The organism is Helicobacter jaachi, assembly GCF_000763135.2.
GTDB classification, from domain to species: Bacteria; Campylobacterota; Campylobacteria; order Campylobacterales; family Helicobacteraceae; genus Helicobacter_C; species Helicobacter_C jaachi.
The window spans coordinates 229,600-287,270 of record NZ_JRPR02000002.1; the positions used below are offsets into that span (position 1 = coordinate 229,600).

Consider the following 57,671-nt stretch of genomic DNA (forward strand, 5'->3'; position numbering starts at 1 on the left):
TAGATTCTATAAAGGCAAAGGTTTTATAGAATCTAGCCACTACCACACATCACGCCAAAGCACATCTCTCCCAAAAAATAATAAGTTCTGCTAAATCTTAATATTACTTGATTTTTAAACTTATAAAATAATATTTACAGAATCTAGTATATTTTCTCTCATTTTTACATATATTTTGTGAAAAAAGAGTATTTTCCCTTAAAAATTTAACAAATTTTTTAAAAAATATTGCATTTTTATAATTTTTTGATTAGAATTCCGCGCAAATTTTACATACAAGGAGTGATTATGCAGACTACACCAAAATCAGCGAGAAGATATGGACTAGCAGCCTTGATTGGCGTTATAGCGGGCGTTTTTAGTGCGATTGTAAAATGGGGTTGGGAAGTGCCTTTCCCTCCGCGAAATCCTAGTGTGCCTTGGCCTGTTGATGCAGTAGATGCCTTAGGCGCGCCATTGCGCACTACGCCGCCCAATATCTTTTTGGAGCAAATTGGCTTAGGCAACATGATAGATTGGAGCTACACATTTTCAGGCATTTCATTGCCACTTGGCACATTTATGGTGCATGTGGGCTTTGCCGTTGTATTTGCGGTGGCGTATTGCGTGATTGCAGAGGTTTATCCTCGTATTAAAATGTGGCAAGGCGCGGTATTTGGGATTTTTGTATATCTTTTTGCGCATGTGATTGTAATGCCTCTCATTGCGGAAGTGCCGCCATTATCACAAATCCCACTTGATGAGCATATTTCTGAATTTTTTGGGCATATTGTATGGCTGTGGGCAATTGAAATTGTAAGAAGGGATTTGCGCAATCGAATCACCAAGCAAAGCGACCCAGAATTTTGTAAATAGTTGCAAAAAGGGGGTAAAACTATGAGGAAGATTCTATGTTTTTTGTTTATGGTAGGCTGTGCGAGTGGATTTGAATATAAAGTCAGTGGCTTGGCAGAATCTTTTACCAAAGCGGGCTTTAATAACCAACGCCTTGTGCAAGGGAGCGATAATGATAGAGCGCCTACAGAGAGCTTTAGCACGATTTTTGCTCAACTCAATTTTGATGCGCAAATTTTTAGTGGCTTAAACTTTGGGCTAGGCGGCTCTGTGGGCGGGCTTGCATTAGATTCTACAAATAATGCGCAAGGCAAGGAATACGCGCTCACTCAAGGACTTAATCGCACTGTGGTTCAAGATGCGTTCTTTGGCGCGAGCTTTGAGCGCAATAAGGCGCAAAATTATGTCTTACACAACGCCTTTTTGGAGCATTCAAGCGAGCATTTTTACCTTAAACTTGGACGGTATGAATCAGGCAAAGTCGGCGAGTGGTTTGATGGACACACACAAGGCGCGGAAGGATATGCCAAATTTGGCGCATTTAAACTATGGGCATTTTTCTCAAATCGCCGTGCTTTGCTGCATAGTAGGCTATTTTATGACTGGTGGCAGCTTAATGGCGAGCATGAAAATGGCAAGACGCGCAATCTTTACGCCGCGGGATTTGATACAGAATCTAGTGGCTTTAAACTTTCACTTTTCTCATATTATGCCGATAGCAAGGTGGTAGCGCCGGGCTTTAGCCTTTCATTTGACACTAATCCTAGTTTTAGTATGCAGGGCTTTCGCTCAATTACTAAGATTCACGCGCTATTTCCCATTGCGCAAAGCTCTTTTGTGGGCAGCAATGACACATTTGGCGCTGATGTGACAACGACAATTTATGATGGCTATCGCAACTGGGGCTATGTGAAAAAATCCACACAAACACTGCACATCGCGCAAAAATTTGCGTTTGATAATATGAATTTTGGCTTAGGGTATTATCAAAATTTTGGTAATGCTAATGCGCTCATAGGGACATTTGGTAGCCCTTTGGAGCTAGCGATTTTGCCATCAAATGCCTATGATTATGGGCGCGGAATGAGCGATATGGTGGGTGCAAATGCGCTTACTGGCTATGGCTACTTTGGTAGCGTGCATGGGGGCTTTGACTGGAGTTTGCTTGCACGCGCGACAAAAAGCGATAGGAGTGATGAACAAAGTGTGGCGCTCAATATGAATTATCAAATTCGTAGCGATATTAAGATAAGTGCCAAACTTGAGTGGCTAAATGACATCACAAAGGCTGGATATAGTCCCTATATCGGCGCGAATAAGCTGGCAAAAAAGCGCGCAGATGATAAATCACACGCCTTTTTTGTGATTAGCCACACATTTTAAATTTATAGAATCTAACCTTAAAAAACAAGTTGATAGATGCTTAAGCAGCTATAACTTTATACTTTAGGCGCAAATGTGAGCTTTGCTTACATTTGTAAGATGCGCGCGGCTTTTTGTTAAAAAAGCAACAGCGCGGAATTATAGAATCTATGGCTTTATGTCGCTAGATAAGGGCTAAATGCGCGGCATTTTATGTGTTTTTTAGCTTATTAGGATAGAATCTTGCCTTTATTTTATACCATTTAAGGAGGTCGATATGGCTTTAGATATGGCGAAAAAACAAGAGATTATCGGTAAATTTGCTAGAGACAGCAAAGATACTGGCTCAAGTGAAGTGCAAGTAGCGCTGCTTTCCCAACGCATTACAGATTTAACAGAGCATTTGAAAAGTAATCCAAAGGACCATTCAAGTCGTTTGGGGCTTTTAAAGCTCGTTGGTAAAAGAAAATCGCTGCTTGCTTATCTCAAGCGCACGCAATACAACCGCTACGCAAAGCTTATAGGCGAACTTAAGCTTAAAGATAGAATCTAGCTAGATTCTATCCTAATTCTATCGCTGCGTTATTTTTAGCATTTATTTTTTATTGCTTCCCCCCCCCCCATTTCTCCATACTTTTCAAAATACATTTTTTCAAGCTCATAGAGCGTGTAGCGCGCGTTTTTAAAGACTGCTGTATCACCAAAATCCGTAGCAAGTTTAGTGTATTCTTCTAGCACGCGCGCACTCTCTTGAGCGCGTTTAAAATTTGCAAGGACAAGGGCGCTAAGATGTTGCCGCTCTAGCTCGCTTTGAGTGCTTTTTTTAGCCACGTCTGTGCGTGTATTGCGGTATTGTAATAACTGCGTTTGGGCAGGAAATTTGAGCTGGTGTCGAAGATTTTTGCAATCAAGTGCTAAAGAAGTGTCATTGTGGAGATAGCGGAGGGTATCCTCAATGACACGGATTCCCTCCCTTAAGCGATTGAGATTAGCATCAATTACTCTGCCAATCTCATCTTGCATAGCTTAATCTCTGCTTGAAAGTCCAATGAGCGAAAGTAGGCTCACAAAGATATTGTAAAAATCAAGATAGAGGCTAATTGCAGCATCTACTGGGCTTTGGTAAAGCCCACGAATGATATTTTGTGTATCATAAGCCACATAAATGCTAAACAGAATAGCCACAGCACTTGAAATAATCACTTGAAACATTGAACTACCAAGGAAAATATTCACAATTGAGCATACAAACACCACGATGAGCGCAATGAAAAGCATTTTGCCCATGTTGGCTAAATCTTTGGTTGTTTTGATGCCAAAAATGCTCATTACGCCAAAAATAATAGTAGTCATAGCAAACGCCATAGCCACTGCGCCCGGACCTGCTTTTACTGAAACCATAGCTACAAGCGGTGTAATAGCCACGCCTGTGAGTGTGGTAAAGATAAAAAGCATAGCGATATTTAAGCCCGGCTTTGAGCGCGAGAACATAAGCCCAAAGAGCGCGGCAAACTCTGCGATGAAAATAACTATGCGATTTTCATACACAAGCTGAAGATTCATAAGCCCAATCATCGCGCCGATGAAGGCAAAAAACAAGCTCGCACCAAAAAAAAGATAGGTGGTCTTCACAAATTTCACAAGTGCGCTGTCGCGTGCTGCACTAGATTCTGTATGCATCTCTCCTACATAATTTCTATCATAAAGTCCCATTATGTCTCCTTCATTTGAAATGAGGTGGTAATCATACCACATTTTGCCAACAAAGCAAATCACGCGCCCTAAGCAGCATATTTATAGAATCTATGGCTAGATTCTATAAACTTATTCTTTTAGCAAAGCAGGGTTAGGATAGATAAACTTGCTTTTGCGCTCTACAAAGATTTTATCCTTACTATCTGTTGCAAAGGCGTGAATGATGATATCATAATCACCTTGGGCGAGCCTGTTTTTAGCGCGAATGGTGACAATTTGCTTTACTTTATCGCCAGCCTTTACTCTAAAGGGCTTTTTGGGCGTGATAATTTCAAGCGACTTAGCAATGTCGCTACCTTTCACATCGCGGATTTCAAAAAACATTTGATGCTCTGCCTCATCGGTGTTATGGAAAAGCATGACATAATGATTATCCACAATATTATTTTTGCGCAGTTCATAAAGCTCGCCGCTGCGGCTAATATTAAGCAGCATGGTCTCCTTTTTGCTTCCCATAACAAGCAAGATTGCAAACACAATGCTTAAAATCACCACATAGCCAACGGTCTTAAAGCGCACAAAGCGCACTTTGCCATTATTATCTAAAGAGTTTGTGGATTTCCAGTTGATGAGTGAAGGGCGATTGTAGTGTGCCATCACATCAGCGCATGCATCAGCACACTCAAGGCAATTAATACACTCAAGCTGCATACCCTTTCTAATATCAATATGTGTAGGGCAGACTTTCACGCAAGCAGTGCAGTTGGTGCATTCATTTTGTGGATTTTGCTTCTTTGGTGCGAGAGGATTTTTTATGCCATTAGGCGCATAGACTGCGCCCCCACGCCTGTCATTATACAATACCATTACCGTATCATCATCATAAAGCACGCTTTGCACGCGACAATAAGGACACATATAAATGCAAAAATTCTCTTGAATAAATGCAATATCAAAGATAAAAAATATTCCAAATCCAAGCCAGAATCCAAGCAACACACGATGTTCTAGCGGCTCTTGTATATAGGCAAAAAAGTCACTAGGCGGTGTGAAAAAAAACATCAAACTTGCCGCCGCCATAAGACATAGCACGCAGAGGATTAAAAAGGCAAGCACAGCTTTAATCTTGGCAGAAAATGTGCTTAAGTCCATGCCTTGCTGCTTGTTGCTAATTTTTTTGCGCAAGCCAAAGATTTTGGTTTGTAATAAATCCCTATACAGCACGCGAAAAATCGTTTGCGGGCAAGCCCAGCCGCACCATACGCGCCCCAAAAGTGTGGTAAGAAAAAAAATCCCAACAAACATTAAAATCAATAAAAAAGGCATAAGATACAGCTCCTGCATATCAAATACCACGCCCAAGAGATGCAGCTGCTTATGGTCAAAGGAGAGCAAAAAAAGTTGATGTCCATTAATGTGGATAAAAGGGAAAATGAGCAAGACTAGGCTCGCTAAAGTATAAACGATATATCGCTTTTTGCGGTAAGAGTGCGCAAAGCCCTGCTGCATAGAATCCTCCTTAAATGTGCTTGTTGTGTGAAGCGATTAAATAACTTTTTATCTTAAAAGATGATAAATTTTACTATTTTTAATTGGAAAGTAAGAATTTATGTCAATCTCTCTTTTTGGTGTTTTTGTGGCAAATTTATTGCGCAAATGGCGGAATTTTTTTAGACAGTAGTGTAAGCTGTGATATACTTTTTAAAAATATAGAATTTGATGCTTTAAGGAGACAAAATGCTAGAGCGATACGCACGAGAGAAAATGAAAAGTTTGTGGAGTGAGAATGCCAAATATAGCGCGTGGCTAGAGGTTGAGAAGGCGTTGGTGCGCGGCTGGAGCAAGCTTGGGCTAATCCCAAAAGATGACTGCGAGAAAATCTGTGCGAATGCGAAATTTGACATTCACCGCATTAATGAGATTGAGAAAACCACAAAGCACGACCTAATCGCCTTTACCACGAGCGTGGCGGAAAGTCTTGGCGATGAAAGCCGCTGGTTTCATTATGGAATCACAAGCAGTGACTGCATCGATACGGCTGTGGCGCTGCAAATGCGCGATTCGCTTCGCATTATTATCGATGATGTAAGGGAGCTGCGGGAGGCGATTAAGCAAAAGGCGTTGCAGCACAAATACACGCTGATGGTCGGGCGCAGTCATGGCATTCACGGCGAGCCTATCACTTTTGGGCTTGTGTGTGCGATATGGTTTGATGAGCTTGGGCGGCATTTGAGCGCGCTAGATTCTACGCTGAAAGTCATTAGCGTGGGGCAATTGAGCGGTGCGATGGGTAATCTAGCGCACACGCCAATCGAGCTTGAAGAGCTAGTGTGTGCGGACTTGGGGCTAACCCCAGCACCCGTGAGTAATCAAGTCGTGCAACGTGATAGATACGCGCGGCTTATGTGTGATTTGGCGCTGCTGGCGAGTAGTTGTGAAAAAATCGCGGTGGAAGTGCGGCATTTGCAGCGCACGGAGGTTTATGAGGCTGAGGAGTATTTTGAGAGCGGGCAGAAGGGCAGTAGTGCGATGCCGCATAAGCGAAACCCCGTTTTGAGCGAGAATATCACAGGGCTTTGCCGCATGATACGCGCTTACGCCATGCCCGCGATGGAGAATGTGGCGCTGTGGCATGAGCGCGATATTAGCCACTCAAGCGTGGAGCGATTTATCCTGCCTGATGGCTTTATCACGGCGGATTTTATGCTTGCACGCCTTACTAGCGTGATAAAAAAACTTGTGATTTACCCTAAAAATATGATGAAAAATTTGAATTTAACAGGCGGTTTGGTCTTTTCACAGCGCGTATTGCTAGAGCTGCCAAAGCGGGGCGTAAGTCGCGAGGAAGCCTATAAAATCGTGCAGGAAAATGCGATGAAAGTGTGGCAAATATTACAAAATAATGGCATGAAAAATGGGCTTAGCGCACTAGATGAAAATGGCAAGTCGCTATTTTTGCAATATCTGCTAGCAGATTCTAAATTAGTCAATCTAATTGGCGAGCAGGCAATCAAAGAGTGCTTTGAATTTAGCTACTACACAAAAAGCATAGATTCTATATTCAACCGCGTGTTTGGCACATCTTCGGGGGAGTAGAACAAAGCTAGCTTTTTAAGGCAGATTTTTGCATAGATTCTGTAATTAAGATTAGAAATTTATAGAATCTAGCTTGCATAGTGCTATCATACGCCTTTAAGATTCTATCAAGGATTATTATGCCCTTTGTTACCCGCTCGTATGAAATTTTAGAGCCTGTGGCTGCGTTTTTATTCCTTATGCGCGCTAAAGGCTACACGCAAGCCCAAGCCCAAAAGGCTATTGATAGAGGGCGGCTTAGCCAAAATGGGCGCGCTGTGGGCAAGGGGGAAAAGATTTGCGGATATGTGGAGTTAAGCGAGTTTGAGCCTTGTGATATGCCGCTAGAGCCTGTATTTTACAATGAATATTTTTGCGTGTATGATAAGCCGCATAATTTGCTCACGCACCCAAAGGGTAGATTCTATCATCACTCGCTCAATGACGCGCTAAAAAAGCGATTTGGCAATGGGGCAAACGCCATTCATCGCCTTGATAAGCAAACAAGCGGGCTTGTGCTGTGCGCGAGCAATCCTGTATATGAATCTCAACTCAAATCCCTCATGGAGCAAAGGCAGATTAATAAGACTTATTTGGCAATTGTGCAGGGCGAGCTAAAGCAAGAAATGCTTATTAGTGAGCGTATTGCTAGGGGTAAAGTGGGGGATTTGCGCATAAAAAGCTTTATTAGCCCTAAGGGTAAGCCTAGCCACACTTTGCTGCGCCCTTTAGCTTACCATAAGCCTACGGATTCTACGCTTGTATCTGCCATAGCTCTCACAGGCAGGACACATCAGATACGCTTGCATTGCGCCCATGTAGGGCATCGAATCTTAGGCGACCCGCTGTATGGAGTAGATGAAAAATATAGCAGATTCTATCTTGCTAATAACGCCACTCCACACTATGAGCAGTATTTTGGTGCGCCGCATTTGTGTCTAAACGCTCATACGCTAAGCTTTATCTTTAAAGAGCGGACATATTATTTTGTAAGCTGCTTGCGCTTTGAGTGCGCGCCGCATTTTAGCGCGATATGGGATAAAGCGGGGGATAAAACGGGGCAAAACATACAAGCACAAAATAATATTTTTCAAGTATAATGCGCTATTTTTTATTTTGGGAGTGAGTTATGCGCAAACATATATATAAAATATGGCTTATGCTGCTTTGTGTGTTATTTGTGGCGTGTTCGGATAATAAATCAGTAAGCTCCTATACGCAAGAGATTGCTACTATGCCTAAAATACTTATTACTTTTAATGAGCCAATTACTACTCAAGATAAGCAGGGCAGCATACATACGGCGGATAAAAATGATAAGATTATTGCCCTTAATGGAGAGGCTATTAGGGCAGATTATGCGTTTAAATCCACTTATGAGCTGCTTATTATCCCAAGTGTGCCAGCACTAAAGCCAAATGCGGAGTATCGCTTAGAAATTAAGCTTTCAAAGCTTGTAGATTCTATGCTAGAGGATAATCTTAATCTTAAACTTCACACCAAGCCAACAGAAGTGCTTAGCGCCTCTTTGGAGCCTGATTATATAGATGAAAAATCATTTTACTTAAATGCACGCATTAGCTTATCGCAGATAATAGATACAAGTGATATACGCGAGGCTTTGAAAGCACAAAGCGTGGATTTTAAAGCCAAGATAATAAGCCTAAGCGATGATGCAGGTTCTCAAATACCCTTTAGCTTTGAAAGTCAAAAAGATGAGATAAATATCCAAAGCGAGGCATTGCCTATAGAGCAAGCGCCAAAAACTTACACGCTTACCCTTAAGGCGGACTATTTTGGCTTTGAAGAAGATGAAGTTTTGCGCTATGTGCGCACAGCTCGTGGGCTTGAGGTGGAGGATATAGCGGCTAACTCAAGCCAAAAGCCCTCTATTACTATATCTTTTTCGCAAATCCTTGCAGATAATGCCAATATACAGGATTTTATCTCCATTACGCCAAATATTGCAGCCAATATCGCCAAATCAGGCAATAAGCTTATTATTAGCGCGCCTTTTGGCATTGCTAAGCCTTACACCGTGCGCGTGAAAGAGGGTATTAAAAGCATTGATGGCTTAGAGCTTAAAAGCCCAAGAGAGGAGCGCATAATTTTTGAGCCGCTGCCTCCTTCGCTTGTATTTTCTCAACAAGGCGTGTTTTTGCCCACTATTGCGGATAAAAAACTCTCTTTTAAAAGCATAAATGTCAATCGCGTCCATTTAAAAATAAGCAGAATCTATCCTAATAACATCACTGCCTATCTTTATAAGCAAAATCTCATCGGCGATGTCAAATATAACGCAAATAACGCCTATGATGAATATGATACATATGGCATATACAGCGACTTTGAGCAGCTTGGCGATGTGGTGTTTGAGCAGAGCTTTGATATACCAAATCAAGCCAATGAGTGGATTCAAAATCAGCTTGATTTTTCAGCGCTGAAAGCCAAAGAGGGCATTTTTATCGTTGAGCTTAGCTTTGGCGCAGATGATGTAGATGCTAAATCGCTTAAGGCTCAATCCTATGATAATGCCTATTTTCTAAGAAAAAATGGCACTATTCAAAAACATTTGATTTTCTCAAATATCGCGCTTATAGCCCAAAGGATAAATGATAAACTAGAAGTTTTCGCCCTTGATATAGCAAGCAATAAGCCCCTTTCTCAAGTGCAAATACAAGCCATTAGCCATAAAAATCAAAGTATAGCAAAAGCAAATACCAATGAGCAGGGCATAGCTACTTTTGAGAATCTAAAAGATGTGATGTATCTTAGCGCGACTAAGGGGGATAGCACGACTATTTTGCGCCTTAATGCGCCTTTGGCATTAGATAGTTTTGATGTGAAAGGTTTAGAATCCACACAGGGTGTGAATGCCTACATTTATACCGATAGAGGCGTATATCGCCCGGGCGAAAAGGCACATATTAATATCATTGCGCGCGCAGATTCTAAGCCCATAACTCACCCTATTTATATTAGTATCACCTCTCCGCAGGGTAAAAAGGTGGTTGATAAGCAAAAGCTTACAGACAATCTCTTTGGATTTTTTAATTATGAGTTTGATACAGACAAAAACGCACCAACAGGCGTTTGGCGCATTCAAGCAGATGTGGGCGGAAGTGCATTTTGGCATAATGTATCTTTAGAATCTGTAGTGCCAAATCGCATTAAAGTGGAGCTTAAAACAGATGAGGAACTCACACAAGCACAAATTGCGGAGTATGACAGCATACCTTATGCAATTTCTTCATCTTATCTCTTTGGCGCGCCTGCGGCAAATCTCACTTATACGAATCAAATGTATATTCAAGGTGTAGATTTTACGCCTAAAGTGTATAGGGATTATACTTTTGCTAATCCCTCATCACTGCGCTATAGCTTTAATGATACGCAAGAAGGGCAGCTAGATTCTAAAGGCTTTGTTGAGGGAATTTTTAATGTCAATGATTTAGAGCATCTTAATCAGAATCTGCGCGCGTTTATGAGCGTGAAAGTTTTTGAAAATGGCGGGCGATATGTGATGGCGCGCAAAAATATAGATATTACGCTTTTTGATAGCTTTGTTGGTATTAAAGCGCCAAAGGCAGAAGTGAGCCTAGATTCTCATCTTAAAATCCCAATCATTGTGCTATCAAAAGATAGCCAAAAACTCCTTGCTAATCGTCCCCTTACTTATAGAATCTACCACAGCGCGCATTCGTGGTGGTGGGATTATGATAGTTATGATAGCTTTGCGCGCTCAATGAAGTCTAGTCGCCATACAAAGCTTATTCAAGAGGGTTCGCTTACATCAAGTGATAAGCCTATTATGCTTGATTTCACGCCTACACAGCATGGCGAAATGCTCCTTGAAGTAGAAGATATGCAAAATCACAACACGAGTGCGGTTTTGTTTTATGTGGGTATGTCTGGTGAGCCCTCGCTTAATCCCAAAGCTAATACGCTAGCCATAAAAGCGGATAAATCCCAATATCAAGCGGGTGAACGCGCAAAAATAAGCTTTGAGAGTGTCCAAGATGCTAAGGCTTTGGTGAGTGTGGTAAGTGCGAACAAAGTCCTAGAGCGATTTTGGCTTGATACAAAGGATACAGAGAGCAGCTTTGAGCTTTTGCTTAAAGATTCTTATGCGCCTAATGTGTATGTGAGCGTGAGCGTATTGCAAGATTATAAAAAGCTTGATAATGACCGCGCACAAAGGCTTTATGGCGTTATTCCTATAATGGTTGAAAATACAGAATCTAAACTTAACCTCGCATTGCAAGCCCCACAATCAATCCGCCCTAATACTGATTTTAGCATTAAGCTTTCTAATAAAGAGAGCAAGAAAGTCGCCTATAGCGTGGCTGTGGTAGATGAAGGCTTGCTTAATTTAACAGATTTCATCTCGCCAAATCCATGGGCGTATTTTTATCAAAAGCTAGCTTTTATGCTAGAGAGTTTTGATAATTATGACTTAATCATCGGACGCGATATGGGGCAGATTCACAAGGTGTTTAAAGTGGGGGGTGATATGATGCTAGCAAGTGCGCAGCGCAAAGATTTAAGCCAAGCCCAAAGATTTAAGCCTGTGGCATTTTACACGCCTCCTATTATGAGTGATGAGCAGGGCAGGGCAGAAGTTACATACAAAATGCCCGCATATATGGGCAGTGTGCGCATTATGGCAGTAGCGCTCAATGATACCTCCTATGGCGCCGCTGCGCAAAATATGCAAGTAAGCGCACCTGTGGCTATGCTCTCAACCATTCCTAGGAGCTTAAAGATTGGCGATGTTTTTAGTCTTGCCATTGAGGTTGTGCCCACACAACACAAAGCAGGTAAAACTACGCTAAAACTCACAAGCGGGGATAAAATCCACCTTGACAAACAGACATTTACGCTTGATTTTAGCGATACCGCGTCACAAATTGTTCATACAAATGCCAAAGTTAGTCCAGATTCTATCGGGCAGGATTTTATTGATATTGTGCTAGAAAATGGTGATTTTACCATGCAAGAGCGCACAGATATTGATATTTTGCCCTTTAATCCCTACACGACTTTAAGCAAGAAATTTACCCTTGAGCCTAATGCCACGCTTACATTACAGAATCCAAAGCATTACATTAAGGATTCTCAAATGGGCTATGTGCTTATAAGTCAAAGCCCTATTATGGGCATTGAGCATCGTTTGCGCTGGCTTATACGCTATCCTTATGGCTGCATTGAGCAAACTACATCAAGTCTTATATCTCAACTTTTTCTCCATTTAAGCGGAGCAGATTCTATAAATAAGGCTCAAATAGTAAAAGATATTAATGCAGGCATTTCGCGCATTGCGACTTTTCAAACAACTGATGGTGGATTTGCGTATTGGCAGGGTGGGAATAGTGCAGATGCGTGGGGGAGCGCGTATGCGGGGCATTTCTTACTTTTAGCCAAAGCACAGGGTTATTATGTGCCTCAAGATATGCTTAAGGCTTGGATAAACTATGAGACTTATTATGTGAAAAATGCTCCGGCTAAGCAAGCAATCTATCCGCTTTATTTGCTTTCATTAGCAGGTGAGCCACAATTGGGGTTATTAAATTACATTTATGAGCATAATTTTAATGATTTAGACATAAGTGATAAATGGCTACTTGCTGCGGCGTATAAGCTTGCTAGCATAGATGATATCGCGCAAAAAATTACGCATAATCTCCCCACAAAAAGCCCAAAGCACGATGAGTCTTATTACAAAGATAGCTATGGCTCAAACTTGCGCGATGATGCGATAATACTCAAAGCCTACACAGATATTTATAAAACCCCAAAAGCGGAGCTTGCAGCTTATATCCAAGAGCAGCTTGAGGGACAAGAGTGGTATTCTACACAAACGCTAGGATTTTCTTTGCTAGCACTAGCGGGCAATAATGCTAGCGTGAAAGCAGATTCTATAACGCCTATGAAATTTAGCCTTGCGGGCAAAGTCTATGATGAGGCGCTAGATTCTATAAAAGTGCCTTTTAGCGCAGAGACTGCTAAACTCATCTCCCAAAGTGATAAGCCTTTGTATGTAAATCAAGTGTGGGAGGGCATTTTGCTTGAGAAAGATATAAAGCCAAATGCGCAAAAAATTGCCCTTTCACGCGAGTTTTACGATGAGCAGGGCAAGCCTATTGATGTAAGCTCCTTGCCTTCAGGGAGTAGCTTTTATCTAAGCCTTACGCTTACAAATGCCAATAAGGCTGTAGATATTAAAAATGTGGCTATCACGCAGATTCTGCCTAGTGGGTGGGAGATTGAAAATACAAGGCTTAGTGATGAATATCTGCCAAATTTTGCGCGTAATGACGCGGATTACACTGATATGCGCGATGATAGAGTGATGTGGTTTTTAGATTTTAATAGCCAAAAAGCAGCAGAGCGCAAGATATTTGTAAAGATTAATACCATAACGCCCGGAGAGTATGTCTTGCCACCAGCCACAGCAGAGGCGATGTATGATAATAGTTTTTTGGCAAATACAGCCTCTCTCCCAGTGGTTATAACCTCTAAGTAAGAAAGATAATCATAGGGAAGTGGAGCGATGTTTCCCTATTTGAAAGCAATAAGCGTGTGCGTAGCGGGGCTTTTAGTCCTTGTGTGCTGCTATGGCGCGGGTGTGTTTATGCAGTTTTATACTAGGCTTACGCCACATAGCGACTTATTTGAATCTATGTATAGTAAAAGCGTGCTTGATAGGCATAATCGCATTTTAAGCGTATTTCTTACACCTAATGAGCAGTGGCATATCAAATCTTACATACCTGTGCCCGACAAGCTGCGCGCGGCTGTTTTAACCTATGAGGATAAACGCTTTGAGAGCCATTATGGCATTGATATACTTGCCCTTATGCGTAGTATTAAAAATAATCTTTTTTTCTCCCAGCGCACAGGCGGTAGCACCATAACTATGCAAGTAGTTAAGCTTTATTTAAAGCCTAAGCGCACTTATGCGAATAAATTTAATGAAATTATGCAAGCTTTTGCCCTTGAATGCGCGTATGATAAAGATGAGATTTTAAGTATGTATCTTAATAACGCGCCCTATGGGGGCAATATCATTGGTTATCATTCAGCAGCACTTTTATATTTTAATAAAGATTCTGCATCTCTCACTTGGGCAGAATCTGCTCTCCTTGCAGTCTTACCAAATGCACCAGGGCTTATTAATCTCCAAAAAAATACGCAGATTCTAAAAACTAAGCGCGATGCGCTTTTATATAAAATGCACCAGAGGGGGTATTTTGATGAGCATATTTTATCGCTTGCTTTAAGAGAGCCTATCACTTGGCGCAAAATGCACCATCGTAACATCGCGCCACATATTAGCCTAAAGCTTGCATCTCAAATAGGGCAAAATAACATCACCACCACTATCGACAAAGATTTGCAAATGCGCTTAGAATCTAAGGTTAAGCAATATCATACAAAGCTCTTGCCACAAGGCATTTTAAATCTAGCCGCGCTTGTAGTGGATACGAAAAGCGGGCAGATTCTATCCTACATCGGTTCGCAGGATTTTTTAGACATAGCGCATTTTGGGCAAATTGATGGCGTGAGTGCTATGCGCTCACCCGGCTCATTGCTTAAACCATTTTTGTATGCTCTAAGTATAGATGAGGGCTTGATAGCTCCTGAAAGTTTGCTTGTTGATGTGCCGCTATTTTTTTCAAATTTTAATCCACAAAATGCTACAAAAACTTATGCAGGCTTGGTGCGCGCTCAATATGCCTTGCAAAAATCCCTCAATGTGCCTTTTGTGAAATTATTACAAACTTATGGGTATGAGAAATTTTTTTTCACCCTGCAAGATATGGCGCAGCTAAAGCCTAGCAATGCCTATACTTATGGACTTTCGCTTATACTTGGCTCAAAGGAATTAAGTATGCTTGAAATTGCTAGACTTTATCGAGGGTTAGGGAATTATGGCGAATTTGGTGATTTGTCTATTATGCTAAATGCTCCCACAAAGCCTAACAAGCGGTTTTTTTCTAAAGGCAGTGCTTATCTTACGCTCCAAACGCTTAAAGAATTGCAGCGCGAGGGTGATTTGGATTACCACAGGGCAAAAATGGCATTTTCATGGAAAAGTGGCACGAGCTATGGCAGGAAAGATGCGTGGGCGGCGGGTGTTAGCCCAAAATATACTATTGTTGTTTGGGTGGGGAATTTCACAGGCAAGGCAAATCCTAATATCTTTGGTGCAAGCACTGCAGGCACACTTCTTTTTGAAATCTTAGAATCTTTGCCAGATAATAATCTTACTTTTACGCTTCCAGCGTCAGATTTAAAATATATTGAGGTGGATAAATTTAGTGGCTATACGCTTAGTGATGAGTATAAAGCCTTACTTAGGCAAAGCAGCCTTGATAAAAGTATGCAATATATCCTCTATCCTACGCAGGCAAAGCCGCTACAAACCTCTCCTTTTTATAAAAAGGTGTTTCTTGCAGCGGATAAGGAGGTAGATTCTATAAGTGAGGATTTTATACACGCTAAGCCCGCGCTTATGCTTCATCTCCCCACAAATGTGCTAGCATACTATAAATCGCAACATATAAATATTGCAAAGCATTTAAATAAGCAAGCCAAACATGTGCAGTTTATTTACCCCACAAATGGGCTTAAAATCATTTTGCCAAAAGATTTTGATGGGCAAAAAGAGTTGATTATAAATATTGCTAATCTTAAAAATCAGTGTATTGCGTGGTATCTTAATAAAACACTTATCCATACTTCTAATCAATCTAGTCTCAAACTCTCCCTCCCACGCCGCGAGCATACACTTAGTATCATAGGCGAAGATGGCAGCATGGATAGCATTAGTTTTAGTATTGAGTGAGCAAAAATTAGTCAAAATAGGCTAAGATTAGGCTAAAAACAAGGAGCAATAATGACATTTCAAGGACAAAATGTATTAATCACAGGCGCGAGTAAAGGCATTGGTGCGCAAATTGCTAAAACATTGGCAGGATATGGGCTAAAAGTATGGATAAATTATCGCTCAAAGCCCGAGCTTGCAGAAGCTCTAAAGCATGATATAGAATCTAGTGGCAATAAAGCAGCGCTCATTAAATTTGATGCGAGCATTGAAGCAGAGTTTATAGCCGGACTTAAGGTGATTGTTGAGAGCGATGGGGTTTTAGATTATCTTGTCAATAATGCTGGCATTACAAATGATAAACTTGCCTTGCGTATGAGTGTGGCGGATTTTGAGAGTGTATTGGAGGCAAATTTGAAATCCTGCTTTATTGGCTGCAGGGAGGCTTTAAAAATTATGGGCAAGCAGCGATTTGGAAGTGTGGTAAATATCGCTTCAATCATCGGTGAGCGCGGCAATATGGGGCAGACAAATTATGCAGCAAGCAAGGGAGGTATGATAGCTATGAGTAAATCCTTTGCATATGAGGGTGCGCCGCGCAATATACGCTTTAATTGCGTAACACCCGGCTTTATTAGGAGCGATATGACTGATGAGCTTAAGCCCGAAGTAGCCGAAAATTATATGAAAAATATACCGCTTGCGCGCTTTGGCGAGGCAGAAGATGTCGCCCAAGCGGTGGCATTTTTGCTCTCAAATGCCTCTGCATACATTACTGGCGAGGTGCTAAAGGTGAATGGTGGGCTTTATATGTAGCAAAGTTGTTATTTAACAAATCTTTGCTATAATGGTAGCTTTTAAGTTTAAAATAAGGAGCAAAGACATGGATACATTTGAGAGTGTAAAGGCGGTGGTAGTAGAGCAACTGAGCGTTGATGCAAATGAGGTAAAGCCAGAATCTAGATTTATTGAAGATTTGAATGCAGATTCTCTTGATGTTGTTGAACTCGTTATGGCTCTTGAGGAAAAATTTTCAATTGAAATTCCTGATGAAGATGCTGAAAAAATCAAAACCGTAAATGATGTTGTAGCCTATATTCAAGCTCACAAAAAATCCTAAATACAGAATCCACTCGCGTGGGCTGTATCCCAACTCACCCATTATCATATTTGCAAAGGATTATAAATGCGCCGAGTAGTAGTAACCGGTCTAGGAATGATTAACTCACTAGGATTAAATAAAAGCGACTCTTTTAATGCTATTATCAACGCGCAGTGTGGAATTAAAAGAATTTCTTGCTTTGATGTGGAGCAATTCCCTGTTAAAATTGCTGGCGAAATTACAGATTTTAATCCCGAAGAAGTCCTTGATGCGCGCGAAATAAAAAAGGCTGATAGATTTATCCAGCTTGGGCTAAAAGCCGCAAAAGAGGCGATGTATGAGAGCGGGCTACTTGAAGGGAATACGATAAATGCCACACTTGGAGAAAGATTTGGCGTAAGCTCTGCTGCTGGCATTGGTGGGCTTGGCAATATTGAGAAAAACTCCATTGCCTGTGAGCAGAAAGGTCCTCGCCGCATTAACCCATTTTTTATCCCCTCTGCTCTTGTGAATATGCTTGGGGGCTTTGTGTCCATTGAATACGCGCTTAAAGGTCCAAATCTTGCGAGCGTTACAGCGTGTGCAGCAGGCACACATGCTATTAGTGAGGCGGCAAAGACTATTATGCTTAATGGTGCAGATGTGATGCTCGTGGTGGCTTCAGAATCTTCTATTTGCCCTGTGGGCATTGGAGGTTTTGCGGCGATGAAGGCTTTAAGCGATAGAAATGATGAGCCTAGCAAGGCTTCTCGTCCCTTTGATAAAGAGCGCAATGGCTTTGTAATGGGTGAGGGTGCAGGGGCATTGGTGCTTGAAGAGTATGAGAGTGCTAAAAAGCGTGGAGCGACTATTTATGCAGAGCTTATAGGCTTTGGTGAAAGTGGCGATGCTAATCATATCACTACGCCTGCTCCGCAGGGTGAAGGAGCTTTGCGCGCTATGAAAGCCGCGCTTAGAATGGCAAATAGACCTGTGGATTACATTAATGCACACGGCACTAGCACGGCTTATAATGATTTGTATGAAACTATGGCGCTTAAAACTGCTTTTGGCGGCAAAGATAATGTCCCTCCAGTGAGTTCAACTAAAGGGCAAATCGGGCATTGTTTGGGTGCAGCTGGTGCTTTGGAGGCTATTATATCTATTATGGCTATGCAAAAGGGCATTCTACCTCCGACTATTAATCAAGAGAATCCAGACCCTGAATGTGACCTTGATTATATTCCAAATCATGCGCGTGAGGCAAAGATTGATGTTGTTATGAGCAACTCATTTGGCTTTGGCGGCACAAATGGGGTTGTGATTTTTAGCAGAATCTAAGAGGTGGGCAATGGCTACATATCTTGATTTTGAGCAGAAAATTAAAAATCTCCAAGATGATATAGAATCTGCCCTTGTGCGCGGCGATACACACGCTCAAGCAATCCTGCAAAAAGAGCTTGAAAAAGAAGTTTCCCATGTATATTCTCACATTAGCGATTATCAAAAATTGCAGCTAGCGCGTCACCCAGACCGCCCATATGCGCTAGATTATATAGAACTTATATGCAAAGATGGCTATGAAATTAGCGGTGATAGGCATTTTAGAGATGATAAGGCAATTGTGTGCTTTCTTGGCAAGGTTGGTGGGCAAACCACTATGATAATTGGCGAGGAGAAAGGGCGAGGCACGAAAAATAAGCTTGTGCGTAATTTTGGTATGCCAAGCCCTGAAGGCTATCGCAAGGCTTTGCGCGCTGCTAAGCTTGCAGAGAAATTTGCTATCCCTATTCTTATGCTTGTAGATACACAAGGGGCTTATCCGGGTTTAGGTGCGGAGGAGCGCGGGCAAAGCGAGGCTATTGCAAAAAATTTGCAAGTATTTGCAGGACTTAGAACGCCAACCATTGCTATTGTTATTGGCGAGGGCGGTAGCGGTGGAGCATTAGCCATTGCCGTGGCAGATAGATTAGCGATGATGCAGTATTCTGTTTTTAGTGTTATTTCGCCAGAGGGCTGCGCAGCTATTTTGTGGAATGACCCCTCAAAGATAGAATCTGCGACAAAAGCCCTTAAAATCACCCCTCCTGAACTCAAAAAATGCGGGCTTATTGATGATGTGATTGATGAGCCGCTCATCGGTGCGCATAGGGATAAGCAAAGCGCAGCAAAGGCGATAGAATCTTATTATCTTAAAGCCCTCAATGCAGTTTTGCACGATAAAGATTATTTGGATAAACGCTATGAAAAGCTTATGAGTTATGGGGCTTTTGCTGAAGCGTAGCGCGCAAAATTCGCACTAGATTCTATGTGGCAAGTAGGCAAAAGCCTAAATGAAGTTTATTCTTATATTTACTCCCTACATATTTTCTTATGGCACAATGCACGCTTACATGAAACAAAGGAGCAAACATGAAAAAAATATTAGTAGCACTGCTAGGCGTAGCCTTTATCATCGGCTTAAATGCATGTGCAGATAAGCAGGAGGAAAAGACAAGCACGCTTGAGCAGATTAAGCAAAAGGGCGTGGTGCGCATCGGCGTATTTAGCGATAAGCCGCCTTTTGGGTTTATTAATGAAAAAGGGCAAAATGATGGCTTTGATGTATATATTTCAAAGCGCATCGTAAAAGATTTGCTAGGCGATGAAAGCAAAGTTGAGTTTGTCCTTACAGAAGCGGCTTCACGCGTAGAGTTTTTGCGCTCTAATAAGGTGGATATTATTATGGCAAATTTCACAAAAACGCCTGAAAGAGAAGCGGTGGTGGATTTTGCAAAGCCTTATATGAAGGTCTCACTTGGCGTAGTGTCCCCTAATGGCGAGATTAAAAGCATTGATGATTTAAAGGGCAAAAAGCTCATTGTCAATAAAGGCACAACAGCGGATATGTATTTTACAAAAAATTACCCCGATATTGAGCTGCTTAAATATGAGCAAAACACAGAAGCATTTCTCGCGCTTAAGGATAAACGAGGCGATGCGCTCGCGCATGATAATACACTTGTGCTAGCGTGGGCTATGGAAAATGAGGGCTTTGGCGTGGGCATTGCTTCACTTGGCGAGGAAGATGTGATTGCTCCAGCGGTTAAAAAGGGCAATATCGAGCTTAAAGAGTGGCTTGATAATGAGATTGACACGCTCACACATGAAGGCTTTATCAAAGAGGCTTATGAGCGCACACTCGCGCCTATCTTTGGCGAGGAGAAAATGGATTCTGTAATTTTTGTGCATCACTAGAAGTGTTACAGAATCTACGAAGTAGTTGATAGATTGCGCGCTGCCTTTATCAAAAAAGCAACAGCGCGGAGTTATAGAATCTAGCCCTTTAAAAACTCTTATAATAATAAAGTATACTATTTGAGTTTATTCACATAATCGCAAGCAAATTGATTGCGCAAATCACAGGCGCGATTGTAGTAATCTTTTGCCCTTGTCAAATCCTGCGGCACGCTTAAGCCTTGCTGATAAATTTCTGCACTCACCACACAGGCATACATTCTTTGTTCTTGGCACGCTTGAGAATCTAGATTGAGCGCTTTTTGATTAAACTCCCTTGCCTTTGCCAAATCCTGCTTGACATTCACACCATAAAAATAGTATGAGCCAAGCATAAAGCAAGCGCTCTCCATATCCCGCTCGCACATTACTTCAAGATATTGCAAGCCTTTCTGCACATCTTTTTCAATCCCTCTGCCATCAATGAGCGAGACAGCCTGTATGGTGCACCACTCCACCGCGCCCTCCCTGCAAGCCTCCAAACTATTCTCATAGCCTAGCTTATAATAAGACTGCGCACTTTGCTTATCTGTGAGCGCTTGTTTAGAATCTTGCCCTTTTTGTGTGGAAAGCACCTCATAGTAATTGCCCAAATACAAGCACGCGCCGGGGTGTTTGGCATCGCAGGCTTTTTTTAAAAACTTGCTAGCTTCTTGGGTATTTTTCACCCACATCACCACACCTTGATAGAATTCAGAATCTGCCTCGCGTATGGCTTTTAGCAGCGGGGATACCTCTTCTTTATTTTGAGAATCTGCTACAGAATCTGGCGCATTTTGCGCAGTTAGGGGCGTAGATTCTATACCAAAGGCGCGCGATATGCACAAGAGTAAGCCTAAATACAGCATAATGCATTTCATACACTACTCCTTTTATTGAGATGCACAAGTTGGGGGAGGCTTTGTGTAATCATTTGATTATGCGTGAAAAACCCCTCTATGCGCTCATATATCTCATCTACATCGCTTAGGCTATTTACCACAGCGCGAAATTCACTCGCACCATCATGCCCTTTAGCGTAAGCGTGCAGGTTTTTGCGAAACATTATCGCGCCCCGCTCTCCATAAAACTCAATCATTTTTTGAAAATGCTTAAGCACTAATTCTTTTTTGATAATAGGCGGAATTTCTTGTGTGTTATGCTTAATCTGCCAAAAAATCCAAGGCGTTGTAATAGCAGCCCTGCCTATCATCACGCCATTTGCGCCTGTGTGGGCTAGCACTTCTTTAGCCTTTTGCGGGGTATTAATCTCACCATTAGCAATAAGTGGCATGGAAATATGCTGCTTAATGTGAGCTATGGCATCATAATCCATACGCTCCTTTTTATAGCCATCAGCGCGCGTGCGCCCATGCACAACTACAAAGTCTGCCTGCACATCTTTGAGGGCTTGGGCTAGCTCATTTGGGATTTTTTTATCAAAGCCTAAGCGCACTTTGAGGCTTGTATAGGGGGTTTTAGCCGTTTTTTTAATAAGATTTGCAATTCTTACAAGTAAATTTAAATCTTTTAATAATCCGCTACCATTGCCATGATTTGCCACTTTAGGCGCGGGACAGCCGCAATTTAAATCAATAATATCAATGCCCTCTTGCGTGTTTAGAATCTCCACAGCTTGCTTGATAATGCTCTCCTTTGAGCCAGCAATCTGCACGCTATATGGATTTTCAAGCGGGGATTTTGCTACCATTTTAAGCGTGCGGGCATTATTAAACACTAGCGCGTGCGAGCTTATCATCTCACTCACGGTAATATCCACGCCAAAGTCTTTCACCACACTGCGAAAGGGCAAATCCGTATAGCCCGCTAGCGGGGCAAGCATGAGTAGATTCTCAAAATGTATCATTTAGTTTCTCTGCTTGTAATCAGCATAATCAAAGCTTTTTAAAAGCTGCCATTTCCCCTGCGTATCAATCGCGCAAAGGGCAGGTAGGGGAATGCCATTGAAGGTAGTATTTTTCACAATCGTGTAATGCAGCATATCCTCAAAAATCACTCTATCGCCTACGCACAGAGGCGTATCAAAGCTATAATCGCCTATAATATCGCCCGCTAAACAAGTAGCTCCGCCTAATCGATAAGCGTATTTGGCGACATTTGCACCTTTATCAGATTCTAAACCATATTTCTTAGAAAGTTTAGTGAGTGCGGGGCGGTAGGGCATCTCAAGGCAGTCTGGCATATGTGCGCTCGCACTTACATCAAGAATAGCAATATCTAGCTCATTATGCACAATATCCACCACCTCGCCTATTAAAAAGCCCACCTGCCAGCCCACAGCCTCGCCGGGCTCTAAAAATATGGCAATATCGTGGTATTTTTGCTTAAAGGAAGTGAGTAGATTGATAAGCAAACTACAATCATAGTCTGCCCTTGTGATGTGATGTCCCCCACCAAAATTCACCCAACTTTTATCATGCAAATACGCACCAAAATATTTTTCAAAATACGGCAAAGTGCGCGCAAGCACGCTGCTATCCTGCTCACAATGTGTATGAAAATGCAGTCCGCTAATGCCTTTTAGACCATACATTTTCACTCCCTCTTCAAAGGCTTGGGGTGTAATACCCAGCCTTGAGCCAGCAACGCAGGGGTTATAAATAGGCGGCTCTACTTCACTATAAAGCGGATTTACTCTTAAGCCCACTTCTATAGGGAATTGAGCGTCTTTATTGTGAGATTCTATCATAGGCTTAAAAGTCTGCCACTGAGCAAAGGAATTAAAAATAATATGTGTAGCATAATGCAGAATCTGCGCAAACTCATGTGGCTTATACGCGGGTGAAAACACACAGACTTCTTTGCTTGCTTTTGCGCCGCCTATTTCTTCATAGCCTAGTCTAGCCTCATATAGCCCGCTAGCTGTGCTGCCACTAAGTATGCGCCTTAGATTCTCAAATTTTCTCCAAAATGCGTAGCCTTTGAGGGCGAGCAGGATTTTTGCCCCACTTTGCTTTTGTATAGAATCTAAAAGCGTGAGATTGGTATTGAGCTTTTCTTCTTCAAGCACATAGGCAGGGCAGGGCAGGCTAAAAAGTGTGGAGCAGTCGCGCATTGGCTATTTGAGGGCAAATCGCCTCACTGCAGATTCTATCTCTACGGGATTTGATTTAGAGATAAACTCATCGGCATTCAGCGAGCGCGCCATATCTTCATTGCTACTTCCGCTCATAGAAGAATTAACGACAATTGGCAAGTGGGCGGTTAAAGGATTTGATTTGACCTGCTTAATCACCTCAAAGCCGCTTGCCTCTGGCATTTCAAGGTCTGTGATAATCATACCTATGGAGCTAATATCAGTTGTGGGCGCAAAGAGATAATCAAGCAAATATTTGCCATTAATAAAATCATGATGCACAACGCCCAATTTATCAAGGATAAGCTGCATAGTGCGTAAAACCGTTGGGCTATCATCAGCTAGCAATATGCTTTTTGTAGTTTCAACTTGAGAAATTTTAGCAATGCCCTCTTCTTTATCTTTTTCAATCCATGGAAAGACATCAATGAGCATTTTTTCAATATCCACCACCTGCACCAAACGCCCATCAAAATATCGTGTGCGGCTCACAAGCTTGCCATTATGTCCGCCACCGCCAACACCTACACCTTGCTCAATTTCTGTCCATTTTTTATTTAAGATTCTATCTGCTTCATAGATTCTCACCCCAATTGTCCAGCGTGAAAATTCACAAATCATAATGATATCTTCCTCACCCGGCGCTCTTTTCACACCAAAATCGCGTAAGTTCTTGCTCTTATTGCTGCTATCGTAATAAAACCATTTACGCATATCAATAAGAGGAATAGTCAATTCACGAATGGTAATAAGCCCCTCCACTAGGCTATTGCTCTCATGTGTAACGACTGTGAGCATACCGCTATATTTAATCACTTCTCGAATTTTAAAAACATTTACTGCATATAAATCTTTATCCTTTTCTAAACGAAAGCACAGGAGTTGTAGTTCATTATTTTTGTGGAGACTTGTTACTTGGTCTATGTTTGACATACTCGTTTTAGACATGTTACACCCCTACTTTATAAATTAAAAAATGGTCAAATACTAGCACAAAATCACTAAAAATAAGTTTATGTATTTCTGCCTTTGTGGCTAGATTTCCCGCCAAATCGCATTTTGATTAAAATCACAATCCAACGCACAACGCCATATAGCACATATCCGCTCATCAGCGCGCATAAGGTCTCTTGCGGCTTAATGTAAATAATGCCAAGTAGTAAAATCACAGCGATGAAAGATTTAAAATTCCACCGCATTTTTTTAAAGCTAGGATAGCGGATATTGCTCACCATAAGGATACTTATAAGAAAGCTTCCAGCAAGCATAACATAGCCATATTTTTGAATAAAGTGATATTCTAAATCTAGTAGCACCCAAAGCATAACAACAACCGCAGCAGAGGGAATAGGCAGCCCGATAAAGGAGTTTGGCTCTGCGTTTGTGGTAATATTAAAGCGCGCTAAGCGCACTGCACCAAGTATGACAAAAATAGCTGGCACACTCATACCCAAACGCCCATAATTTACCCCCACATAAAAGTAAAGTAACATCGCAGGAGCTACACCAAATGCCACGATATCAGCTAGAGAATCAAACTCTACGCCAAATTTACTTGAAGTATTAGTAAGCCTTGCCACCCTGCCATCAAGCCCATCAAGTATCATTGAGGCTAAAATAAGCCAGCAGGACATCTCAAAGCTACCTTTTGAAGCATAAATCACGCTTAAAATGCCCAGAAAAATACTCCCAGCCGTAAAAAGATTTGGGAGTATAAAAAGTGGATTAAACTTCATAAAAATATCCTATGATACTCTGCAGCGCCTTTATTCTATCGCCAATGCGCACTTTAAGTTCAAATTCTGCATGGGCTTTATCTGTTGGAATAATAATCTTTGTCATACCAAGTTTCATAAAGCCCATGCGCTCGCCAATACTCAAATTACTATGCGCAAAGAGATGATTAGAGGCAAAAAACACAGGATAAAAATCCATACTAAATGGCTTATCTGCTAGATTTTTAAAGCTCATAGTGCCATTAAGCACTTTGCGTTTATCTCTACTGCAAAAGTTCAAGCTTAAGCCTTTCTTTTCACTTGCGCTCCCCTCTACAATATCGCAAGGAGCGCGTATAACGCCCACATCAATAAGACGCGTCTCAATAAGAATGCTTATTTGCTCACTATTAGATTCTATATTTCTTATAATTCCATCAACAGGCGCGACAAAGGCATTATGCTCATCATTATTTGGAATGCGTTCAGGATTGCGAAATATCACAAGCCACACAATAAGCGCAATAAAAGATACAAAGCCACACACACTCCATTCAAAACACACACTTAATAAAAAGGCTGCTAGGAGGATACCTGCGCCTATCCAGCCTTGCTTTGCAATAATTTGTGTAGTGGTTGTCATAATGCCCCCTTATTCTTCGTCCTCAAGCGGAATGAGGCGAGTTTGCATATTATGCTGTGCTTCATATTCTTGGATAATTTCTCGCACGCGCGCACCATCAATCACTTCTTTTTCAAAAAGCTCTTTTACCATACTTTCAATGGCGTCTTTATAATCGCTTAGGAGTTTTTTGACATACGCATAGCGCTCATCAAGGGTGTTTTTGATATGTGCATCAATCTCTTGTGCGAGATGCTCGCTAAACTCCCTCTGTCCTCCGCCACCACCAAGAAAAGTATTGCGCTGCTTTTCAAGCACCATAAGCCCACTTACATCACTCATTCCATAATAGCTAATCATTGATTTTAAAATGCCTGTAGCGCGCTCTAGGTCATTGCTCGCACCTGTTGAAATCTCGCCCAAAAAGACATCTTCAGCCGCACGCCCACCCAAAAGTACATCAACTTCTGCCATAAGCTCATGCTTTTGCATAAGGTAGCGATTTTCTTCAGGTGTGTGCAGTGTGTAGCCTAGTGCTGCCATACCGCGCGGGATAATTGAGACTTTATTTACCCTATCAGCGCCTTTGGTCATTTCGCTCACCACTGCATGTCCGCTTTCATGATAGGCGACAATCTTTTTTTCCTTTGGAGAAATGCGCCTTGATTTTTTCTCAAGTCCAGCAATGCCTCTCTCAACGGCTTCTTTTAGGTGTTTTTGGCTTACTTCTTTTTGGTTTTCTCTCCCTGCAAGGAGGGCTGCTTCATTGATGATATTGGCTAAATCCGCCCCAGCAAGCCCAGCGGTGAATTTTGCAATCTCGTGTAAATCCACATCACGCGCTAGAGCAACATTTTTAATATGCACTTTGAGAATCTCAAGTCGCCCTTCAAAATCAGGCTTATCAACCAGCACTTGTCTATCAAATCGCCCGGGTCGCAAAAGCGCAGGGTCAAGAATCTCTGGGCGATTAGTCGCTGCTAGCACGATTACAGGTGCAGATTCTGAACCAAAGCCGTCCATTTCGGCTAAAAGTTGATTGAGCGTTTGCTCTCTTTCATCATTTCCACCTACCATACTTCCAGCGGCACGACTTTTCCCAATGGCATCAATTTCATCAATAAAAATAATGCTTGGCGCGTCTTTTTTTGCCATTTCAAATAAATCTCTCACGCGGCTCGCACCAAGCCCTACAAACATCTCAATAAAGCTACTCCCGCTCATAGAAAAAAATGGCACATTTGCTTCCCCAGCCACTGCCTTAGCCAGCAAAGTCTTACCTGTGCCGGGAGGTCCTACAAGCAGCACGCCGCGCGGGATTTTTGCGCCCACAGCGGCATAGCGTTCAGGGTGTTTAAGAAAATCTACAATCTCAACCACCTCTTCTTTTGCCTCTGCATTACCAGCCATATCATCAAATTTTACATTAGGCTTTTCGGCATTGACTAGTTTTTTGGCATTGCCCATACCAAAAATACCCCCGCCCATGCTCTTTTGCATACGAGCGGTCAAAAATATCCAAAGCGCTAGAATGATAAAAATGGGCAGCAGCATATTAACCAAATCACCAAGGAAACTCCCCTCGCTAAAGCCGCTGTATTCAATCTTTTTTTCATCAAGGAGCGGCACAAGTCCCAAATCTGCTACCTTTTTAGTCGTATAAAGCACTCGCGGCGAAGTTTGCGTAGAATACGCCTTAATGTAAGTTTGCCCAATGCTCACAGAGCTAATCTCACCACGTGCGATAAGCTCTTTTAGCTCATTGTAGGTAATCTCTTTAGTAACACTTCCCCCCATAAGCCTATCTGTGAGAGAATCTCCATTGGGCGAGAAAAGCTTAAATAAAAGGAGGGCGAGAATGACAAAAATAGCAAAAGTCAAAAAAGGATTTTGCTTAAAAGGCGGTTTTTTATCATTGGGATTTTCCATTATTATTCCTTTGCGGTAGTTTATAAAGTTAATTTTAGGGCTATCCACTCACCTTGAGTGCGTGTCTCTAGCAGATTAAAATCACTGAATGCCTCTATTATATCAAATTTATATTCACTAAGTATCCCAGAGAGTATCAAAAGCCCATTTTTAGCTAGCTTTGCTTTAAAATCATTGTGTAAAAGCTTCACAACAAATGCGATGATATTTGCCACAATCACATCATAATGCTTAGGCTCACTAGGGGCATTATTAATGCTACCTTGCCATAAAGATGCAAAAGTAGTGTGATTAAGTAGAGCATTTTTTTGACTTTCTTTAATACACAGTGCATCTGTATCGCAGGCATATACTTGCGCGCCAAGTTTGGCAGCAGCTATGCTTAAAATTCCGCTTCCGCAGCCCACATCAAGCAATGTCTTGCCACATATATTTGCCTCTTGCAAAAGCTCTAAGCACATAGCTGTGCTTGCGTGATGTCCAGAGCCAAAGGCAAGGGCAGGATTTATGATAATATCCTTGCTAGATTCTATATTGTTTGGCAGATTATGCCATGAAGGGCGGATATAAAAGCCAGCACAATACACGGGCTGCACAGAATCTTCATACGCCTTTATCCAATCTTTATTTAATTTTTCAGCAATATGATAGCAAAAGCCCACTTGCATTTGCGTATTTTGCGCGAGCGTAGCGGCAAATGCTTGCATAGATTCTATAAATGCTTGTAGATTAATATGCTCAAGGCGAGCGATGATTTGTGTGGGTTGCGCACTTAGTTTGGCTTGTGCGATGTGAAAGTTAAAGCCTTGCCATGAGGCGTCATCATAAGTGATTGCAAAGGGATTTTGCGCGGAGATAGAATCTATAAACTCAACAGCGCAAGAAGTTTCTTGAAGGATAAAATCGGCAAACTGCTCTACAAAGCCACTAGGGTGGATAATAATCTCATAATATACCTGCTTATCCAATCCCTGCATTTCATTTGAGGATTAATCCTCATTCACGCCTAAAACTACTTCAAGCTTTTCTTTGAGGACTTGGGGTGTGAAAGGCTTAACGATGTAATTATTCACTCCAGCCTTAAGTGCGGTAATTACTTCAGCTTTGCCACCCTCAGTAGTAACCATAATGATTGGAATAGATGTATATCGTGGGTCGGAGCGCACTTTTTTAACTAAATCCAAACCATTCATTTCAGGCATATTCCAGTCGGTAATAAGCACTTGTATGCCTTCTGTGGTGTCCATAATCTGCCACGCCTCCACACCATGCTCGGCTTCTAAAATATCTTCATATCCCAAACGTTGGAGGGTGTTTTTTATAATTCTTCTCATTGTAGAGCTATCATCAACAACCAGCAGTTTCAAGTTATCTCCTTCATTAAGTTGTGGCTACAAAAATAAAAGGTGCAATTCTATCACATCTTTTTTACAAATTAGATTAATCCTTGTATTTTTTCTAAAAAACCAAAATTATTTTTGCGGATAAGATTTTAGGAGGGCTTTAAGGTCTATCTTTTTTTCATAAAAGGCTTTACCCACGATAACTCCACTAATAAAGGCATTTTGATTAAGCGTGTGCAGCTCCTCTTGTGAGGCAAAGCCCCCACTTGCTATAGTGTAAATGCCGCTAGTTTTAGCCATTTGCTCTGTGAAGGTAATATTTATCCCGCTTAATGCTCCATCGCGCTCAATATCTGTGCAGATAATGGCTTGAACCTTGCTTTGTGCGAATTTTTGGGCTAATGTGTGAGAATCTATGCCATCTTCTTGTATCCAACCTTGCGTAGCCACTTTGCCATTGCGCGCATCAATACCCACTGCTATGGGATAGAGCGTAGCCATTGTCTTTGTAAAATCCCAATTTTGCGTGGCAAGAGAGCCTAAAATCACGCGATTTACCCTCATTTGTGTATAAAGCTTTATGCACTCTTCATTGCGAATCCCCCCGCCAACTTGCACTTTAAGCGTTGTGGCAGATACAATCTTTTCAATCGTGGCTAGATTCTGTGGGCTGCCTGCAAATGCCCCATCTAAATCCACAATGTGTAGGTATTTTGCGCCCATATCCTCAAATGTCTTAGCAAAATCTAGTGCCTCTCCATAGATAGTAGCACTGCGCATATCGCCTTTAAATAGCCTCACGGCCTTACCTTCTTTTAAATCAATAGCAGGATAAATATCAAGCATGCCTAATCCTCTTTAATCCTCAATGGGTTTAATATTATTATACATCCACTCTGCACACCAGCCCACGAAAGCAAAGACTAAAAACGCATAGCGCGCATTAAAATAATTATCCGAAATAGAAAGCACAGAAGTGCAAATAATGCAGATAATAATGCCCAAAATAAGCAAGGCAAAATTCATATATTCATAGAATCCAAATAGTTCTTTATGCTTAAACATCACATATATAAGCAGCCCAACACCCCCAAAAAGCGCGATAATATCCAAATAAGCATATAAATTATCGCGATAATAATAAGGCTGTATGCAGAGTGCAAAAAGCACCACTATGATGATATTCATCGAAGGGCGCATATTGTAGAGCATTTCACCGATTTGATTATCTTGGTTAGGACGCAAGCCAAAGATTAAAAACAAAAGCGGAATATACACAAAAAACGCATACACCCCCAAGATAAACACAATCCGCCCTAGATAGTCTGTTATCAGTTCAAAAAAGTCGCGATGATAAATGCTCCCCTCAATAGCAAATAAATCCATAATATCCTCTGTCTCTGGGATATGCGTGGTTTTAAGAATGACAAGATAGATAAATATTATGCTTAGCGTGAGCATAATAATGCGCTGCAGGGTATTACTCGTCTTATGCCAGCTGCTTATAATCACAAAGGCGCTGCTAAGCAGAAAGCCGCAGAAAAAGAATAGCACGCTTAAATTATCAAAAAATTGATTTTCACGAATAAAAATTAAAAACAAATGTGAAAAAGAGTTTGAAAATTGTGAAGTAAAAAGCGTGAGATTAGTAAAAACAAATAGCGAGAAAAAAAGTAATGAAAAAATAACCGTAATGCGCGTGGTAGGTTTAATCATACACAATCCTTAGTAATTTCTTAAAAAATATCCATCTATGCCGTCTGCTATACCTTGGGCAAGCAGTTTTTGATAATCTTTTTTTGCTATGAGTTTGCCCTCATCTTTGTGCGAAGCATAGCCAATTTCGATAAGCACAGAGGGCATAAGCGCGCCAGCTAGCACCCAAAATGGTCCCTCTCTCACCGCGCCATCATGTGTGTCATACTCCGTCCTTACTTCATTAAGAATACCAGATTGTATCTCAATAGCCAGCTTATGCGATGCCACAAGATGAAAGGCGCTAATGGTATTAAGAAATGACTTAGTCGCAAAGTGGCTCATAGTTTCAATATCACCTTGGTTTTCAGCCTTTGCTACCTGCTCGGCGCGCTCACTTCGCGCAGGAGAGAGGAAGTAGGTTTCTACACCATTTGGCGTTTTAGGAGAATCTTTAGGCATGGAATTAGCGTGCACAGAGACAAACAAATCAGCGCCCTTAGCGTTTGCAAACTCTGTGCGCTTGCGCAAGTCAATATACACATCACTATCGCGTGTCATAAAGACCTTATACCCGCGAGATTTAAGCTCTTGGGTCAGCAGCTTTGCTACATCAAGCACAATGATTTTTTCACATATACCCTCCACACTCCTTGTGCCGCAGTCTTTCCCTCCATGCCCTGCGTCAATAACTATCTTTTTTCTTGTATCTTTTTTTTCATCTTTAGTATTCTTAGATTCTATAATTTCATCTTTTGGCTTGGACTTTGTCTCTTTGGCAGTACTTTTAGAATTTAGCCTAGATTCTATCTTAGAATCTGCTTTGGTATTTGTGGGGGGTTTTTGTGGGGTGGTGGGCTTAGTGGTTGGTTTTTGCGTATTTGTAGGCTTTGTGGCAGTTTTTGGTTTAATAAAAATATAGAGATTTTCTTTTTCTTTAATGATTTCATAAGTGGATTTTGGCTGCAAACGAAGCACAATACGCACGATTTTAGGCGTATTTTGCGCTACTTGCAAAGTGGAATTATCCTTAAATACAAAATTGCGGCGGGGGATAGTGAGATTTGCCTCAAAGTCTATGAGCGTGGTATCTTGCCCCTTTTTTGTTTGCCATGTGAGTGAAGCAATATCTTGAGCGAAGACTATTTTTAAATTTCCATCGCCAAAGGGCGTCATTTTGATTATGCGATGCTCCCCGCTTGCGCATAATACTACAAAGAGCAATCCTGTTAGGATTCTTAGCATTTAATCTCTCACAAGCTCGGCAATAATTTCTCTTACAGGTTGAATTTTTTGGATTCTATATCCATTTGCCCCCGTAAAATACAAGCCTTGTTCCCTATCACCCATAAATCCCCTCCCTAGAGAATCTGCGATACAATACCCCACCTTCTTTGCCTCCACGCCTCTATGACATGGAGAGACGCAGTTGCTTATGCAGCGGATTTTTGGCGCATTGCCTTGTGCTATTCTATCAAATATGCCAGTTTTTACTGCGCGCGCAGGATAGCCCACGGGGGATTTTACTAGTTCAATATCCTCTTTACGCACGGAGGGCATTAAATCACGATAAGCCTTTGCATCACATTCCTCCGAGCCTAGCCATCTTGTCCCCATTTGCACCCCGCTTGCGCCTAAAGAGAGCATTCTATCAATATCGCCTCTATCCCAAATGCCTCCCGCAGCGATAACAGGGATATGCCCCCATTTTTTGACTTCATCTACTACCTGTGGGAGTAGATTCTTAAGCTGATATTCTTCTTTAAAACAATCCTCATAGCTAAAGCCTTGATGCCCGCCACTTAGTGGTCCTTCAACCACCACAGCATCGGGGATTTTAGCATATCTATCCATCCAGCGCTTACAAATGATTTTTAATGCCTTAGCCGATGAGACAATGGGCACAAGTGCGACATCAGGGAAGTTTTTAGTAAATTCGGGCATATTGGTAGGCAGTCCTGCACCTGTTACGATGATATTTGCACCTGCTTCACACGCATCGCGCACCACGCGCCCATATTCATTAATCGCGTAGAGTATATTCGCTCCTAGCGGATTGTTTCCACAAATTTTGCGCGCATTTTTAAAAATCTCATTTAAAGCCTGCTTGGAGTAGAAATTGATGGCTTCAAAGGGCTTAGAATTAGTGATTTTTTCCACAAATTGCATTTTTTGATAATATCCTGTGCCAACAGCGCTAATAATTCCTAGCGCGCCTTCTTTAGAAACACTGCCAGCTAATCTATCCCAGCTAATGCCCACACCCATACCGCCTTGAAAAATTGGGTATTTAATCGTATGCTTGCCTATTTTGAGCGGTTTTAATCCCATTTGTATGTCCTTATGAAATAATCACTTTTGCGAAACGTCTTTTGCCAATTTGGACAATATATTCACCCACAGACAGCTTAAGATTCTCATCAGTTATTTTTTCTTTATTAATTTTTAATGCTCCGGCGCGAATATCTCTGCGCGCTTGAGAAGTAGATTCACAAAGTCTAGCATTCACAAGCACTTTAGCTATCCATTCGCCATTATTATCTTTAAATGTCGGTATGTCTGCTGGTATCTCATCTTTGCTAAATACATTGTCAAATGCTATTTTAGCTTGTTTTGCTAAATCAATGCTATGATAGCGTGTTGTTATTTCTAAAGCGAGCTGCTCTTTAATGGCTTTGGGGTGTGCTTGGGCGTTATTTACTTGCTCTTTTAAGGCAGCAATTTCTTGCAAGGATAAGGCGGAGAGTAATTCATAATATCGCCACATCATTTCATCACTAAGGCTTAGAATCTTAGCATACATGGTATTAGCAGATTCTGTAACGCCAATGTAATTATTGAGCGATTTGCTCATTTTATTTACACCATCAAGCCCCTCAAGCAGCGGCATAGTCATTACAGATTGCTCCTTTTTTAGCCCATATGAGCGCTGCAAACTGCGCCCTACAAGGAGATTAAATTTTTGGTCATTCCCGCCTAGTTCAATATCACAATTAAGCGCTACAGAATCATAGCCCTGCAAAAGCGGATACATAAATTCCACCATAGAAATAGGCTGATTATTGCTATAGCGTTTTGTAAAATCATCGCGCTCAAGCATACGTGCTACAGAAAATTTTGAAGTGAGTGTAATTATGCCTCCAGCGCCTAGCTCGCTAAGCCATTTTGAATTAAAGCAAATTTGTGTGTGCTTAGGATTTAGCACCTTAAAAACTTGCTCTTTGTAAGTGAGGGCATTTGCTTCTACTTGCTCCTTGCTCAGGGGCTTTCTTGTCTCGCTTTTCCCGCTTGGGTCGCCAATGGTGGCTGTAAAATCACCGATAAGAAATTTCACATTTCCGCCATAGCGTTGGAATGTGGCTAATTTTTGCAAAAGCACCGTATGTCCTAAATGCAAATCAGGCGCTGTGGGGTCAAAGCCAGCCTTTACGCAAAAACGCTCGCCACTCTCATAGAATCTTTGCACTAATGTTTGGATATACTCCTCACCGATAAACTCCACGCAACCGCGTTTTAACTCCTGCATTGCTTCTTGTATCATTTTTCTCCCTTATGCTAGATATACATCTTTAAGATTGCTAAATTCAATGATTTTATATTTTTTATTTAACGCCTCTTTAATAGTTTTTGCATCTTGACTTTTGCTCTCAAAGCAAATTTCACAATATGTAGAAAACTGCCTATCTAGCGTATTGTAATCTACTTTTAAGATATTACAATCAAGCTTTGCTAATAGGCTTGATAAAAGTGCTAGCGTGCCTTTTTGATTTTCAAGTGCGATGATGACTTTATACATGCTCTTTTGCTCATTTGCCCACTGCACAAAGAGCATTTCGCTGCCTTGGTCTATTTCATTGAGCGCTCTTTCACACATTTTGTGATGAATGTAGGCTTTTTGGGAAGTTTTAATGGCTAAAATATCATCTCCATATTTAGGGTGGCAGCAGTAATCAAAAATCACTTCATTCACATTGCGGTTAGTCTGCACGATGATGTTATCAAAATTTAGCGCTTTAAGCTTTAACATATTGATTTTAATTTTGCCCAAAAAATTTGCCTCGCGCAAAAAATTACCCTTGATACTATTTTTAACTTCTTTTAAAAATGCTAAATCATAAGCCGCGCGTTGGATATTAGATTCAAGCCTATTTTCTTTCAGGTAGGTTAAAACGGCGTGTTGAGAGCTATCAAAGATAGTTTGCAGAATCTGCAAGGCGACTTTTTTATTGATTTCTTTAAGCTTTGCTTGACATTGGATTCTCATATGATTTTTTGCTCTAGAAGTTTTAACCGCATCAATCCAAGTGCAGCGTGGGTGGATTTTTTCATAAGGTTCTGCCACCACAATGCGCACAATATCGCCATTTTTAAGCGGCTGGAGCAAAGAAGCATTTTGATGATTGATAAATGCCTCTTTAGCATTATTGCCTATATCGCTATGCACAGCATAGGCAAAATCTAGCGCTACCGCGCCCACAGGTAGATTATAAATATCGCCCGCTGGAGAAAATACCATCATATCTTCTTTGTATAGGTCATTTTTGGCTAATTCGTAAAATTCCTCAATAGTATCATTTTGGTATTGCAAATTATTGAGCCATTCTAAATTTGGCTCTAAGCCACCGCTTTTATATTTCCAATGTGCTGCTACGCCATATTGAGCAGATTTGTGCATATCAAAAGTGCGGATTTGCACTTCATAAATGCTCGCCCCTTCAAAAATAGTCGTGTGGATTGTTTGATAACCATTTTCTTTTGGCAGTGCGATATAATCTTTAAGGCGCGAAATAACGGGCTTTAGCTGCAGGTGTAATAATCCTAATACCTTATAGCACTCTAGGCTTGTTGGCACAATAACGCGCACCGCGAGCAAATCTAATATCTCATCAATGCCCACTCCCTTGCGTTGCATTTTAAGAAATATGGAATAATAGCGCTTCACGCGGCTTTCAATAGTAAAATCTTTTTCGTTAAAGCCATTTTGCAATAAAATAGTGGCGACTTTTTGCCTAAATTCATTGAGCCTTAGCGTAATGGATTGATTATTCTCTTTCATGTATTGCTCAATTTTGCGATACTCTTCAGGAAAAATATAAAAAAAGCTCCTATCTTCTAGCTCGCTTTTAAGCGATGAAATACCTAATCTATGAGCGATTGGAGCATATACCATAAGCGTTTCTTCTGCTATGCGCTTTTGCTTATGCGGGGGCAGGGCGGAAAGGGTAAGCATATTGTGCATTCTATCGCTAATTTTAATCACCAGTGCGCGAATATCTTTTACAGAGGCTAAGAGCATTTTGCGGAAGCTTAGCGCGGAGGCGGCGAGCTTTTCATTAAGATTGCTGCTTAGCTCCTCTTTGCGGATTTCTACAATTTTTGTAAGCGCATCAACCAAATGCCCCGTGTCCCAGTCAAATTCACGCCTTACATCTTCTAATGAATAATATGTATCCTCCACCACATCATGCAACAATGCCGCACATATCATCGTTTCATCACCGCCATAAAATGCCACAATGCACGCCACACAAAGTGGGTGAACCACATAGGGAATACCACTCTTGCGCAGCTGCCCATTATGTGCATTTATCGCTACATCAATGGCTTTTTGCACCTTTGGGGTAATATGCGTGAAAGTTTGCAGTTTGGCAATGGCAGATTCTATATTATTAATTTGAGCAATTTGGGCGAAGAAGTCCAAACCCTATGTCCTATCCTCAATGGAGGTAAGCTCGATTTTCCCCTCCGCAATTTCGCGCATAGCAATATCAGGCAATTTATGCGTTTTAATATCCATAGCTACAAGCGGCTTTGCGCCCTCACTTAGCTCTTTAACACGCTCAAAAATGAGGCTTGCGAGCAAATATCTATCATCTTGCACTCTCTTGAGTGCTTTGGCTGCGATTTCTTCTGTCCGTAATGTGTGCATAATGCTCCTTTATCTAGAGTTACAAGAATTAAAAAAGTGCAGATTCTATCTTTTTTTTCATTTAGTTTTGCTTTTGTTTTAATTAATGCACAATGGAGCAAACGCCCTCATTGTATTTGAGCAGATTTACTAAATTGCCTTTTTTAAACATATTGCAAACTAAAATGGGCAATTTATTATCCTTTGCTAGCGCAATGGCTGTATCGTCCATAACCTTGATGTGGTCTCTTAGCGCCTCATCATAGCTTAGAGAATCTAGCATTTTTGCATCGGCAAATTTATGCGGGTCTTTATCATACACGCCATCAACTTTTGTCGCCTTAATAATCACATCTGCGCCAATTTCTACCGCGCGCAAAGTCGCTGCGCTATCGGTTGTAAAAAATGGATTTCCAGTGCCTGCGCCAAATATTACCACACGCCCCTTTTCCAAATGCCGAATAGCGCGGCGATAGATGTAGCTCTCACAAATTTCTTTAATCTCTAGCGCACTTTGCACGCGCACATCAATGCCAGAATGCTCCAGCGCCTCCTGCATAGCCACAGCATTAATCACAGTGGCTAGCATACCCATATAATCCCCGCTTGTGCGGCGGATAATGCCACCCTGCGCTGCAGAGACGCCGCGTATGATATTGCCTCCGCCGATGACTATGCCTACTTCAATATCATTATCTCTTAGCGTTTTGATTTCATTTGCGATGTATTGCAGCACATTCACATCAATGCCAAAGCCACTATCCCCCGATAACGCCTCTCCAGAAAACTTTACCAACACGCGTTTATACTTCATCACCTTAGCAGTCCTTTCTTTTTAAGTTTGCCATTTTATCTAAAAAGCTTAAACTAATGCTATGTTGGGCGCAAATGCGCGGCTTTGCCGAGCTTATGACAAGACCGCGCGGCTTTTTGTTAAAAAAGCAACAGCGCGGAATTATAGAATCTAGATTCTATAACGCGTAAGAATCTTGTGCTATATTAAAACCATGCAAGCACTTAATTCATATCATATAGAACTCTTTGGCATTATACAGGGCGTGGGATTTCGCCCATTTGTGTATCATCTAGCACACAAAATGCAGCTTAAAGGCTATGTGCAGAATTGCTATGAAAATTTGCTCATTTATCTTACAGACATAAGCACGCAGCAGCTAGAGGATTTCCTCTCCACGCTTTTTAGCACTCTGCCACCTCATGCGCACATTACTCATCATCACATAAAGCCCGCTTTGCCCTTAATGCTTGATACATTTGAAATTAGAGCTTCCAAAGCCACAAAGCAAGCGCATCTAAGCCCAACGCTTTTACCCCTTGATATGCGCATTTGCCCAGATTGTCTAAAAGATATGCAAACACAGGGTAGATTCTATAATTATGCCTTTACCACCTGCACGCATTGTGGCGCGCGATATTCCATAATAGACGCCCTGCCTTATGATAGAATCCACACCTCCATGCGCGATTTTGCCATGTGTGAAGCGTGCCAAAGCGATTATGCAAATCCGCATAATCGCAGATTTCACACCCAGCCCATTTCGTGCCTGCAGTGCGCCATTAGATTGCGCTTCATTGATGAGCGTGGCAAAGTGCGCACTTTTAAGCATGCCAAAGATGATATAAAGCTTATTGATATGATTTCTGCTAAACTTAATGAAGGCAAGATTATCGCTATAAAGGGCGTTGGAGGATTTAACTTTGTAGCAAGTGCGAATAATAAACAAGCCATTACCACTCTAAGGGCGCGTAAAAATCGCCCGCACAAGCCATTTGCGCTAATGTTTAAGAATCTAGCAGATATTAAATCCCTAGCCTTTGTAAATAAAAAAGAGCAAGCCGCTTTATGCTCGCACCAAGCGCCTATTGTGATTTTGCAGCGGCATTTTAAGCCTAGTGAGCTTATAGATGAGGAGTGTTTAGCGCTTATTGCGCCAGATATTAGCACCATAGGCGCGATTTTGCCCTACAATGGCATTATGCACTTGCTTTTTATGCGTATGCAAACCCCGCTTATTTTTACTAGCGCAAATATAAGCGGTGAGCCTATTATCACGCAATGTGATGAGTTGTTGCATAGCGGCGTGCAAGATGTAATCCTTGATTATAATCGCGAGATTTTGCACCCCCTTGATGATAGCATTATGCGCTATATGGCAGGAGAAATGCGCCTTTTACGCTTAGCGCGTGGCTTTGCACCTCTCTGCTTGCCTTTAGAAAATAAGCAAAAGCATTTTATTTTGGGCGTAGGCGCGCAGCAAAAATCCACTTTGAGCCTGCTTGATAAGGATAATAAAGTGCTTGTTAGCCCATATTTAGGCGATTTGCAAGGTGTAGATTCTATAAATGTATATCAATCGCAAATGGCATTTTTGCAACACCTCTATGCGCAGGCGTTTGATAGTATTATTTATGACTTGCACCCTAAATATGCCTCCACGCAAATTGCACTAAAAACACCCGCTACATCGCATATTGCGCTTTCTCATCATAAGGCGCATTTTTACGCGATTTTGGGCGAATGTAATGCGCTAGATTCTATACATGCAAAACTAGGCATTATATGGGACGGCACGGGCTTTGGGGAGGAGGGGCATATTTGGGGAGGAGAGGGATTTTTATACCAAAATAACGCCATGCATAGAATCTACCACTTTGAGACATTTGTGTTTTTGGGCGGGGAGGGCGCGATAAAAGACATTGGCAAGCTTGCTGCAAGCCTTTTGTGGCAATATCAAGTGCCAAATACAAAGGATATATTGCATTTTAGCCCCACAGAAATAGCCCTTTTGCAAAGCGCGCATAAAAGTGGCATTTATCCGCTTACTAGCTCGCTTGGCAGGATAATTGATGCGGTGGCATATATACTTGGCATTTTAAAAGAGCAAAGTTATGAAGGGCAGAGCGGCGCACTGCTAGAGACTTATGCTATGGCGTATAAGCGCCCTGCAAAGCCCTATAAATTTCGTATCACAAATGGCGTGGTTGATATGAGTGATGTTATCCATAGCGTGTGCAAAGAGCGCAAAAATCCTAAAAAAAGCGCGTATAGATTTTTAAACACACTCGCTCACATTGCGCTAGCAATGGCACAAATGCAGCGTTTAGCGCATAAAGATGTGGCGGTATATTTTAGCGGCGGCGTATTTCAAAATAAGTTTGTTTGTGATAGAATCCGCACTCTATTTTCAAGGCATCATATCACTTTTTTTATGCACAAAAAACTTCCCTGCAATGATACAAATATTAGCTTTGGGCAGGTAGTCTTTGGCTCGCAATTGGGCTTAAAACTAAGGAGAAAGTATGCAAATTGATATAAAATCGCGTGAGGCGCGCCTAGCGGATAATCCTACTTTAGAGAAAAAATCCATAGATGTAGTGAGTAAGATTCTCTCCAAAAATGATATAAAGGCTAATGAATTACGGCAGCGCTACAAGGAGCTTGGGCTATATGTGATTAATTTAATGAGCTCACCCGGGAGCGGAAAAACCACCTTTTTAGAATCGCTAAGCCAAAGGAGGGATTTTAGATTCTGTGTTTTAGAGGGTGATTTGCAAACTAATCGTGATGCGCAGCGCCTTATGGATAAAGGTGTGAGCGCGTATCAAATCACCACCGGCGAGGCATGCCACTTAGAAGCAGCGATGATAGAATCTGCGCTTAATAAACTCCAAGAGCAGTGCGATATGGCACAAATGGATTATTTATTTATCGAAAATGTGGGCAACCTCGTGTGCCCGGCAAGCTATGATTTGGGCGCGCATTTAAATATCGTGCTGCTCTCAACAACGGAGGGCGATGATAAGATTCTTAAATACCCCACGATGTTTATGTGCGCAGATGCGGTGATTATAAGCAAGGCAGATGTAATGGAATATATGGGATTTAGTGTAGAAAGAGCGCGCGCGGATTTAGCGCAGCTTAAAGCCAATGTGCCGCTTTTTCTCCTAAGCAGCAAGCAGGAGCAAAGTATAGAATCTGTGTGCAATTTTATCGCGCAAAAAAGGGCGCAAAACTACCAAAGCACGCATAAATTTTAAGGAGTAAAGATGTGTTTGGCTATTCCTTCTAAGATTGTGGAGATACGGGATAATAATATGGTGCTTGTCGATACGCTAGGCGTGCAGCGCGAGGCGAGTTTGGATTTGCTTGATGAGGAGGTGCGCGTGGGTGAATGGGTGCTGCTGCACATTGGCTATGTGATGAGTAAAATTGATGAGCAAAGCGCGAGAGAGAGCTTAAGGCTGTATGATGAAATCTTAGAGGCTTTGAACGAGGAAGGTGTATGAATATTTTTATCATTAATCTTAAAGCCTCCACAGAGCGCAGAGCCTTTATGCAAAAGCAGTTTGCACATTTAAGCAAAGATATAGCAGATAGATATAATATTATTTTTTTTGATGCCATAAACGCCGCGGAGGGCGAGCATTTGGCTTTTAAGCAATACTCTAAGTTTAAAAGTCTGCTTGTGCGCGGCAAAGAGATGAGCGCGGGAGAGCGCGCGTGCTTTGCAAGTCATTATTGTTTATGGCAAAAATGTATAGAATCTAATACCCCCATAGTCGTGCTAGAAGATGATGTGGAGTTAGGTAAGCATTTTTGGGAAGGGCTTAAGCGCGTAGAGGAAAGTCCCTATGCATATGTGCGCCTTACTTTTTTGGCTGATGAGATTAAAACTATGCGCTTATCAAATGATTTTTATATAAGCTTTGATGGTGTTATAGGCACACAGGGTTATTACCTTACGCCTGTGGCGGCTAGGGCGTTTATAGAGCATGCTAAGAGCTGGTATCGCCCCGTAGATGACTATATGGATATGTTTTATATCCACCATGTGCCAGCGGTGTGCATAGAGCCTGTTTTACACCCTAGAGAGATTGCTAGCGCGATAGAAGGGCGGTGGAGCAAGCCGCCCATACCGCTTAAGATTATAAGAGAATGCTCGCGATTATATCTTAATATACGAGGCTTTTTATATCTTGTATTTAGAAAGAAATCGCTCCTTTTACCCAAAGAGGCGCTTAAAACTCTATTAGCGGGGGGGGGGGGGCAATACATTATGCTAAAAAGTGAAAAAAAAATTGATTTAATCCATAATTTTCGCGATAAAGATGTGATTTTAGGCTTTGCCAAAAAAATTAATACCCTCTCCTCACAACTTCAAGCCCCACTATGTGTTATGGAAGTGTGCGGCGGGCATACGCACAGCATTATGCGCTATGGCTTGCAGCAATTATTACCTAAAAATATAGCATTTATACATGGACCGGGCTGCCCTGTGTGCATTATGCCCAAAAATCGCATAAATCAAGCCTATGAGATTGCCATGCAAAAAGATGTGATTTTGCTCACACTTGGCGATATGATAAAAGTTCCAGGTGTAAAAGGCAGCCTCTCTACTGCGCGCGCTAAAGGTGCTGATGTGCGCTTTTTGTATTCGCCCATGCAAGTGCTTGATATTGCTAAAGACAATCCGCATAAGCGTGTGGTGTATTTTGCCATTGGTTTTGAGACGACTACGCCTATGAGTGCAGCGCTCATAGAGCGCGTGATAGAATCTAGGCTTACAAATGTGTTTTTTCATATTAATCATGTGCTTGTGCCTCCACCAGTGCGTGCGATACTAGATTCTAAACAATGCCGCGTGAATGCCCTCATCGCGCCTTCTCATGTGAGCGTGATTACAGGCGCAAAGATATATAAAGATATTGCTTTGCAATATAAGATTCCTATCGTGGTGAGCGGCTTTGAGCCGGTGGATATTATGGAAAGTCTTTATATGATTGTGCAGCAAGGTGTCAATAAAGAAGCCAACCTTGATATACAATATAAGCGCGTGGTGAGTATGGAGGGGAATTTAAAGGCACAAAGTATGGTAGAGCGGTATTTTGAGAAGAGAAAAAGCTTTGAGTGGCGTGGGTTAGGAGAAATTACAGAATCTGCGCTGCGATTAAAGCCAGCATACACGCATTTAGACGCAGAAGTAGTGTTTAGCTCAATTTTAAGCACAGATTCTATCCCCGATAATAAAGCCTGCCGCTGCGGGGATATTTTGCGCGGTGTGGCAAAGCCTCTTGATTGCAAAGTATTTGGTAAATCTTGCACGCCTAGCAATCCATTAGGGAGCTGTATGGTGAGCAGCGAGGGTGCTTGCGCGGCATATTACAAATATGGCGATGTTAGCAATCTATGAGTGACATTAAAGATACGCTAATAGACGCAGCCAAGCGCTATTACGCCTATTTAGATGCCAATGATTTAGGCTTAAGCGAGATACATATAAGCCATTGTATGCTTGAGGGTGAAGAGTTTATTATCGCACTAAAGGGCAATATGGCGGATATGGAGGTGCGCTTAAATGGGGATTTGCTCTTAAAAGTTGAACATGAATTATATAAAATTACAGAGACAGATGATATTAAGCCGCGATTTTTTGATGAAAAGCAAAAGGTTTTCTATCTTTCTTTGAAGCCAAAGCTTGTGCCTATTTTTGCAAAAATACTTAAAGAAAAGCGGCATATAGCGCTTTTTAGCGATTTAAAGTTTTTAGTAAAAAATGTGGAGGAGTTTTTTACCAAATATGGCGAGCATCTAAGCTTGCCTCAAGCTATTAGCCCTTGCATTGTGCCGCATATTGCGTATTTAAGCGATGAGCAAAGCACGGCTTTAAATATGGTGCTTAACACGCCTTTAAGCTATGTGTGGGGACCGCCTGGCACGGGTAAGACGCAAGCGGTGCTTTTTGAGGCGCTTTTGCACTACATTAAGGCAGGTAAGCGCGTCGCAGTGGTAACTAGCACGAATAATGCCCTTGAGCAAGTGCTAAAATCACTCATTAAAAAATTTGACGCGCTAGGATTAGAGCGCACTAGCATCTTGCGGCTTGGCACGCCTACATTGCAGTATATGAATACTTATCCGCAGACTTGCGACCCAAGCTTATTTCAGCGTAGGCAGGATATGAGTCTATTTAATTTTCAAGATTCTCTAAAAACGCGGCTTAAGCAAGCCTTTGTTGTGGGCGTAACGCTTGATGGCTTTATTAAGCGATATGAGGGCTTGGAGCTAACATTTCATCATATATTTTTAGATGAATGCGCTTATGCGCCTTTGATTAAAACTTGTGCTTTGTGTGTGGATAATACGCCGCTTTCATTTTTTGGCGACCATAAGCAGCTCTCTCCAGTGTGTGAAATGCCCCTAAACGAGCTGCGCAAGGCAGAAAATGAGCATGTGTATGCATGGACATTATCTGCACTTTTTTTAGAATCTTTTTTAAAAGGCAGCCCTTTAAAAGAGCTAGCTAATCTCCAAACGCCCCCACTTGCCTACACCTGCTTAAGCAAGCTAAGCAAAACTCACCGCTATGGCGATAATCTCGCACATATCCTTGATACATATATTTATCATATGGGCTTAAAGGGCAATGGCGAGCAAATGCAGATTCTAGCCATTGATAGCGGCACAAAGAGCGAGGGCGAGCAGCATATAAGCGAGAATGAGGCGCGTGCATGTGAGCAGCTCTGCCTTAAGCTTAGGGGGGAAGATTATGCTGTGATTACGCCATTTGTCAAGCAGCGTAAGCGGCTGTGCAAGGGGATTCCTAGAGATAGAATCTTTACCATTCATGGCTCGCAGGGACAAGAATTTGATAGCGTGATTTTTTCGCCTGTGAGTTTGCACTATCATCTGACCAATTCTTCGCAAATAAATGCGCTCTATGCGCTTAATGTGGCTATTTCGCGTATTAAAAAGCGGCTTTTTATCGTGTGTGATTATAAATTTTGGATAAAGCAAGAGGGGCAGCTCATTTGGGCGATTTTGCAGCAGGCGCAAATGATAAATATAGAATCTAAGATGACTTTTTAAGCCCTATAATAGCGTGAAAGTAAGTTTTAAGGAGCGAAAATGAAGCATATTACACTATCTTGTGGCAGTGGGGGATTAGAATCCTATAAGCTCATTGATGAGGTGATTTATGAGATTTTGGGTGGGCTTATACTAGATATGCACGAGGACGCAGGCGTGTATGAGGGCAAGGGGCGTATGGCGACTAGCACAGATAGTTATGTGATAAGTCCGCTTGTGTTTCCCGGTGGGGATATTGGTAAATTATGCGTGTGCGGCTCGAGCAATGATGTGGCGATGCGCGGGGCAAAGCCGCTGTATATGTGCTTAGGGCTTATTTTGGAAGAGGGCTTAGATGTGTCGCTTTTAAAGCAGATTCTATATTCTATTAAGCAGGAGGCGCGAAAGGGGGGGCTACGCATTATATCAGGCGATACAAAGGTCGTGCCAAAGGGCGCTGTGGATAAAATTTTTATTAATACAACAGCCTTTGGCGAGGTGGTGAGCGATTGGCGTGTGGGGAGGATACAAGAGGGCGATGATATTATCCTTAGCGCACCTATTGGCGCGCATGGTGCGGTTATCTTTTGTGAGAGGAATGAGATTGCGTTGCAGAGCGATTTGCAGAGTGATTGCGCGCAACTCTATCCGCTTATAGAATCTGTGCATAATTGTGAAATTCACACTATGCGAGATGCAACTAGAGGGGGATTAAGCGCGGTATTAAATGAATGGTGCAGGGCAGCAAAGGTAGAAATAAGCATTAATGAAGAGAGCGTGCCTATCTTGGAGCAAGTAAGCGGTGTGTGTGAGATACTAGGGCTTGAGGCGCTAAGCCTAGCAAATGAGGGTGTGTGCGTAATGGCTCTGCCCGCAAGCGAGAGTAAAGAGGTGTTAGCAAAATTGCGCGCCCATGAGCTTGGGCGGCATGCATGCATTATTGGTCGTGTATCAAAAAGGGTGCAAAATATAGAATCTGCGCGCGTTATTTTGTGTAATCAGTGGGGAGGAAAGCGCTATATGGAATACCCACAAGGTGAGCTATTGCCTAGAATCTGCTAGCTTTAAGCTAGAGCTTGTTTTATTACTCTAATTAAAGCCTAGATTCTATGTAACTTTAGCACTTGTGGCGTTTAAGAAGAATGTGAGAAAAGGCTATTTAGATTCTATAGAATCTAGTAGGCATTTGCCCCGTTTTATTCTCGGGGGCGAGCTTCATTTACGCGGAGATTGCGCCCGCGGAAGTCCTTTTCGTTAAGTGCTTCAATGGCTTTTAATGCTCCCTCATCATTCATTTCTACAAATCCAAAACCTTTTGGCTTACCAGTTTCTCTATCATTGACAAGTTTTACGGAAAATACTTCACCAAATTGAGAAAATAACTCTTTTAACTCATCGCGCGTAACGGCATATACTAAATTTCCTACATAAAGTGTTTTCAAAGGAGCTCCTAAAAAATAAAAATACCCTTAAATAAGGCTGTGGTATGCTATGATTTATTTACTTACAAGTTTCTTAAAATATCTTAATTATGCTACTCATTGCGTAAAACTTGCAAAGTATCTACTTGCGAAGCTTTTTTTGCCGGATAATATGATGATAAGCATACAATGATAATCGCTCCAAAAATAGTGCATACAAAATCAAGTAAGGACAAATCAAGCGGAAGCTTTGAGCTGCCATACACATCAGCGGGCAGCGAGATAATCGAGAATGTATCAAGCACATACATCGCCACGCCTGTAAGCACGACACCAAGCGCAATGCCGCTTAAGCCAATGGCATTACCCACCCAAAAAAATACCTTTTTAATCTCTTGTTTGCTCGCGCCAAGTGAGAGCAAAAGCGCTATTTCTTTGCGGCGATTCATCACTACCATAAGCAAAGAGCTAATGATATTAAGGCTTGCCATTACGATAATGAGCATAAGCACGATAAAAAGTGCGCGTTTTTCAAGCTCCATAGCGGAGAAAAAATTACCATTTTGCTGCCACCAGCCCTCAACGCCTGCACGCGAGGGGAAATGCTCGTTCAAAAATTGAGCAATAGCGGTAATATCTTGCATGGGATTTGGTGTGTGTATGTGAATGCCATCATACACATGCTCATCAATGCGGCGAATTTTTTGCAGTGCGCTTAGGTTGGTATAAACATAGGCTTCATCATACGCGCGCAGCCCAGATTCAAAAAAGCCCGCGATACTAAAGCGCTTATTAATAGGCGTGTAGCTAAAGCCAGATGGCTCAAGTTGGGTAAAAAATAAATCAAGCTTATCGCCTACCTCTAAGCCAAAATTATCGCTAAGCCCCTTGCCTACGAGGATTGAGAATTCTTTTTGCATAAAGGCGTGAATGTTTTGCGCGCGTATTTGCTCAATTTGCGCTTGTGTGAAATGCGCGGAATCTTGTGGCTCAAGGGCTTTTCTTACCACTTCATTTAGGCTAGATTCTGCTTGCATATCCACACCAAACACCATTGCTGCATTCATCGTATTGCCTACCTTGCCAACAGCCTGATAGCGCAAATAGGGGCTAAAGCGAAATTGCGGGAATTGCGCTTTTAGCGCATCTAAAATCTGCTTATCCACGCCCATATAAGTGGTAGAATACACACTTAGAGGATAATTCATAATAAAAAGCTTGCGCTCAAATTCTTTAGTCATACCATTCATTATAGCCATTGCCACGCATAGCACCATAACGCCCACGCCCACGCCAAAAAACGCCAAAAGCGCTGTGATAGAAATAAAAGGCTGCGTTTTATCAAAGCGCAAATAGCGCGGCAGCAAATAGGCGATGAGCGCTTTCATTATGCCAATAATCCCTTTTTGGGTCCGCCTTTGCCATGGCAGAGCTTATATTTTTTGCCACTACCACAGGGGCAGGGGTCATTGCGCGCGATTTTAGGCTTTTTAGTCCCTGCTTTTTCTTTATTTGCGCTAAATTCTTGCAAATCCTCATCAAGCTCCTCTTGCATACCTTGGAGCATTTTGTGGGCTACTTCATCTTCTTTTTCCCTTAGCTGAATGATTTGGAGCATTTTTGTCGTTTCAATTTTTAGATTCTCAACAAATTCCAAAAATAAATTGTAGCTTTCCTTTTTGTATTCTACTAAAGGGTCTTTTTGATTGTAGCCGCGTAAGCCTATGCCTGTTTTTAAATTATCCATAGTATAGAGATGCTCCCGCCACGAGCTATCTAGCACTTGCAGATAAATAATGCGCTCAATTTGCGCTCGCTCGCTAGGCTCAAGCTTAGACATCTTTGCTTCATAGGATTTGCTCATCGTATCAATAAGCCTTTGGAGCAGCTCATCATAGCTTAAATCATCTATGTTGCCTATATCAAGCCCTAATTCCTCATTAATTTGCGCTTTGAGCGATTGGGTATCAAAGTCCATATCGCCGGGTAGAATCTGCGCTTTATACAGCAGGGATTGCGCGGTAAGCTCGCGGTTTGTGGCTATACGCTCTGCAAGGGAGAAATCCTCATGTAATAATTCATTGCGGAGTTTATACACGGCTTTGCGCTGCTCGTTGGCGACATCATCATATTCAAGCAAGTGTTTTCTTGATTCAAAATGCAAATTTTCTACCTTTTTTTGCGCACTCTCCACAGAGCGCGTAACAAGTCCAGATTCTATATGTTCGCCCTCTTTAAGCCCAAATCGCTCCATAATGCCCTTTATTTTATCGCTCCCAAAGATTCTAAGCAGTGAATCTTCAAGACTAAGGTAAAATTGACTGATGCCCGGGTCGCCCTGCCGCCCTGCACGCCCACGCAATTGATTATCAATGCGCCTGCTCTCATGCCGTTCAGTGCCAATGATGTATAATCCCCCAAGTTCGCGGATTTCATCACTAATTTTTATATCCACGCCGCGCCCTGCCATATTTGTGGCAATGGTTACAGCACCTTTTACGCCCGCATCTTTAATAATTTCTGCCTCTTTGCTGTGTTGTTTGGCGTTAAGCACGGTGTGCGGGATTCTGTGTTTTTTAAGCAATTCATGCAAAATTTCGCTTTTTTCAATGCTCGCCGTCCCCACAAGCACGGGCTGCCCTTTTTTATGCAATGCTTGTATTTTTTCAACCACTGCATTGAATTTCTCACGCTCGCTTTTATAAATTAAATCATTCAAATCCTTGCGCGCTATAGGCACATTTGTGGGGATACTCACCACCTCAAGATTATAAATTTGTAAAAACTCGCTTGCCTCTGTTTGTGCTGTGCCTGTCATACCTGCTAGTTTTTCATACAAGCGGAAATAATTTTGGAAAGTAATATCTGCTAAAGTTTGGCTCTCCTCTTTAATATCCACTTTCTCCTTTGCTTCAATAGCTTGATGCAAGCCCTCACTAAAGCGCCTACCCTCGCTTAAACGCCCTGTAAATTCATCAACAATCACTACTTCATCATTTTGCACCACATAATCCTTATCCTTAATAAATAGATAATTTGCCTTTAATGCTTGGTCAAGATGATGCGAGAGCGCGGCATTTTCAATGCTATATAAATTATCCACCTTAAAGAGCGTTTCTGCCTTTTTTATGCCCTCTTCTGTGAGTAGAATCACGCGATTTTTTTCATCAATATTAAAATCAACGCCCTCTTTGAGATTCTGTGCTACGCTATTGGCTAGCTGATAATGCTCTAGCGTGCGATTAACAGGACCAGAAATGATAAGCGGCGTGCGCGCCTCATCAATCAATATAGAATCTACTTCATCAATAATGGCAAAATAATGCTCCCTTTGCACTTTTTGGCTTAAATCATATTTCATATTATCGCGCAGGTAATCAAAGCCAAATTCATTATTTGTGCCATACACCACATCACACGCATACGCCTTAAGGCGCGCATTATCATCGCGCACATCGCTTGTGATAATGCCCACATCAAAGCCTAGAAAATTATAAAGCGGCTCTAACTCCTTTGCATCGCGCTGCGCGAGGTAGTCATTTACCGTTACTACATGCACACCACGCCCACAAAGTGCGTTCAAACACACAGCAAGTGTGGCAACTAGCGTTTTACCCTCGCCCGTTTTCATCTCCGCAATGCGCCCATCATTTAGCACCATACCGCCGATGAGCTGCACATCAAAATGCCGCATACCAAGCACGCGTTTGCTCGCTTCGCGCGTGATGGCAAAGCTTTGATGCAGCACTGCTTGCAGGCTAGATTCTCCACTTTGGATACGCCCTCTTAACTCATTAAAGGCATTTTGGAGCATTTCATCGCTCATCTTTGCGTAAGTAGATTCTAAAGCATTTATGGCTTGCACTTCTTTGCGGTAGTGTTTTATGAGTTTATTATTGCGCGAGCTAAGCATTTTAGAAATAATAGGAACTTTGGAAACAATGGTTTGCAGCATAGATTAAGCCCTTTTGTGTGAAAATATGGGCGTATTCTAGCACACTTTTTACATACTTTAGGTAAAATCGCCCTTTTAACATTAGAGATTTTAAGGATTTATAAATGTATTTTTTTAGGCTTTGTATTGCCCTGCTGTCCTTGTGTGTAAGCGTTTTTGCGTGGGGGGAAAATTTAGTGAGTATTGAGGCAGATTTTGAGCAGATTATTACGAGCGAAGATGGCATACCTGCGCGATATGAGGGCAAAATCTTTGGTAAAACGCCTAGCCAAGTCAAATGGGATTATCAAAATCCTTTGAAAAAGGAAATTTATATGCGCGACAATGAAGTTGTCATTTATGAGCCAAGTTTGGAGCAGGTGAGCTATTCGCGCTTAAAGGATAAAACAGATTTTATCTCTATCATTAAATCTGCCAAAAAGCAAGATGATGGCGCATATCACACCAAAGTGGAGGGCGTGGAATATAAGCTTTTTGTAGATAAAAATGATAAGCCAGAGCGCATAGAGTTTGTAGATTCTATGGGGGCAAAGACTACTTTAAAGCTAAGTAATGTAAAGCTTAATAAAAACATAAATGAAAGCATTTTTAACTTCACACCGCCCCAAGGTGTGGAAATAGTCGAGCTTAAATCACGCTAGATTCTATAATTCCGCGCTATTGCTTTTTTAACAAAAAGCCGCGCGCATCTTACAAATGTAAGCAAAGCTCACATTTGCGCCTAAAGTATAAAGTTATAGCTGCTTAAGCATCTATCAACTTGTTTTTTAAGGTTAGATTCTATAATTTTAGATTTTAAATCTCTTAGGGAGGATTTTATAGAATCTAGCGTATAGCAGAATTTTTAAGGAGTATTGATGTTTGATTTTAAACACGCGCAAAAAGCTAGCCTTGCGCACAAAGAAATTATATGTGACAACCTCACACCTCTATCTATCCTAAGTGCGACAAAGGCTAGAGTGCTTTTAGAATCTGCATACAACGAAACAGGCAAGGATAGATATTCGCTAGTAGTTTTAAATGAAGCTTTTAGAATCTATAAGGACAAAATGGGGCAGCATCTCATCGCAAATGGGCGCAAAGTGCCACTAAAAGAGGCTTTAAAAGGTTATAAACAAGCGCATAATTGGGATTTTTCACATGATTTTTTATACAGCCTCTCACTTGTGCGCAGTCTTGCGCCAAATCCGCAGGGTAGGCTCCCTAGCCACCTGCCTTTGCCACTAGGCGGCGCGGGATATATAGGGTATGAATTTTTTGCTGAAATTGAGGAGATAGATTTTACTAATCCCCCGCTTTATGATGCGCCAGAATGCGCGTTTATCTTTGGTAGGGATTTTTTAATCTTTGACCATTTATTTGATAGGCTGCATATTGTAAGCGTGAGTTATGCGCATGAGCGCGAGCAGATAAACCCACAAGCGCGTATTGAGCATATTATGAGCTTGCTTGAGGGCATTCCAAGGCTAGATTCTATCCATACAGATGAGCCTGTGGAGGATTTTACTATCATTGATGCCACTAGTGCGAGCGAGTATGAAGCGGTGGTGGAGAGGATTAAGGCGCATATTTATGCAGGCGACTTGCTCCAATGCGTGCCAAGTCAATCTATGCAGGTGCATTCTAGCCTTTCGCCGCTGCAGGCTTATCGGCATTTACGCTTTCAAAATCCTAGCCCTTATATGTTTTATTATGATTTTGATGATTTTGTGGTGTTGGGCGCTAGTCCAGAAATTATGATACGGCTTAAAACTCACAATGAGCGCTCATTTTTTACCCTTCGTCCCATTGCTGGCACAAGGGCGCGCGGAGAGAATATGGTTCAAGATTTAGCCCTAGAAGAAGAGTTATTAAGAGATGAAAAGGAGAATGCTGAGCATTTAATGCTGCTTGATTTAGCGCGCAATGACGCGGGCAAAGTGAGTGTGGGCGGAGGTGTGAAAGTGCTTGCACGCAATCAGGTAGAGCGGTATTCGCGCGTTATGCATATTGTTTCAGAAGTGCAGGGCGAGCTAGATTCTAAAATCTATGCTAAACGCGATGCGTTCAAGTCTGTTTTCCCTGCAGGCACGCTAAGTGGCGCACCAAAGATTGAGGCGATTAAGACTATTGAGGCTTTAGAATCTACAGCTAGAGGCATTTATGGTGGTGCGATAGGGTATTTTACCTATGATGAGGATATGGATTTTGCTATTGCTATCCGCACGGCTGTGTATCAAAATGGCATTTACTATTTGCGTTCAGGTGCGGGTGTGGTGCAAGATTCTATCCCTGCTAAAGAATATATTGAGACACAAAGCAAAGTCCGCTCCATGCTTGATATGCTCTGCAAATAAAGGAGAAATGATGATATTGCTTATTGATAATTATGATTCTTTTACCTATAACATTTATCAAGCGCTTTATTGCTTTAATTTCCCCATAAAAGTCGTGCGCAGCGATAAAATTAGCATTGATGAAATTCGCGCGCTAAGTCCTAAGTATATCATCATCGGTCCGGGTCCCAAAAGCCCAAAAGATGCGGGTATTTCTATACAAATCGTGCAAGCATTGCAGGGTGTGTATCCTATTTTGGGCATTTGTCTAGGACATCAGGCGATTATGGCAGCTTATGGCGTGGATATTGTGAATGCTAAAAACATCGTGCATGGCAAGGTTGAGCCATTACATCATAATCAAAAAGGGCTTTTTAGGCATATTAGCCCGCTCACGCCTATTGTGCGTTATCACTCGCTTGTGGGTAAGATAGAGCAGCTCCCAGATTGCTTTGAAGTGAGCGCGTGGAGCGCAGATGGCGAGATTATGGCGATTGAACATAAAGTGCATAATCTTATGGGCGTGCAGTTTCACCCAGAATCTATTGGCACGATTGAGGGTCAAAAAATGTTGTTAAACTTTTTGCATTATACGCGCGAGATTACGCCTATTAAAAGCTATCTTAAAAGCCTTTTGCGTGGGGAAAGTCTAAGCTTTAAGCAAGCCTATGATGTGATGGACGAGCTAACGGAGGGCAATATGAGCGATGCACAAATTGGCAGTATGCTCACAAGCCTTGAGATTAAAGGCGTAAATGAGGAGGAGTTAGCGGGTTTTGCGAGTGTGCTAAAGCAAAAGGCTATTGCTTTTAGTGTGCCACTTAGCAATGAAGTGCAGCTTGATATGGTCGGCACAGGTGGGAGTGCGCATAAAACCTTTAATGTCTCAACCACAAGCGCGCTGCTTTTAGCCAGTAGCGGGGTGAAAATTATTAAGCATGGCAATCGCGCTATTACTTCTAAATCAGGCTCTGCGGACTTGCTGCAGGCACTTGGTGTGAATGTCAATATGGATTTAGAATCTTGCAAGAGGGCGTATGAGGAGCTTGGCTTTACTTTTTTATTTGCGCAAAAATTCCATGCAGCTATGCGCTTTGCAGCGCCTGCTAGGGCGAGCTTGGGCTTTAAGACGGCTTTTAATTTAATCGGTCCTTTAGCAAATCCTGCTAATGTCACGCATCAATTTATTGGCGTTTTTGATAAAGCGTATGCGGAGATTATGGCGCGCGCGTTAGAAATTTTAGGGATAAAAAGGGCTATGGTTGTAAGCGCGCTTGATGGCTATGATGAAATTTCACTTTGCGCGCCTACGCACATTACAGAGCTTAATAATGGCAGCATTAAAAGCTATGTGTTTAATCCTAGCGAGGTGGGACTTTCAATGGTATCTTTTAGTGAGCTTGTAGGCGGGGGGATTGAAGAGAATAAGTGCATCACACTTGATATTTTTCACGCAAAAAAATCGCCAAAATCCGAGCTTGTAGCGCTTAATACTGGTGCTGCGCTCTATCTTGCAGGGTGTGCGGAGAGCATTAAGGAGGGCTATTTTTTAGCCCAAGAGATTATAGAATCTAAGCGCGTTTTAACCCTCCTAGAGCGGCTAAAACAAATAAGCAATGAATAGCTTAACCCCTACAGGCACGAGATTATAGAATCTAACCTAAAAAAACAAGTTGATAGATGCTTAAAGCAGCTATAACTTTATACTTTAGGCGTCGCAGGGCAATTCACTTGCCCGCAGACAAGATACGCGCGGCTTTTTATAAAAAAGCAATAGCGCGGGAATATAGAATCTAGTTTGCAAAATTACATAGCACAGATTCTATAAAGCACGGCGGCAGGATTTGCCTCAAAGAAACTTTTGGCCTAAAAAACTAGCCACGTAATCGTCTCAATTAAGCTCGCGATAGGCATCACAACCTTGTTGTAATCCTAAATAGCACGCCTGTGCGTAAAAGCTAAGCGCGGCTTGCCTGCTTTTTTGCACGCCTAGACCTTTGGCATACATATCGCCAAGATTCATACACCCCGCCACACTTCCGCCACTGCATGCGCGCTCATAGAGTTTAAGCGCATCATCATAGCTTTTACTCACAAATTTCCCCTCCTGTGAAAGCACGCCTAAATTATTGCACCCATCAGGCTCAAAGCGTGAGCAAGCAAATTTATACAGCTGTATGCTCATACCATAATTTTGCTTCACGCCTAGCCCGTTTTGGTATAAAATGCCAAGATTACTGCAGGCTTTTAGCACATTGCCATCGCAAGCAAGTTTATAATAATATGCCGCCTTTGCATACCACTGCACGCCATTTTCACCTTTCATATATTCATGCGCAGCAAAGTAGCAATCGCTTGCTAAGCCATTATTGCAATTCTCTACATATGGTGCTACACGCTTTTGCATATCAGGGCTTTCATAGTTATCCATACTCTCATCAGCCAGCCACGCGCCAAAAGTGAAAGCACATATTGCGCCAAGTGCGAGGAAGATTCTCATTTTTTCTCCTTGAGTTTTAGTGCCTTGTATTCATCGCAGCCCTCTTGAAAGCCTAAATCACACGATAAGCCATAGTATTCCATAGCCTTTTGCTTATCCTTTTTTATTCCCTTGCCCTCAAAGAGCAGTGCGGCGATATTAAAGCAGGCTCTATCATTTCTAGCTAAGCATGCATCGGTATAATATAATCCGGCTTGCTTGTAATCTTGCTCTACGCCTACGCCCTCTTCAAACATCACGCCTAAATTATTGCACGCTTTTGCGTAGCCACCAACGCATGCTTGATGATACAGCCCTAGCGCTACCTCATAGTCTTGTCGCACGCCTAAACCATAATGATATAGCACGCCAAGTGAGTTGCATGAGGGCTTAAAGCCACCATCGCAAGCCTTATAGTAATATCCAGCGCTTGTTGCATAGTTTTGCGCCACACCGCTGCCTTGAAAATATAATGTCCCAAGTGCGTGGCACGCGCCCAAATCGCCATTAGCGCAGATATTTTCATATAAGCGCACAGCCTTGCTAAAATCACTATCAAGCCACGCGTTATACGCCTCTTGCAGGCTATTAGCATTTACTATATTTATAAGGAATGATAAGTATAAGGCTATGGAAAGTCTCATTTTGGGGTCCCTCTGATGTCGTGAATTTGTGAAATATAGAATCTATATGCTAAAAGTGTTCCTTTTTTTAAAGATTCTAGCAAAAAATAAAAAATTGCGCGTATTTTAATAAAAATGTGTAAAATGGCACGATTTTTTCTTAGGCAATAGCAAAATAATTTTTTATAGAGGTGTGTATGACTTCGCTTAAAAAGATTTGTGTATTTTCGTTGGTGTGGGTAGTTAGTGGCTTTGGTTTAGAGTTTGGCACTATGGGAAATGCTGCTGCTGGTATGGGCGGTGCAGGCGTGGCGGTTAGAGATTCTGCATGGGGACTTTATTATAATCCCGCGCTTTTAGGCGCAGATAGACGCTCAAAGTTTGGATATAGCTTTGGCGTGCAGTTTAAGGAGCAAAATCTCTTGCAGCTAGCGACCATTGATACAGCAGCGCTAGAGGATTTGCCCGCTAAGCTCACTAGTCAGCTCACAGGTAGCGGCAGTGGCGGCACGAATGTAACTATTGGCGGCACAAATGTGAGCGGTGCTTTAGGTGGGACTTTAAATGCGCTCTTTCCAAATAGCAATGGCAATATCACGGTGGATAATGTCAAAGATTTAGCTAGTGAAGTAACAGGTAATACACAAACTTGTGTCGATATGACAGCTTGCTGGGATAGCATAACTGGCACAGATGCGCTAGCAAAGCTAAAAGATAAGCTCTCAAGCGCAGCCACAGAGGGAGGAAGCCCGCTTGTTGGGAGTATTATTAATGGTGTAGAGCCTGATAAGCTTGTAGAGATTATGAAAGAAGCCTCAAGCGGTAATTTTGATGCAAATACTATGCTTAAGCAGGTGGGTAAAATCACTATTGCAAAGGGTGCAGATTCTGTAATTGATAAGCTTTTAAATGATTTTGGCGTGATTGATAGCGCGCTTAAGGGCAATGATGTGAATATCACTACTCAAAATGGCTTTGTGTTTCAAATTGCGGGGGATAAAAAAACAAGGCGCGTGGAGAATGACGCCATAGGCAGCATAGAAATTCAAGAGATAGATTCTGGGCGCGGGGCTGTGGGTATAGGGCTATTTGCCTCCGCTTTTAGTAATGCAAGCGCGCAGATTGACCCTAATAATAACCAACTTATTTTTGATTTAGGCGGGAAGTATTATCAAGCTAGCATTGATGGCAATAGCGTAACGCTTCAATATTTGCCAAATCAGAATAATCTTAATGGCTCGATTATGAATGAGCAGGCTAATCATGTATTGTATGCTAATGCGCTAGCTATTGTGGAAGTGCCTGTAGGCTATGGACATACGCTTTTCACGCCTGTGGGGGATATAAATGTGGGATTGGCTGTTAAATTTATGCAGGCTATGGGCTATGGGCAAAATCTTAGCTTTTCTGTAGGGAAAACGCCAAGTGTAAGTGTGAGTATGGACGATATGGATATAGCGCAGACTTTTGGGCTAGATTTGGGCGTGCTATGGACACCGCGTTTTTTACAGAATCTACATCTTGGACTGGTAGCAAAAAATCTTAACGCGCCTGTGATTAAGCGCACAGGAGGCTTACCAAATACTACGCTAAATCGTCAGTTGCGTGCAGGTGTTAGCTATGAAATGCTTGATTTTCTTACCTTTGCCTTTGATGCGGATATTTTGCCAAATGATACACTCTCCCTCTCAAGCCCTAAGAGTCAGTTTATTGGGGGAGGAGTTATGGCAAACTTCAAGGCTGTGGATTTTAGGCTAGGGGCTATGCAGGATATGCGCTCTAAAGCAGGGGAGGGCATTATTCTTACAGGCGGAGTGAATATTCTAGGCTTTCTTGATGTGGCGCTGCAGTATGGGCTAGGGCAAAATGTCGTGGTTGAGGGCATAAATGTGTCAAATTATATGAGCTTGCGCGTAGGTGGGCAATTTAGTTTCTAAATTAATGAGTGCTGGGCGTTTAGATTTGTAATTTATAGAATCTAGATTCTGTAAATAGCGTGAAAGTAGGGAATGAAAGGCTCACAATGGTCGGAGTAGCGGGATTCAAACCCACGACCTCACCCACCCCAAGGGTGCGCGCTAATCAGGCTGCGCTATACTCCGCCTTTAGAATTAAGGCAAGGGCGGTATTATAGCGAATTTTGTTAATGCGTCTAGTGGAGTTAGTGGGAATATAATTTGCTTATCGGTTATAGAATCTTTAAAGAGAAGCAAGGACGCGATGATGAAAAAGATAGAATTTAGAGCAATAAGCAGTATAGCATGGCTTTTAATGCTGTGCGCGAGCTGGCTTTATGGGCAGAAAATCAATGAACTAGCGCAAATTGTAGGTATGCGCAGCAATAGTTTAGTGGGCTATGGCTTAGTGATTGGCTTAAATGGCACTGGGGATAAAAGCGGCTCAAAATTTACTATGCAAAGCATTGCAAATATGCTAGAGAGCGTAAATGTCAAGCTCTCCGCAAGTGATATCAAATCAAAAAATGTAGCTGCGGTAATGGTTACAGCCTCTTTGCCGCCTTTTGCAAGGCAGGGCGATAAGATTGATATTTTAGTATCTTCTATTGGCGATGC

Annotated in this window: 48 protein-coding genes, 1 tRNA gene and 1 pseudogene (1 of these 50 running past the window's edge); 24 read left to right on the forward strand and 26 right to left on the reverse strand. The window is 42.0% G+C overall.

The genetic code is table 11. The annotated features are described in order from the left end of the window. Positions 1-288: 288 nt before the first annotated feature. The 3 genes from LS71_RS04840 (at position 289) to rpsO (ending at position 2,749) form a co-directional block, all read left to right on the forward strand. Positions 289-855 carry a YagU family protein gene (locus LS71_RS04840; RefSeq protein ID WP_034355137.1) on the forward strand — a complete coding sequence of 189 codons (567 nt, stop codon included), beginning with the start codon at positions 289-291 and terminating at the stop codon, positions 853-855. Between the two features lie 21 nt (positions 856-876). Beyond that, positions 877-2,217 carry an outer membrane family protein gene (locus LS71_RS04845; RefSeq protein WP_034355140.1) on the forward strand — a complete coding sequence of 447 codons (1,341 nt, stop codon included), beginning with the start codon at positions 877-879 and terminating at the stop codon, positions 2,215-2,217. Between the two features lie 256 nt (positions 2,218-2,473). Beyond that, entirely contained in the window at positions 2,474-2,749 is a 276-nt protein-coding gene (rpsO, locus tag LS71_RS04850) for a 30S ribosomal protein S15 (RefSeq protein WP_034354189.1), read from the forward strand. 35 nt (positions 2,750-2,784) lie between these two features. On the opposite strand, the gene LS71_RS04855 is transcribed toward rpsO, so the two are convergent. The 3 genes from LS71_RS04855 to ccoG form a co-directional block, all read right to left on the reverse strand. After that, entirely contained in the window at positions 2,785-3,219 is a 435-nt protein-coding gene (locus tag LS71_RS04855) for a hypothetical protein (RefSeq protein WP_052057963.1), read from the reverse strand. Between the two features lie 3 nt (positions 3,220-3,222). Continuing rightward, a complete protein-coding gene (locus LS71_RS04860; protein ID WP_034354187.1) occupies positions 3,223-3,909 on the reverse strand; it encodes a Bax inhibitor-1/YccA family protein in 687 nt (228 codons plus the stop codon). A gap of 111 nt (positions 3,910-4,020) precedes the next feature. Beyond that, on the reverse strand, positions 4,021-5,400 hold the full coding sequence (gene ccoG / locus LS71_RS04865; RefSeq protein ID WP_034354184.1) for a cytochrome c oxidase accessory protein CcoG: 1,380 nt from the start codon (positions 5,398-5,400) through the stop codon (positions 4,021-4,023). A gap of 228 nt (positions 5,401-5,628) precedes the next feature. On the opposite strand from ccoG, the gene purB reads away from it, so the two are divergent. The 9 genes from purB to LS71_RS04910 all read left to right on the forward strand — a co-directional run bounded on the left by purB (position 5,629) and on the right by LS71_RS04910 (position 20,114). After that, on the forward strand, positions 5,629-6,987 hold the full coding sequence (purB, locus tag LS71_RS04870) for an adenylosuccinate lyase (RefSeq protein WP_034354181.1): 1,359 nt from the start codon (positions 5,629-5,631) through the stop codon (positions 6,985-6,987). A 119-nt stretch (positions 6,988-7,106) separates the two neighbouring features. Beyond that, on the forward strand, positions 7,107-8,066 hold the full coding sequence (locus LS71_RS04875) for a pseudouridine synthase family protein (protein ID WP_081946255.1): 960 nt from the start codon (positions 7,107-7,109) through the stop codon (positions 8,064-8,066). 29 nt (positions 8,067-8,095) lie between these two features. Further along, positions 8,096-13,492, forward strand: coding sequence for an alpha-2-macroglobulin family protein (locus LS71_RS04880; RefSeq protein ID WP_138109832.1), 5,397 nt, complete (start codon positions 8,096-8,098; stop codon positions 13,490-13,492). Between the two features lie 27 nt (positions 13,493-13,519). Then, entirely contained in the window at positions 13,520-15,817 is a 2,298-nt protein-coding gene (gene pbpC / locus LS71_RS04885; protein WP_034354170.1) for a penicillin-binding protein 1C, read from the forward strand. 51 nt (positions 15,818-15,868) lie between these two features. Beyond that, a complete protein-coding gene (fabG, locus tag LS71_RS04890) occupies positions 15,869-16,612 on the forward strand; it encodes a 3-oxoacyl-ACP reductase FabG (protein WP_034354167.1) in 744 nt (247 codons plus the stop codon). Positions 16,613-16,679: 67 nt separating this feature from the next. After that, a complete protein-coding gene (gene acpP, locus LS71_RS04895) occupies positions 16,680-16,916 on the forward strand; it encodes an acyl carrier protein (protein ID WP_034354165.1) in 237 nt (78 codons plus the stop codon). Positions 16,917-16,982: 66 nt separating this feature from the next. Continuing rightward, a complete protein-coding gene (locus LS71_RS04900; RefSeq protein ID WP_034354162.1) occupies positions 16,983-18,218 on the forward strand; it encodes a beta-ketoacyl-ACP synthase II in 1,236 nt (411 codons plus the stop codon). 10 nt (positions 18,219-18,228) lie between these two features. Beyond that, positions 18,229-19,161, forward strand: coding sequence for an acetyl-CoA carboxylase carboxyl transferase subunit alpha (gene accA / locus LS71_RS04905; protein WP_034354159.1), 933 nt, complete (start codon positions 18,229-18,231; stop codon positions 19,159-19,161). A gap of 128 nt (positions 19,162-19,289) precedes the next feature. Then, a complete protein-coding gene (locus LS71_RS04910; protein ID WP_034354156.1) occupies positions 19,290-20,114 on the forward strand; it encodes a cysteine ABC transporter substrate-binding protein in 825 nt (274 codons plus the stop codon). A 116-nt stretch (positions 20,115-20,230) separates the two neighbouring features. Here LS71_RS04910 and LS71_RS04915 read toward each other — a convergent pair whose 3' ends face one another. From LS71_RS04915 to pyrH, 17 genes are all read right to left on the reverse strand, one after another. Then, positions 20,231-21,013 (reverse strand): tetratricopeptide repeat protein, encoded by a 783-nt coding sequence (locus tag LS71_RS04915; RefSeq protein WP_238700333.1) that lies wholly within the window; start codon positions 21,011-21,013, stop codon positions 20,231-20,233. Beyond that, complete coding sequence (locus tag LS71_RS04920; protein WP_034354193.1) at positions 21,010-21,996, reverse strand: tRNA dihydrouridine synthase; 987 nt, start codon at positions 21,994-21,996, stop codon at positions 21,010-21,012. Before LS71_RS04920 ends, LS71_RS04915 begins: the two co-directional genes overlap by 4 nt. Positions 21,997-21,999: 3 nt before the next feature. Further along, entirely contained in the window at positions 22,000-23,208 is a 1,209-nt protein-coding gene (gene nspC / locus LS71_RS04925) for a carboxynorspermidine decarboxylase (RefSeq protein ID WP_034354153.1), read from the reverse strand. Positions 23,209-23,211: 3 nt separating this feature from the next. Continuing rightward, positions 23,212-24,177 (reverse strand): chemotaxis protein, encoded by a 966-nt coding sequence (locus LS71_RS04930; protein ID WP_034354151.1) that lies wholly within the window; start codon positions 24,175-24,177, stop codon positions 23,212-23,214. 65 nt (positions 24,178-24,242) lie between these two features. After that, the gene (gene pssA / locus LS71_RS04935; RefSeq protein WP_034354148.1) at positions 24,243-24,965 is read right to left on the reverse strand and encodes a CDP-diacylglycerol--serine O-phosphatidyltransferase; all 723 of its coding nucleotides are present in this window, start codon (positions 24,963-24,965) and stop codon (positions 24,243-24,245) included. Then, entirely contained in the window at positions 24,955-25,587 is a 633-nt protein-coding gene (locus LS71_RS04940) for a phosphatidylserine decarboxylase (protein WP_034354145.1), read from the reverse strand. Before LS71_RS04940 ends, pssA begins: the two co-directional genes overlap by 11 nt. A 9-nt stretch (positions 25,588-25,596) precedes the next feature. Beyond that, entirely contained in the window at positions 25,597-27,495 is a 1,899-nt protein-coding gene (gene ftsH / locus LS71_RS04945) for an ATP-dependent zinc metalloprotease FtsH (protein WP_034354142.1), read from the reverse strand. A gap of 20 nt (positions 27,496-27,515) precedes the next feature. Further along, positions 27,516-28,472, reverse strand: a complete 957-nt coding sequence (locus tag LS71_RS04950) for a 50S ribosomal protein L11 methyltransferase (protein ID WP_034354140.1) — start codon at positions 28,470-28,472, stop codon at positions 27,516-27,518. Between the two features lie 12 nt (positions 28,473-28,484). Next, entirely contained in the window at positions 28,485-28,862 is a 378-nt protein-coding gene (locus LS71_RS04955) for a chemotaxis response regulator CheY (protein ID WP_034354137.1), read from the reverse strand. A gap of 105 nt (positions 28,863-28,967) precedes the next feature. After that, positions 28,968-29,684 (reverse strand): 1-(5-phosphoribosyl)-5-[(5-phosphoribosylamino)methylideneamino]imidazole-4-carboxamide isomerase, encoded by a 717-nt coding sequence (gene hisA, locus LS71_RS04960; protein WP_034354135.1) that lies wholly within the window; start codon positions 29,682-29,684, stop codon positions 28,968-28,970. A gap of 12 nt (positions 29,685-29,696) precedes the next feature. Then, on the reverse strand, positions 29,697-30,554 hold the full coding sequence (locus LS71_RS04965) for a hypothetical protein (RefSeq protein ID WP_034354133.1): 858 nt from the start codon (positions 30,552-30,554) through the stop codon (positions 29,697-29,699). Positions 30,555-30,563: 9 nt separating this feature from the next. Beyond that, positions 30,564-31,778, reverse strand: a complete 1,215-nt coding sequence (locus LS71_RS04970) for an N-acetylmuramoyl-L-alanine amidase family protein (RefSeq protein WP_034354131.1) — start codon at positions 31,776-31,778, stop codon at positions 30,564-30,566. Continuing rightward, positions 31,779-32,864, reverse strand: a complete 1,086-nt coding sequence (locus LS71_RS04975; protein WP_034354128.1) for a nitronate monooxygenase — start codon at positions 32,862-32,864, stop codon at positions 31,779-31,781. A 10-nt stretch (positions 32,865-32,874) separates the two neighbouring features. Beyond that, positions 32,875-34,074: a tyrosine--tRNA ligase gene (gene tyrS / locus LS71_RS04980; protein WP_034354126.1), complete on the reverse strand. Its 1,200-nt coding sequence runs from the start codon at positions 34,072-34,074 to the stop codon at positions 32,875-32,877. Positions 34,075-34,083: 9 nt separating this feature from the next. Then, a complete protein-coding gene (locus tag LS71_RS04985; protein ID WP_034354123.1) occupies positions 34,084-36,234 on the reverse strand; it encodes a RelA/SpoT family protein in 2,151 nt (716 codons plus the stop codon). A gap of 3 nt (positions 36,235-36,237) precedes the next feature. After that, a complete protein-coding gene (locus LS71_RS04990; protein ID WP_034354122.1) occupies positions 36,238-36,462 on the reverse strand; it encodes a DNA-directed RNA polymerase subunit omega in 225 nt (74 codons plus the stop codon). A gap of 82 nt (positions 36,463-36,544) precedes the next feature. After that, complete coding sequence (gene pyrH, locus LS71_RS04995; RefSeq protein WP_034354120.1) at positions 36,545-37,255, reverse strand: UMP kinase; 711 nt, start codon at positions 37,253-37,255, stop codon at positions 36,545-36,547. Between the two features lie 175 nt (positions 37,256-37,430). Here pyrH and hypF point away from each other — a divergent pair, with 175 nt between their 5' ends. The 7 genes and pseudogenes from hypF to hypE all read left to right on the forward strand — a co-directional run bounded on the left by hypF (position 37,431) and on the right by hypE (position 45,367). Then, positions 37,431-39,770, forward strand: a complete 2,340-nt coding sequence (gene hypF / locus LS71_RS05000; RefSeq protein ID WP_238700334.1) for a carbamoyltransferase HypF — start codon at positions 37,431-37,433, stop codon at positions 39,768-39,770. After that, complete coding sequence (gene hypB, locus LS71_RS05005; RefSeq protein WP_034354117.1) at positions 39,760-40,497, forward strand: hydrogenase nickel incorporation protein HypB; 738 nt, start codon at positions 39,760-39,762, stop codon at positions 40,495-40,497. Before hypF ends, hypB begins: the two co-directional genes overlap by 11 nt. Positions 40,498-40,506: 9 nt before the next feature. After that, the gene (locus LS71_RS05010) at positions 40,507-40,746 is read left to right on the forward strand and encodes a HypC/HybG/HupF family hydrogenase formation chaperone (protein WP_034354114.1); all 240 of its coding nucleotides are present in this window, start codon (positions 40,507-40,509) and stop codon (positions 40,744-40,746) included. Further along, positions 40,743-41,258 (forward strand): annotated as a pseudogene (locus tag LS71_RS09660) (glycosyltransferase family 25 protein); the annotation flags it as partial. The gene LS71_RS05010 and the pseudogene LS71_RS09660, both read left to right, overlap by 4 nt. Before the next feature lie 258 nt (positions 41,259-41,516). Beyond that, entirely contained in the window at positions 41,517-42,650 is a 1,134-nt protein-coding gene (hypD, locus tag LS71_RS09580; protein ID WP_034356585.1) for a hydrogenase formation protein HypD, read from the forward strand. Further along, complete coding sequence (locus LS71_RS05020; protein ID WP_034356582.1) at positions 42,647-44,326, forward strand: AAA domain-containing protein; 1,680 nt, start codon at positions 42,647-42,649, stop codon at positions 44,324-44,326. Before hypD ends, LS71_RS05020 begins: the two co-directional genes overlap by 4 nt. 39 nt (positions 44,327-44,365) lie before the next feature. Continuing rightward, positions 44,366-45,367: a hydrogenase expression/formation protein HypE gene (gene hypE, locus LS71_RS05025; RefSeq protein WP_034356579.1), complete on the forward strand. Its 1,002-nt coding sequence runs from the start codon at positions 44,366-44,368 to the stop codon at positions 45,365-45,367. Between the two features lie 134 nt (positions 45,368-45,501). On the opposite strand, the gene LS71_RS05030 is transcribed toward hypE, so the two are convergent. From LS71_RS05030 to secA, 3 genes are all read right to left on the reverse strand, one after another. Continuing rightward, on the reverse strand, positions 45,502-45,747 hold the full coding sequence (locus LS71_RS05030) for an RNA recognition motif domain-containing protein (RefSeq protein WP_034356575.1): 246 nt from the start codon (positions 45,745-45,747) through the stop codon (positions 45,502-45,504). A 92-nt stretch (positions 45,748-45,839) separates the two neighbouring features. Beyond that, positions 45,840-47,114, reverse strand: a complete 1,275-nt coding sequence (locus tag LS71_RS05035) for an ABC transporter permease (RefSeq protein WP_034356572.1) — start codon at positions 47,112-47,114, stop codon at positions 45,840-45,842. Continuing rightward, positions 47,114-49,639 carry a preprotein translocase subunit SecA gene (gene secA, locus LS71_RS05040; RefSeq protein ID WP_420810252.1) on the reverse strand — a complete coding sequence of 842 codons (2,526 nt, stop codon included), beginning with the start codon at positions 49,637-49,639 and terminating at the stop codon, positions 47,114-47,116. Before secA ends, LS71_RS05035 begins: the two co-directional genes overlap by 1 nt. A 146-nt stretch (positions 49,640-49,785) precedes the next feature. Between secA and lolA the strand changes: the two genes are divergently transcribed. The 3 genes from lolA to LS71_RS05055 all read left to right on the forward strand — a co-directional run bounded on the left by lolA (position 49,786) and on the right by LS71_RS05055 (position 53,620). Continuing rightward, entirely contained in the window at positions 49,786-50,322 is a 537-nt protein-coding gene (gene lolA, locus LS71_RS05045) for a LolA-like outer membrane lipoprotein chaperone (protein ID WP_034356566.1), read from the forward strand. Positions 50,323-50,538: 216 nt separating this feature from the next. Continuing rightward, complete coding sequence (locus LS71_RS05050) at positions 50,539-52,017, forward strand: anthranilate synthase component I family protein (RefSeq protein WP_034357026.1); 1,479 nt, start codon at positions 50,539-50,541, stop codon at positions 52,015-52,017. 10 nt (positions 52,018-52,027) lie between these two features. After that, positions 52,028-53,620: a bifunctional anthranilate synthase component II/anthranilate phosphoribosyltransferase gene (locus tag LS71_RS05055; RefSeq protein ID WP_034357029.1), complete on the forward strand. Its 1,593-nt coding sequence runs from the start codon at positions 52,028-52,030 to the stop codon at positions 53,618-53,620. Positions 53,621-53,887: 267 nt separating this feature from the next. Here the strand turns inward: LS71_RS05055 and LS71_RS05060 are convergent, their stop codons facing one another. After that, a complete protein-coding gene (locus LS71_RS05060) occupies positions 53,888-54,496 on the reverse strand; it encodes a tetratricopeptide repeat protein (RefSeq protein WP_034355665.1) in 609 nt (202 codons plus the stop codon). Further along, complete coding sequence (locus tag LS71_RS05065) at positions 54,493-55,119, reverse strand: tetratricopeptide repeat protein (protein ID WP_238700335.1); 627 nt, start codon at positions 55,117-55,119, stop codon at positions 54,493-54,495. The genes LS71_RS05060 and LS71_RS05065 overlap by 4 nt, the downstream gene beginning before the upstream one ends. A gap of 176 nt (positions 55,120-55,295) precedes the next feature. Between LS71_RS05065 and traF the strand changes: the two genes are divergently transcribed. Then, positions 55,296-57,035, forward strand: a complete 1,740-nt coding sequence (traF, locus tag LS71_RS05070; RefSeq protein WP_034355662.1) for a conjugal transfer protein TraF — start codon at positions 55,296-55,298, stop codon at positions 57,033-57,035. A gap of 87 nt (positions 57,036-57,122) precedes the next feature. Here traF and LS71_RS05075 read toward each other — a convergent pair. Continuing rightward, a tRNA-Pro gene (locus tag LS71_RS05075) sits at positions 57,123-57,200 on the reverse strand. Positions 57,201-57,321: 121 nt separating this feature from the next. Between LS71_RS05075 and LS71_RS05080 the strand changes: the two genes are divergently transcribed. After that, positions 57,322-57,671, forward strand: the 5' portion of a protein-coding gene (locus LS71_RS05080; RefSeq protein ID WP_052058099.1) for a flagellar basal body P-ring protein FlgI. Its footprint extends 697 nt past the window's final position; the window shows 350 of its 1,047 coding nt (coding positions 1-350); the start codon lies at positions 57,322-57,324; its stop codon lies off the right edge, out of view.

Excerpts from the sequence above, each read along its gene's own strand:
- LS71_RS04880 (WP_138109832.1), top strand. The coding sequence starts at position 8,096 with ATGCGCAAACATATATATAAAATATGGCTTATGCTGCTTTGTGTGTTA.
- LS71_RS04840 (WP_034355137.1), top strand. The coding sequence starts at position 289 with ATGCAGACTACACCAAAATCAGCGAGAAGATATGGACTAGCAGCCTTG.
- hisA (WP_034354135.1), bottom strand. The coding sequence starts at position 29,684 with ATGCTTGATATTTATCCTGCTATTGATTTAAAAGAAGGTAAGGCCGTG.
- LS71_RS04990 (WP_034354122.1), bottom strand. The coding sequence starts at position 36,462 with ATGCACACATTACGGACAGAAGAAATCGCAGCCAAAGCACTCAAGAGA.
- LS71_RS04860 (WP_034354187.1), bottom strand. The coding sequence starts at position 3,909 with ATGGGACTTTATGATAGAAATTATGTAGGAGAGATGCATACAGAATCT.
- LS71_RS05035 (WP_034356572.1), bottom strand. The coding sequence starts at position 47,114 with ATGAAAGCGCTCATCGCCTATTTGCTGCCGCGCTATTTGCGCTTTGAT.
- pyrH (WP_034354120.1), bottom strand. The coding sequence starts at position 37,255 with ATGAAGTATAAACGCGTGTTGGTAAAGTTTTCTGGAGAGGCGTTATCG.
- LS71_RS05060 (WP_034355665.1), bottom strand. The coding sequence starts at position 54,496 with ATGAGAATCTTCCTCGCACTTGGCGCAATATGTGCTTTCACTTTTGGC.
- LS71_RS05020 (WP_034356582.1), top strand. The coding sequence starts at position 42,647 with ATGAGTGACATTAAAGATACGCTAATAGACGCAGCCAAGCGCTATTAC.
- LS71_RS04910 (WP_034354156.1), top strand. The coding sequence starts at position 19,290 with ATGAAAAAAATATTAGTAGCACTGCTAGGCGTAGCCTTTATCATCGGC.
- hypB (WP_034354117.1), top strand. The coding sequence starts at position 39,760 with ATGCAAATTGATATAAAATCGCGTGAGGCGCGCCTAGCGGATAATCCT.
- hypD (WP_034356585.1), top strand. The coding sequence starts at position 41,517 with ATGCTAAAAAGTGAAAAAAAAATTGATTTAATCCATAATTTTCGCGAT.
- lolA (WP_034356566.1), top strand. The coding sequence starts at position 49,786 with ATGTATTTTTTTAGGCTTTGTATTGCCCTGCTGTCCTTGTGTGTAAGC.
- LS71_RS04940 (WP_034354145.1), bottom strand. The coding sequence starts at position 25,587 with ATGACAACCACTACACAAATTATTGCAAAGCAAGGCTGGATAGGCGCA.
- LS71_RS04875 (WP_081946255.1), top strand. The coding sequence starts at position 7,107 with ATGCCCTTTGTTACCCGCTCGTATGAAATTTTAGAGCCTGTGGCTGCG.
- ccoG (WP_034354184.1), bottom strand. The coding sequence starts at position 5,400 with ATGCAGCAGGGCTTTGCGCACTCTTACCGCAAAAAGCGATATATCGTT.
- LS71_RS04950 (WP_034354140.1), bottom strand. The coding sequence starts at position 28,472 with ATGCAGGGATTGGATAAGCAGGTATATTATGAGATTATTATCCACCCT.
- LS71_RS05065 (WP_238700335.1), bottom strand. The coding sequence starts at position 55,119 with ATGAGACTTTCCATAGCCTTATACTTATCATTCCTTATAAATATAGTA.
- rpsO (WP_034354189.1), top strand. The coding sequence starts at position 2,474 with ATGGCTTTAGATATGGCGAAAAAACAAGAGATTATCGGTAAATTTGCT.
- nspC (WP_034354153.1), bottom strand. The coding sequence starts at position 23,208 with ATGCGCGACTGCTCCACACTTTTTAGCCTGCCCTGCCCTGCCTATGTG.
- LS71_RS04915 (WP_238700333.1), bottom strand. The coding sequence starts at position 21,013 with ATGAAATGCATTATGCTGTATTTAGGCTTACTCTTGTGCATATCGCGC.
- LS71_RS04975 (WP_034354128.1), bottom strand. The coding sequence starts at position 32,864 with ATGGGATTAAAACCGCTCAAAATAGGCAAGCATACGATTAAATACCCA.
- pssA (WP_034354148.1), bottom strand. The coding sequence starts at position 24,965 with ATGAAGTTTAATCCACTTTTTATACTCCCAAATCTTTTTACGGCTGGG.
- LS71_RS04930 (WP_034354151.1), bottom strand. The coding sequence starts at position 24,177 with ATGTCTAAAACGAGTATGTCAAACATAGACCAAGTAACAAGTCTCCAC.
- LS71_RS04855 (WP_052057963.1), bottom strand. The coding sequence starts at position 3,219 with ATGCAAGATGAGATTGGCAGAGTAATTGATGCTAATCTCAATCGCTTA.
- LS71_RS05010 (WP_034354114.1), top strand. The coding sequence starts at position 40,507 with ATGTGTTTGGCTATTCCTTCTAAGATTGTGGAGATACGGGATAATAAT.
- purB (WP_034354181.1), top strand. The coding sequence starts at position 5,629 with ATGCTAGAGCGATACGCACGAGAGAAAATGAAAAGTTTGTGGAGTGAG.
- acpP (WP_034354165.1), top strand. The coding sequence starts at position 16,680 with ATGGATACATTTGAGAGTGTAAAGGCGGTGGTAGTAGAGCAACTGAGC.
- LS71_RS04970 (WP_034354131.1), bottom strand. The coding sequence starts at position 31,778 with ATGCTAAGAATCCTAACAGGATTGCTCTTTGTAGTATTATGCGCAAGC.
- LS71_RS04965 (WP_034354133.1), bottom strand. The coding sequence starts at position 30,554 with ATGATTAAACCTACCACGCGCATTACGGTTATTTTTTCATTACTTTTT.
- fabG (WP_034354167.1), top strand. The coding sequence starts at position 15,869 with ATGACATTTCAAGGACAAAATGTATTAATCACAGGCGCGAGTAAAGGC.
- tyrS (WP_034354126.1), bottom strand. The coding sequence starts at position 34,074 with ATGATACAAGAAGCAATGCAGGAGTTAAAACGCGGTTGCGTGGAGTTT.
- LS71_RS05050 (WP_034357026.1), top strand. The coding sequence starts at position 50,539 with ATGTTTGATTTTAAACACGCGCAAAAAGCTAGCCTTGCGCACAAAGAA.
- traF (WP_034355662.1), top strand. The coding sequence starts at position 55,296 with ATGACTTCGCTTAAAAAGATTTGTGTATTTTCGTTGGTGTGGGTAGTT.
- hypE (WP_034356579.1), top strand. The coding sequence starts at position 44,366 with ATGAAGCATATTACACTATCTTGTGGCAGTGGGGGATTAGAATCCTAT.
- secA (WP_420810252.1), bottom strand. The coding sequence starts at position 49,639 with ATGCTTAGCTCGCGCAATAATAAACTCATAAAACACTACCGCAAAGAA.
- accA (WP_034354159.1), top strand. The coding sequence starts at position 18,229 with ATGGCTACATATCTTGATTTTGAGCAGAAAATTAAAAATCTCCAAGAT.
- LS71_RS05055 (WP_034357029.1), top strand. The coding sequence starts at position 52,028 with ATGATATTGCTTATTGATAATTATGATTCTTTTACCTATAACATTTAT.
- pbpC (WP_034354170.1), top strand. The coding sequence starts at position 13,520 with ATGTTTCCCTATTTGAAAGCAATAAGCGTGTGCGTAGCGGGGCTTTTA.
- LS71_RS04845 (WP_034355140.1), top strand. The coding sequence starts at position 877 with ATGAGGAAGATTCTATGTTTTTTGTTTATGGTAGGCTGTGCGAGTGGA.
- ftsH (WP_034354142.1), bottom strand. The coding sequence starts at position 27,495 with ATGGAAAATCCCAATGATAAAAAACCGCCTTTTAAGCAAAATCCTTTT.
- LS71_RS04900 (WP_034354162.1), top strand. The coding sequence starts at position 16,983 with ATGCGCCGAGTAGTAGTAACCGGTCTAGGAATGATTAACTCACTAGGA.